At 33.8% G+C, this 57,671-nt stretch carries 49 protein-coding genes and 1 tRNA gene (1 of these 50 cut by a window edge); 20 read left to right on the plus strand and 30 right to left on the minus strand.

The window, feature by feature from the left end; all coding sequences use genetic code 11:
- Positions 1 to 1,282, minus strand: the 5' portion of a protein-coding gene (locus tag EYY60_RS17615) for a WG repeat-containing protein (RefSeq protein WP_132990613.1). The gene continues 401 nt to the left of window position 1, outside the view; only the first 1,282 of its 1,683 coding nucleotides appear in the window; the start codon lies at positions 1,280 to 1,282; its stop codon lies off the left edge, out of view.
- 185 nt (positions 1,283 to 1,467) lie between these two features.
- On the opposite strand from EYY60_RS17615, the gene EYY60_RS17620 reads away from it, so the two are divergent.
- Together EYY60_RS17620 and EYY60_RS17625 are read left to right on the plus strand one after the other, a co-directional pair.
- Entirely contained in the window at positions 1,468 to 2,412 is a 945-nt protein-coding gene (locus tag EYY60_RS17620; protein ID WP_132990614.1) for a lysylphosphatidylglycerol synthase transmembrane domain-containing protein, read from the plus strand.
- Positions 2,409 to 3,512 carry a glycosyltransferase family 2 protein gene (locus EYY60_RS17625; protein ID WP_132990615.1) on the plus strand — a complete coding sequence of 368 codons (1,104 nt, stop codon included), beginning with the start codon at positions 2,409 to 2,411 and terminating at the stop codon, positions 3,510 to 3,512. Before EYY60_RS17620 ends, EYY60_RS17625 begins: the two co-directional genes overlap by 4 nt.
- Positions 3,513 to 3,524: 12 nt before the next feature.
- Here the strand turns inward: EYY60_RS17625 and EYY60_RS17630 are convergent, their stop codons facing one another.
- Entirely contained in the window at positions 3,525 to 4,010 is a 486-nt protein-coding gene (locus EYY60_RS17630; RefSeq protein WP_132990616.1) for a hypothetical protein, read from the minus strand.
- A gap of 49 nt (positions 4,011 to 4,059) precedes the next feature.
- Complete coding sequence (locus tag EYY60_RS17635; protein ID WP_026726894.1) at positions 4,060 to 4,443, minus strand: hypothetical protein; 384 nt, start codon at positions 4,441 to 4,443, stop codon at positions 4,060 to 4,062.
- A gap of 46 nt (positions 4,444 to 4,489) precedes the next feature.
- Between EYY60_RS17635 and EYY60_RS17640 the strand changes: the two genes are divergently transcribed.
- Entirely contained in the window at positions 4,490 to 4,990 is a 501-nt protein-coding gene (locus EYY60_RS17640; RefSeq protein ID WP_132990617.1) for a DUF456 domain-containing protein, read from the plus strand.
- 282 nt (positions 4,991 to 5,272) lie between these two features.
- Positions 5,273 to 5,875 (plus strand): DUF937 domain-containing protein, encoded by a 603-nt coding sequence (locus EYY60_RS17645; protein WP_132990618.1) that lies wholly within the window; start codon positions 5,273 to 5,275, stop codon positions 5,873 to 5,875.
- Between the two features lie 62 nt (positions 5,876 to 5,937).
- Here EYY60_RS17645 and EYY60_RS17650 read toward each other — a convergent pair whose 3' ends face one another.
- The 7 genes from EYY60_RS17650 to EYY60_RS17680 form a co-directional block, all read right to left on the minus strand.
- Positions 5,938 to 6,846 (minus strand): pseudouridine synthase, encoded by a 909-nt coding sequence (locus tag EYY60_RS17650; protein WP_132990619.1) that lies wholly within the window; start codon positions 6,844 to 6,846, stop codon positions 5,938 to 5,940.
- A 462-nt stretch (positions 6,847 to 7,308) separates the two neighbouring features.
- A complete protein-coding gene (locus EYY60_RS17655) occupies positions 7,309 to 8,265 on the minus strand; it encodes a geranylgeranylglycerol-phosphate geranylgeranyltransferase (RefSeq protein WP_026726890.1) in 957 nt (318 codons plus the stop codon).
- A 62-nt stretch (positions 8,266 to 8,327) separates the two neighbouring features.
- A complete protein-coding gene (locus EYY60_RS17660) occupies positions 8,328 to 8,918 on the minus strand; it encodes a DUF502 domain-containing protein (RefSeq protein WP_026726889.1) in 591 nt (196 codons plus the stop codon).
- A gap of 72 nt (positions 8,919 to 8,990) precedes the next feature.
- The gene (locus EYY60_RS17665) at positions 8,991 to 9,929 is read right to left on the minus strand and encodes a mevalonate kinase family protein (RefSeq protein ID WP_132990620.1); all 939 of its coding nucleotides are present in this window, start codon (positions 9,927 to 9,929) and stop codon (positions 8,991 to 8,993) included.
- Positions 9,930 to 9,932: 3 nt separating this feature from the next.
- Positions 9,933 to 10,238 (minus strand): type II toxin-antitoxin system RelE/ParE family toxin, encoded by a 306-nt coding sequence (locus EYY60_RS17670; RefSeq protein WP_132990621.1) that lies wholly within the window; start codon positions 10,236 to 10,238, stop codon positions 9,933 to 9,935.
- Entirely contained in the window at positions 10,238 to 10,456 is a 219-nt protein-coding gene (locus tag EYY60_RS17675; protein WP_132990622.1) for a hypothetical protein, read from the minus strand. Before EYY60_RS17675 ends, EYY60_RS17670 begins: the two co-directional genes overlap by 1 nt.
- Before the next feature lie 30 nt (positions 10,457 to 10,486).
- Entirely contained in the window at positions 10,487 to 11,569 is a 1,083-nt protein-coding gene (locus EYY60_RS17680) for a diphosphomevalonate/mevalonate 3,5-bisphosphate decarboxylase family protein (protein WP_132990623.1), read from the minus strand.
- Positions 11,570 to 11,711: 142 nt separating this feature from the next.
- Here EYY60_RS17680 and EYY60_RS17685 point away from each other — a divergent pair, with 142 nt between their 5' ends.
- Both EYY60_RS17685 and EYY60_RS17690 read left to right on the plus strand, forming a co-directional pair.
- On the plus strand, positions 11,712 to 12,188 hold the full coding sequence (locus EYY60_RS17685) for a TspO/MBR family protein (RefSeq protein ID WP_132990624.1): 477 nt from the start codon (positions 11,712 to 11,714) through the stop codon (positions 12,186 to 12,188).
- A gap of 114 nt (positions 12,189 to 12,302) precedes the next feature.
- Positions 12,303 to 13,220 carry a tetratricopeptide repeat protein gene (locus tag EYY60_RS17690; RefSeq protein ID WP_132990625.1) on the plus strand — a complete coding sequence of 306 codons (918 nt, stop codon included), beginning with the start codon at positions 12,303 to 12,305 and terminating at the stop codon, positions 13,218 to 13,220.
- Here EYY60_RS17690 and EYY60_RS17695 read toward each other — a convergent pair.
- From EYY60_RS17695 to EYY60_RS17765, 15 genes are all read right to left on the minus strand, one after another.
- On the minus strand, positions 13,204 to 13,911 hold the full coding sequence (locus EYY60_RS17695; protein ID WP_132990626.1) for a hypothetical protein: 708 nt from the start codon (positions 13,909 to 13,911) through the stop codon (positions 13,204 to 13,206). The genes EYY60_RS17690 and EYY60_RS17695 overlap by 17 nt on opposite strands.
- A gap of 10 nt (positions 13,912 to 13,921) precedes the next feature.
- The gene (locus EYY60_RS17700) at positions 13,922 to 14,671 is read right to left on the minus strand and encodes a hypothetical protein (RefSeq protein ID WP_132990627.1); all 750 of its coding nucleotides are present in this window, start codon (positions 14,669 to 14,671) and stop codon (positions 13,922 to 13,924) included.
- A 10-nt stretch (positions 14,672 to 14,681) separates the two neighbouring features.
- Positions 14,682 to 15,398: a hypothetical protein gene (locus EYY60_RS17705; protein ID WP_132990628.1), complete on the minus strand. Its 717-nt coding sequence runs from the start codon at positions 15,396 to 15,398 to the stop codon at positions 14,682 to 14,684.
- Between the two features lie 81 nt (positions 15,399 to 15,479).
- Positions 15,480 to 16,148 carry an MBL fold metallo-hydrolase gene (locus EYY60_RS17710; RefSeq protein ID WP_132990629.1) on the minus strand — a complete coding sequence of 223 codons (669 nt, stop codon included), beginning with the start codon at positions 16,146 to 16,148 and terminating at the stop codon, positions 15,480 to 15,482.
- A gap of 61 nt (positions 16,149 to 16,209) precedes the next feature.
- On the minus strand, positions 16,210 to 16,782 hold the full coding sequence (locus EYY60_RS17715; protein WP_132990630.1) for a Crp/Fnr family transcriptional regulator: 573 nt from the start codon (positions 16,780 to 16,782) through the stop codon (positions 16,210 to 16,212).
- A gap of 3 nt (positions 16,783 to 16,785) precedes the next feature.
- Positions 16,786 to 17,433 (minus strand): HAD family hydrolase, encoded by a 648-nt coding sequence (locus tag EYY60_RS17720; RefSeq protein ID WP_132990631.1) that lies wholly within the window; start codon positions 17,431 to 17,433, stop codon positions 16,786 to 16,788.
- Positions 17,434 to 17,439: 6 nt separating this feature from the next.
- On the minus strand, positions 17,440 to 18,648 hold the full coding sequence (locus EYY60_RS17725; RefSeq protein WP_132990632.1) for a BaiN/RdsA family NAD(P)/FAD-dependent oxidoreductase: 1,209 nt from the start codon (positions 18,646 to 18,648) through the stop codon (positions 17,440 to 17,442).
- Between the two features lie 156 nt (positions 18,649 to 18,804).
- Positions 18,805 to 19,482, minus strand: a complete 678-nt coding sequence (locus EYY60_RS17730; RefSeq protein WP_132990633.1) for a glycerophosphodiester phosphodiesterase — start codon at positions 19,480 to 19,482, stop codon at positions 18,805 to 18,807.
- 111 nt (positions 19,483 to 19,593) lie between these two features.
- Positions 19,594 to 21,255, minus strand: coding sequence for an alpha-amylase family glycosyl hydrolase (locus tag EYY60_RS17735; RefSeq protein WP_132990634.1), 1,662 nt, complete (start codon positions 21,253 to 21,255; stop codon positions 19,594 to 19,596).
- A 242-nt stretch (positions 21,256 to 21,497) separates the two neighbouring features.
- Entirely contained in the window at positions 21,498 to 23,360 is a 1,863-nt protein-coding gene (locus tag EYY60_RS17740; protein ID WP_235832355.1) for a glycoside hydrolase family 13 protein, read from the minus strand.
- A 105-nt stretch (positions 23,361 to 23,465) separates the two neighbouring features.
- Entirely contained in the window at positions 23,466 to 25,580 is a 2,115-nt protein-coding gene (locus EYY60_RS17745; RefSeq protein WP_132990635.1) for a glycoside hydrolase family 97 protein, read from the minus strand.
- Between the two features lie 228 nt (positions 25,581 to 25,808).
- Positions 25,809 to 28,112, minus strand: a complete 2,304-nt coding sequence (locus EYY60_RS17750; RefSeq protein WP_132990636.1) for a glycoside hydrolase family 65 protein — start codon at positions 28,110 to 28,112, stop codon at positions 25,809 to 25,811.
- 102 nt (positions 28,113 to 28,214) lie between these two features.
- Positions 28,215 to 28,868 (minus strand): beta-phosphoglucomutase, encoded by a 654-nt coding sequence (gene pgmB / locus EYY60_RS17755; RefSeq protein ID WP_132990637.1) that lies wholly within the window; start codon positions 28,866 to 28,868, stop codon positions 28,215 to 28,217.
- Entirely contained in the window at positions 28,861 to 30,378 is a 1,518-nt protein-coding gene (locus EYY60_RS17760) for an MFS transporter (RefSeq protein ID WP_132990638.1), read from the minus strand. Before EYY60_RS17760 ends, pgmB begins: the two co-directional genes overlap by 8 nt.
- Before the next feature lie 174 nt (positions 30,379 to 30,552).
- Positions 30,553 to 31,584, minus strand: a complete 1,032-nt coding sequence (locus EYY60_RS17765; RefSeq protein WP_132990639.1) for a LacI family DNA-binding transcriptional regulator — start codon at positions 31,582 to 31,584, stop codon at positions 30,553 to 30,555.
- Between the two features lie 235 nt (positions 31,585 to 31,819).
- Here EYY60_RS17765 and EYY60_RS17770 point away from each other — a divergent pair, with 235 nt between their 5' ends.
- The 4 genes from EYY60_RS17770 to EYY60_RS17785 are packed head-to-tail and all read left to right on the plus strand — an operon-like array spanning position 31,820 to position 40,443.
- Positions 31,820 to 34,762: a SusC/RagA family TonB-linked outer membrane protein gene (locus tag EYY60_RS17770; RefSeq protein ID WP_132990640.1), complete on the plus strand. Its 2,943-nt coding sequence runs from the start codon at positions 31,820 to 31,822 to the stop codon at positions 34,760 to 34,762.
- Positions 34,763 to 34,779: 17 nt separating this feature from the next.
- Positions 34,780 to 36,375: a RagB/SusD family nutrient uptake outer membrane protein gene (locus EYY60_RS17775; protein WP_132990641.1), complete on the plus strand. Its 1,596-nt coding sequence runs from the start codon at positions 34,780 to 34,782 to the stop codon at positions 36,373 to 36,375.
- Between the two features lie 33 nt (positions 36,376 to 36,408).
- Positions 36,409 to 37,509, plus strand: coding sequence for a SusE domain-containing protein (locus tag EYY60_RS17780; RefSeq protein ID WP_132990642.1), 1,101 nt, complete (start codon positions 36,409 to 36,411; stop codon positions 37,507 to 37,509).
- 60 nt (positions 37,510 to 37,569) lie between these two features.
- The gene (locus EYY60_RS17785) at positions 37,570 to 40,443 is read left to right on the plus strand and encodes an alpha-amylase family glycosyl hydrolase (RefSeq protein WP_132990643.1); all 2,874 of its coding nucleotides are present in this window, start codon (positions 37,570 to 37,572) and stop codon (positions 40,441 to 40,443) included.
- 142 nt (positions 40,444 to 40,585) lie between these two features.
- Here EYY60_RS17785 and EYY60_RS17790 read toward each other — a convergent pair whose 3' ends face one another.
- The 3 genes from EYY60_RS17790 to EYY60_RS17800 all read right to left on the minus strand — a co-directional run bounded on the left by EYY60_RS17790 (position 40,586) and on the right by EYY60_RS17800 (position 42,711).
- The gene (locus EYY60_RS17790) at positions 40,586 to 40,810 is read right to left on the minus strand and encodes a DUF6814 family protein (RefSeq protein WP_132990644.1); all 225 of its coding nucleotides are present in this window, start codon (positions 40,808 to 40,810) and stop codon (positions 40,586 to 40,588) included.
- 14 nt (positions 40,811 to 40,824) lie between these two features.
- Entirely contained in the window at positions 40,825 to 42,321 is a 1,497-nt protein-coding gene (locus EYY60_RS17795; RefSeq protein WP_132990645.1) for an MFS transporter, read from the minus strand.
- A gap of 317 nt (positions 42,322 to 42,638) precedes the next feature.
- Positions 42,639 to 42,711 (minus strand) — tRNA-Phe (locus EYY60_RS17800).
- 104 nt (positions 42,712 to 42,815) lie between these two features.
- On the opposite strand from EYY60_RS17800, the gene EYY60_RS17805 reads away from it, so the two are divergent.
- The 7 genes from EYY60_RS17805 to EYY60_RS17835 all read left to right on the plus strand — a co-directional run bounded on the left by EYY60_RS17805 (position 42,816) and on the right by EYY60_RS17835 (position 49,766).
- A complete protein-coding gene (locus tag EYY60_RS17805; RefSeq protein ID WP_132990646.1) occupies positions 42,816 to 43,550 on the plus strand; it encodes a type III pantothenate kinase in 735 nt (244 codons plus the stop codon).
- Entirely contained in the window at positions 43,543 to 44,772 is a 1,230-nt protein-coding gene (locus tag EYY60_RS17810) for a hypothetical protein (protein WP_132990647.1), read from the plus strand. The genes EYY60_RS17805 and EYY60_RS17810 overlap by 8 nt, the downstream gene beginning before the upstream one ends.
- A gap of 50 nt (positions 44,773 to 44,822) precedes the next feature.
- Positions 44,823 to 45,374, plus strand: a complete 552-nt coding sequence (lptC, locus tag EYY60_RS17815) for an LPS export ABC transporter periplasmic protein LptC (protein WP_132990648.1) — start codon at positions 44,823 to 44,825, stop codon at positions 45,372 to 45,374.
- A 5-nt stretch (positions 45,375 to 45,379) separates the two neighbouring features.
- The gene (locus tag EYY60_RS17820; RefSeq protein WP_132990649.1) at positions 45,380 to 45,574 is read left to right on the plus strand and encodes a hypothetical protein; all 195 of its coding nucleotides are present in this window, start codon (positions 45,380 to 45,382) and stop codon (positions 45,572 to 45,574) included.
- A 2-nt stretch (positions 45,575 to 45,576) separates the two neighbouring features.
- Positions 45,577 to 46,836 (plus strand): hemolysin family protein, encoded by a 1,260-nt coding sequence (locus EYY60_RS17825; RefSeq protein WP_132990650.1) that lies wholly within the window; start codon positions 45,577 to 45,579, stop codon positions 46,834 to 46,836.
- A gap of 108 nt (positions 46,837 to 46,944) precedes the next feature.
- The gene (locus EYY60_RS17830) at positions 46,945 to 49,044 is read left to right on the plus strand and encodes a peptidylprolyl isomerase (protein WP_132990651.1); all 2,100 of its coding nucleotides are present in this window, start codon (positions 46,945 to 46,947) and stop codon (positions 49,042 to 49,044) included.
- 317 nt (positions 49,045 to 49,361) lie between these two features.
- The gene (locus EYY60_RS17835) at positions 49,362 to 49,766 is read left to right on the plus strand and encodes a hypothetical protein (protein ID WP_235832356.1); all 405 of its coding nucleotides are present in this window, start codon (positions 49,362 to 49,364) and stop codon (positions 49,764 to 49,766) included.
- A gap of 3 nt (positions 49,767 to 49,769) precedes the next feature.
- Here the strand turns inward: EYY60_RS17835 and EYY60_RS17840 are convergent, their stop codons facing one another.
- Positions 49,770 to 50,678 (minus strand): GYDIA family GHMP kinase, encoded by a 909-nt coding sequence (locus tag EYY60_RS17840; protein ID WP_132990653.1) that lies wholly within the window; start codon positions 50,676 to 50,678, stop codon positions 49,770 to 49,772.
- 120 nt (positions 50,679 to 50,798) lie between these two features.
- Positions 50,799 to 52,112: a hydroxymethylglutaryl-CoA reductase, degradative gene (locus EYY60_RS17845; RefSeq protein WP_132990865.1), complete on the minus strand. Its 1,314-nt coding sequence runs from the start codon at positions 52,110 to 52,112 to the stop codon at positions 50,799 to 50,801.
- Positions 52,113 to 52,292: 180 nt separating this feature from the next.
- Here EYY60_RS17845 and EYY60_RS17850 point away from each other — a divergent pair, with 180 nt between their 5' ends.
- The 3 genes from EYY60_RS17850 to EYY60_RS17860 are packed head-to-tail and all read left to right on the plus strand — an operon-like array spanning position 52,293 to position 57,665.
- Positions 52,293 to 54,464: a S9 family peptidase gene (locus EYY60_RS17850; protein WP_132990654.1), complete on the plus strand. Its 2,172-nt coding sequence runs from the start codon at positions 52,293 to 52,295 to the stop codon at positions 54,462 to 54,464.
- Positions 54,465 to 54,498: 34 nt separating this feature from the next.
- The gene (locus EYY60_RS17855; protein WP_132990866.1) at positions 54,499 to 56,175 is read left to right on the plus strand and encodes a peptide MFS transporter; all 1,677 of its coding nucleotides are present in this window, start codon (positions 54,499 to 54,501) and stop codon (positions 56,173 to 56,175) included.
- A 5-nt stretch (positions 56,176 to 56,180) separates the two neighbouring features.
- The gene (locus tag EYY60_RS17860; RefSeq protein ID WP_132990655.1) at positions 56,181 to 57,665 is read left to right on the plus strand and encodes a peptide MFS transporter; all 1,485 of its coding nucleotides are present in this window, start codon (positions 56,181 to 56,183) and stop codon (positions 57,663 to 57,665) included.
- Positions 57,666 to 57,671 lie beyond the last annotated feature (6 nt).

Consider the following 57,671-nt stretch of genomic DNA (forward strand, 5'->3'; position numbering starts at 1 on the left):
TAATTCTTCCTGCTCGATCTATAACGCCGTATTTATCATTTTGTTTGGCGATAAACCTATTTTTCTGATCATAAGTACAAGGAGATAAATCCTGAAAAACAAAATTAAAAATTGGTTTTAGATTTTTGTCAATCACCCCATACTTGTTGTTTCTTTTTATAACATAATAATCTAAATCTCTTCTGTCAACTGAATAGATGGATTCATTTTCAATTGGGTAAGTTGTTTTGTTATCAGAATCGATTAATCCAAATTTTCCTTTATACTTTACAATCGCATTGTAATTACTTGCAAACTCTTCTAATTCATCGTAAATAATAGGAATTATCAATTTTCCTTTTGTGTCGATCGCTCCGTATTTTCCATTCAAATTCTGAACGTGATAGATTTTTTCAATTTTTTTATTTAAACGACAGTAATCAAAAGAGAAGTCTTTTATCTTGTCGTAAATTTTCTTCCCATGTTCATCGAGTAAAACAAGATTATTGCCTTTTTTAGCAACAAAAATTTCAGATTCATGGTAAGATTCTTCGGGATGTTCTATTGTGTCATATTCTGGTTTGACGCATTCTTTTCCAAATTCATCAATAATTCCGTATTTATGATTTTTAGAAACTATTGCAATTCTGTTTTTATTGAATCTTTCGCCGGTGTTGTATTTTCCAGAAGGAACTACTTCTTTTAAGTTTTTATCCAAATAAGCAATTTGATTGTTCTTTCGAGCTAAAATTAATCCATTTTTCCAAAATGTAATTTCGTCATTCCCTTTAATAGTAATATCAGTTAAGGCAATTTCGTCATAAATAAAATCAGACTTTTGCTTTCCAAACGAATCAAAAAATGCCCATTTTCCCTTTTTGTATAAAGTGACTAAACTGTCAGCAGTGCCTTCTTTTGCATTTTGATAATGGATTGGAATTATCTCTTTTCCGCTTTTGTTTATAAAACCGTAAAGATTATTTTTCTTTACAAGGGCCAATCCTGTTTTTTGAAAATATGTTTCTTCTTCATATTGAATCGGAATTACAATTTTTCCTTTTCTATTAATGAAACCAAATTTATTTTTCTTTTTTACACAAGCTAATTCTTCAGAAAAGAGAGTTAAATAATCATATTCAAATGGAACAATTATATTTTCATGAATGTCAATATAACCATATTTGTTTCCTTTTTCTGCGAAAATCATTCCTTTCTCATCTATTGGATTTAGGAATTTATATTTTCCGATTGGAATAATAACTTTCCCATTTTCATCATTATACCCCCACGAGTTTTCTCCCATAATTCTGACATAAGATTTAGAAGAAGTGTTCTCGGTTTTATTGCAAGCAATTAGCAACAATAATAAGAAATATGATATGATAAGTTTTTGTTTCAAGTTTATGGTATAAAGTTTCAAGTTTTTGAAAATTATCACATTTTCTAATTGTCACATTGCCTAATTTCGAAATTGATTACTTTTGCGGCATGATTTCAATTCCTCACAAAGCTAAGCAATTCCTAGTTCTTCTGGCCAAACTTTTAATTGTTGGCGGTGCATTTTATTTTATTTACAATCAGCTGGCTAACAACGACAAATTAGACTGGCAGAAGTTTATTGTTTTGTTCAAGAAAAACCAGTCGGTTTTAGGGATTTCGTTTATCTTGCTTTTGAGTGTTTTGAATCGTTATTTCGAGATTTTGAAGTGGCAAAATCTTGTTCAAGTTATTCATAAAATCTCGGTTTACGAATCTACAAAACAGGTTTTGGCTGCGTTGACAGCTGGAATTTTTACGCCAAATGGAGTAGGAGAATATGCTGGAAAAGCGCTGTATTACCCGAAATCAGAAGCTAAAAGAGTAGTTTTCTTGAACTTAATCTGCAACGGAATCCAGATGATTCTGACCATAATTTTTGGGATTTTTGGACTGTTATATTTTAATGCACAATTCAATGTGATTACGACTAAAACAGTTCTAATTCTTTTCGGCGGATTTGTATTGCTTTTGATAATTTTGTTTTCAATTAAAAAGATAAAAGTCAAAGGTTATTCAATTGAAAAACTGATTCATAAAATCAACGAAATTCCGAAATCGGTTCACCAGAAAAATATCTTTTTAGGAATCTGTCGTTATTTGGTTTTCTCGCATCAATATTATTTTCTGTTTTTAGGCTTTGATGTCGATTTGCCTTACTTAACTTTAATGGCTGCAATTACATCGGTTTACTTTTTGGCTTCATCTTTGCCAACTTTTCAATTTTTAGATTTTGCTGTAAAGGGAAGCGTTGCAATATATTTCTTCGGAATTTTGGGTGTAAACGAATGGATTGTAATTTTCATAAGCACTTTAATGTGGTTTTTAAACGTAGTTCTTCCCGTAGTTTTGGGGAGCTATTTTGTGCTTAACTTTAAAACCAAAACAACAGAATGATTTTTGTTTTATTTGCCATATTAGCAATTTATGTTTGTAGCATCAGTTTGCTTGTTTATGGTTTTTTCAGAATAAGAAAACATCAAAAATCAGATAAAAAACCACAAACGAGTTTTACGATAATTGTTCCTTTTAGAAATGAAAAAGAAAATCTTCCAATACTTTTAGAAAGTTTTTCAAACCTAAATTATCCACAAAATTTATTTGAAGTTATTCTGGTAGATGATTCATCTATTGAAAAGTTTCAAGTTTCAGGTTTCAGGTTTCAAGTTTCAATGATCGAGAACGTTCGTATTTCATCTTCACCAAAAAAAGATGCAATTACAACTGCAATGCATCAAGTAAAAACCGATTGGGTAATTACAACCGATGCTGATTGTATTGTTCCTGAAAACTGGCTTTTAAGCTTTGATAATTATATTCAGGAAAATAATGTTTCAATGTTGGCGGGTGCTGTGACGTATCAATGCGGAAATTCATTTTTAGATCATTTTCAGCAATTAGATTTGACCAGTTTGCAAGGGGCGACCATTGGGAGTTTTGGTTTGAACAAAGGATTTATGTGCAATGGAGCCAATTTTGCTTACACTAAATCACTGTTTGAAAAACTGAATGGCTTTGATGGAAATAATAAAATCGCCAGTGGCGATGATGTTTTTTTGCTCCAAAAAGCAATTGAAAAATTCCCTAACAAAGTTTATTATTTAAAAGCCGATGAAACAATTGTAACCACAAAACCAACCGAAAACTGGAAATCATTATTTTATCAAAGGGTGCGCTGGGCGGCAAAAACAAGTTCTTATAAAAGCACTTTTGGTAAGTTTCTGGGTTTGATTGTTTTCTTTGGGAATTTTAGTTTTGTAATTGGATTTTTCTTTCTCCTTTTCGGAATTTGGTCCTATCCAGTTTTTGTAATTTTTGCTTTTTCTAAGTTTGCAATTGATTTTGTATTGCTTTCGATAACGAATCAATTTTTGACAAAAACCAGAATTAAAAGCCTTTTGCTGAGTAGTTTGTTGTACCCGTTTTTTAGTTCGGCTGTTGCTTTGTACAGTTTGTTTGGTTCTTATGAATGGAAGGGCCGTCAGTTTAAGAAATAGCTCTTAAACAAACTATTTTTGCTCTTTTGCTTTTAAAATTACAGGAAGAATAAATTGTGTTTTTACTGGAATTCCGCGTTTGATTGCGGGACTTACTTTTGGAAAATCAACCAAACGGGCCTGAAGAACACTGTCAACTTTGATGGTGTCATAAGCAACAGAATCTTTAGGAAACTGTGGTTCAAACTTCATTTTTGCATTCGGAAAAACAGTCACTTTTACCGAAATCGTGTCGAGTTCTGGATATAAAATAGAAAGACTGTCGATTTCTAATTTTTGTTGCGCAAGCTGCGTCATTAAATCAAAAAAACATTTTTGACGCTGTTTCTCATCAGAAATTGCCTCGCATTCGGGAAGGCTCGGATATTCATCAACTTCTTTCCAATTGATGGCTTTTAGTTCCTTTTGAAGTAATTCTTTTTCAGACGGAACCTTCTTCTCAAAATATTGACAAGAGTTCAAAAGTAGGAAAGCTAAAAAAATGAAAAACTGCTTCAAGATTTTGAGGTTGAGTTGAATAAAGTGCTTTTGTGGTATAAAAATACGATTATTTTTTTTGCGAACCTTTGTATTCTAAATAATCTTCATAGCTTTCTGAGAGCCATTGTTGTTTGTTTTGTGCCGCAACTTCCTTTTGGTCAGGATATAAAGACGCAAGCCGGTCTGAAAATGTTGCGATCTGAACGGTATAAGTATAAAATTCTGTTTTTGTCAGAACAATATTTGGATCTTGTTTGCGGTTAAAAAACTCAAGAAAAAGCGTATCAAATTCTTTTAGAGAAAAATTTAATACTTTTTTCTTATTACTTTTATAAATGCTGTCTTGCAATAAAAGATCGTCTAAAGAAAGTTTTTGAGTTTGAGCATGTAAATTCGAATTGATCGAAAGCATCAAAAAGAGGCACGCAAATGTTTTCAAAAATTTTGGCATAGCTAGTTTTTTCTAAGGATTTGCAAATACAATTTACAAAAAATATATGGATTTAGTATTGTTGTTGCTCGGTTTTATCTGTATGATTATCGGTATTTTTGGCAGTTTCTTGCCTGTTTTGCCTGGTTTGTCAAGTTGCTGGGTTGGGTTATTGCTTTTATATCTCACAAAGGCTGTCGAAAACAATTATTGGGTTTTGGGAATTACTTTATTGATTACAATTTTCATTACGATTCTTGAGTATATAATTCCTGCAAAAGGAACTAAAAAATTTGGCGGAAGTTCTTATGGCGTTTGGGGAACAAATATTGGCTTAGTGATTGGCATTTTGGCTCCAATACCTTTTGGGGTTATTATTGGGCCATTTGTCGGAGCATTTATTGGCGAGCTTATTTACGATTCAAAAAACCATCAAAGAGCCTTAAAGGCAGCCACAGGATCACTGCTTGGGTTTCTCGCTTCAAGTTTTATCAACTTTATGTTTTGTGTTATTTTTCTTGGAATTTTTCTGCGTGTAACATGGGAATATCGAAACATATTATTTTAATTGTGTAAAAGTACTTAGGATTTTTCTTATTTTTTGTGCGTTTTTTAAAAATATTTAAAAATTTATAAAAAAAAATCATTTTATTGTTGATAACGAAAGTATTATGTTTACTGATCCCAACAGCAATTTGTGTTAATAACCTGTTAATCGGGTATGTATATTCTTAACTTATTTTTTGGAAATGTTAAAATATTTTATATTTTTATCCTGATAAACGATAAAAAGCCTCACTTTATCGATTATTTTTAACAGTTATAAATAATTATTTTATAAGTTATGAGTATGACCCCAAACCTACAAATTGAACTTAGACGTTTTATTTCTTCTAATGTTGTTTCTAAGCTAAACAAGTTTTATTTTGAAAACGATGCACTTTTAATCAAGGGAATTGATGTTTCAATAGGCACAATTTTAATGGGCCTTTATAACAAAGCCGAAGAATCAGGCTTTTATAAGGAAGTCATCTCGTTGATTGAAGACGATTCAACCTTTTATCAGGAAGTCGATTTTGCTTCAGGCCGAATTTTATCAGTCGATGATTGTTACCGTATCGAAGGAAACCCAATTTTAAAAGAAATCTTCACCAATAAAAAAGGAAGAATTTCTGAAATGATTTCAAACGAAGTCGGAATCAAAAGTGAAACTGCCCGCGAAATACTTAATTTTTCAGCACTTCTTGTAGTCTCTTATCTTAAAAATAATATCCAATTATTAGATAGCTTAAAGCTTTTATTGGAAGAACAAAAAAGAGAAATCCTTAACAGCATTCAACCCGGAATCAAAATCATTTTAGGATTTTCAAATTACGAAACAGTTGAAGACAAGAACCAGAACATTGGAAGATCAATCTTCACACTTTTTGGACATAACTTTTTCAGTTTCTAAATAAAAAAATCCCGTCTTACAAAAGCAAAACAGGATTTGATATTTAATCTAATTTGAAAAACTTAAGAGTTTTTCAAATTGATAATTTCTTGGTCTGTCAGAAAACGCCAGTTTCCTCTAGGCAGATTCTTTTTGGTTAAACCAGCAAAAGAAACGCGGTCAATTCGCAAAACATTGTAGTCAAAACTTTCAAAAATAGAACGAACAACCTTAACGTTTGATGTGCGTAATTTAAGGCCAACTTCGCTTTTTGCTTCTTTTTCGATATAACTGATTTCCTCAACAGAAACACGGTGTTCTTCAAGAACTAAACCTTTGCTGATTTTTTCCAAATCTTCAAACTTCAAGTTTTTGTCTAAAGAAACCTGATAAATTTTTGATGATTTTTGATTCGGCAAAGAAAATTTTCGAATCATATCAGTATCATTCGTAAACAAAAGCAATCCTGTTGTATTCTTGTCCATTCGTCCTATAGGAGCAATTTTCGAATTTGTAGAACCACGAACAAGTTCCAATACATTGCGATATTCCTGACCTTCATCAAGCGCAGTAGTAAAGTTTTTCGGTTTGTTCAGCAAAATATATTCTTTCTTTTCTGGAGTCAAAACAACGCCATCAAAGTTTACAACATCATTGATTTTTACTAAATATCCCATTTCAGTAACTGGAACGCCATTCACTTTTACGTTTCCAGACTGAATATAAATATCGGCATCACGACGTGAACACACTCCAGAATTTGAAATGTATTTGTTCAAACGAATTTCATCTGAAGCTTTTTGTCTCTTAGCTGGTGTGTTTTGTTTTCTGAATTTTTCAGCAGCAGCTTCCTGAGCAGCTTTAACTTCAGGTTTCACTTTTTTCGGCCCTTGAGCGCGTTTTGCCATAGGAGGTTTTGGCTTGCTAGAGTTTGGTCTTGAGCTATTTGGTCTCGATCCGCCTCTTCTATTATTGCCTTCCTTGTTGTTCATAAAGTCATTAATTTGTGCAAAGATAGTTTTTTCCTGCCAATAAATCTTAAGTTCAATGTTCTTAGATTAATAGCCTTTTATTTTAAAATGTTCAGAAGCAATACATTTGGTATTTTTTTAAACATGGTTTCCCGCTTTCCGTTCCCAATTTTTTATTTTTTTAAAGAAAAAAAATAAAAAGATTTCCACTTCAAACGAAGTTCACTGAACTCCTATGTAAATAAATGTTAAGTGAGGTAATCGGGGCTAAAATCAAGCAATTGGCTTCTTTTAAACATGGAGAGCGCATATTGTTTCACAAAGACTCGCAAAGTTTACACAAAGATGCGCTAAGAAAAAATTTGCTAAATCTGCCAAATCTGCGTGAGACAAATAAATAGGATTGCTATATAAAGTTAGTACAATGCCTGAAAAACTTTATAAATCTTAGAGAAAGTCTTCGTGAATCTCTCCGGAACGAAACTAGTAATTAGAAATCAATTCGCGACCGTGCCATAAAACACTCGGATTAATCAAAACAATGCAGAAAACGCCAGAAACAATCAAGAACTTCAAAACATTGTGAAGCATTAAAAATTGCTCTTTTGAATTCGATTTCCAAAGAAAAATCAGGAAAAAAAGTAATATTCCAAAACAAACATAAAAGTAAATGTCCATATAGCCAACATCATAAATGTTGACTAAAATATAAACCGGAATAATGGTTAAAAAAGTCAAAACGGTAATAATTTGCTTTGAAACCTTTTCGCTATAAAGTATCGGAATCGTTCTGTAATCATTTGCCAAATCGCCTTTCAGATTTTCTAAATCTTTTATCATTTCGCGAATCAAAAGCAATAAAAACAAGAAAACCGCATGCGCCGAAATTACCATAAAATGACTCATATGATCCTCAATTTCTTCAAATGAAATCTTATTGTAGAAATAAAGCAAAATGGCAAAAAACGGAATTACAGCCATAAAAGCCGCCATTAAATTACCAATGATAGGATATTTTTTAATTTTATGAGAGTAAAACCAAATTAGGAAAATATAAGCAGAAAAGAATAAAAATGCACGCCAAGAAACAATTGAAGCCATTAAAACCGCTAAAAAATTCAAGCTGAAATAAACCGATAATTTAGTTTTCTGACTTACCAAACGATCCAGCATCGATTTGTTCGGCCTATTGATTAAATCTTTTTGGCTGTCATAAAAATTGTTGATGATATAACCTGAAGCGATCGTAATTGCTGAGGCAAAAACAATCAGAAACAAATAAAAATCCAAGATAATGTCAAGCGCTCTTTTCTCTGGAGCCAAAATAAATATTGCAGAGAGATATTGTGCAATAACAATAATCGGGATATTATAACCGCGTACTACAGAAAACAAACTGACAATTTTCATTACTACAAGTTTGTGCTGTCTGCTTAACATAAATTATAAAGTGTGATGGATTAGATTTAGGGAAGTTAGAATATATTTTTTTATTCTATATTTTAAAGCTTGTTTTTTAACAATTCTTTAGAACCGTAACCTAATTTTCGAATACAGGCCAAAGCTTGTTTTTGGGTAATATCAATATCCTGAATGTCTTTTTTTTCTACAAAAACAACTGATCCGCTCCAAGGATTTGGTGCATCTGGAATAAAGACTGTAAATTTATCTTCACTGATTTGCTCAATCAAAAAAGCAAATTGCAATCCGGCATCTGTAGGTACCAAAATTACTTTTAAGTCATCTTTAGATTCAATTCCCAGAATGTTTTCATTCATGTTTTTCATGAACGAATAACCAGGAACAAAACTCAAAATGCCGTCTTCTAATTTTTCTACCAGTTTTTTTGCATTGGCGGTTTTTGCTATTAAGCCTGCCACCAAACAAATAAGAATTATAAGCAGTATTCCAATAAATTCCTGAAGTGCAAGTCCTAAAACACTAATTCTTGGCAAGTTGTTTACCAGTGGAAGTGTCGTTTTTTGAATAATGCCGTATCCTTTTTCTAAAACAATTATCAAAACCACTAAAGGCACTAAAAATATAAGTCCTCCTAAAAATGTTGCTTTGATAATCTTTAAAATACTTTTCATAGGCAATAATTTTTAGGATTAAATGTTAGAAAATGGTATTCAATAAATTACAATATTTTAAGAGGTTAAAACTTAAAACTGGTAAACGACTTCTAATTTGTAGTCTTTCAAAGATGCTTTTGCGCGTTCTAAATCTTCGGTAAAACCAAGAATATAACCGCCACCGCCAGAGCCGCAAAGTTTTAAGTAATAATCGTTTGTGTCAATTCCGTGTTGCCAAATTCCGTGAAATTGTTCAGGAATCATTGGTTTGAAATTATTCAACACCACTTTAGAAAGTTTTTTAGTATTGCCAATCAAAGACTTCATGTCGCCATGCAGGAAGTTATCGATACAGATGTCAGTATATTTTACGAATTGATTTTTAAGCATTGCGCGGAAACCTTTGTCTTTTAGGCTTTCCATAAAAATACTGATCATAGGAGCAGTTTCGCCAACAATTCCAGAATCTAATAAAAACACAGCACCTTTTCCGTCAACAGTTTGAGTCGGAATGCCAGTTGTCTGAATATTGTCTTTAGAATTAATTAAAATCGGAATGCTCAAATAGCTGTTCAGCGGATCTAAACCAGAACTTTTTCCGTGGAAAAAGCTCTCCATTTGAGAGAATATATTTTTTAACTGAAGTAGTTTTTCTCGTGTTAGATTCTCTAAAACCGTGATTTTGTTAGCTGCATATTTATCATAAATAGCCGCTACAAGTGCACCGCTGCTTCCAACGCCGTATCCTTGAGGTATACTAGAATCGAAATACATTCCGGTTTCGACATCGTTTTTAAGATTTTCTAAATCAAAAGTAACCAATTCTGGCTGCTGTGTCTGTAGCACTTCAAGATAGGAAGCAAAACTTCTTAAACTTTTATTTGACGCAATAGCTTCATCTGAAGGCTCTTCAGATTTTTTTAAAGCGCCGTTGTAAAAGTTATAAGGAATAGCCAGCCCTTTTGAATCGCGGATAATTCCGTACTCTCCAAAAAGTAATATTTTTGAATAAAATAATGGTCCTTTCATGATTTATTTTATGTCTTTCTTAATTTTATTTGGGTTTTGTCTGGTATCGAAAACATTATGAATTCTGATTTCATTTGCGCTAAAACTATATAATAGGCTTGATTGTTTTGTTACAACACATTTTCGATATTTTTTGTTTATAGATGATTTTGGGAAAATCTCTGGATTCATTACCATTATTGAAATTGCTTTTTCAAATTTGATAATAAAGATCTTTTTTGATTTTTCTGACCATCTTGCTTCAATGAACTTTAAAACTGAATCTAAATTTTTCTCTGCTGTTTTTGAAAAACTTACTTTAATATCCACTATCTGTATTTTTTCATCACCTCCTCATAACTTGTAAATTCTCCTCTTTCGAATTCTAATTCACTTTGAGCTATGTCCTCTTTTTGCTGATCTGTCAAATCATCCCACCAATCTTTTTTATTTTTTCTCAACAATTTTGCAACTGCCTTAATGATTGACGGATCATCTGTTTCTTTCAACATTTCCATTGCTTCGCGTTTTTCTAATTGAATGTCCATAATCAAAATTTTAATTAAAGATACGGAAAATTATAATGCAATAGCGCCGCTTCCAATTTTGTCGCAAATGTATTGACTATTCTGACAAAATACAACTAATTCGTCCTGAATAAATTGTAATACTTTTTCGCTAACGTTTTCGGGATAAAGCACATGAACATTTGCTCCGGCATCAAGTGTAAAACATACAGGAATTTGAGTTTCAGCTCTAAATTTCCAAATCGCATTAATGATTTGCAGCGTATTTGGCTTCATCAAAATAAAATAAGGCATTGATGTCATCATCATAGCATGTAAAGTCAATGCTTCACTTTCTACAACTTTGATGAATTCTTCTAAATCTCCACTCTCAAAAATGGAAATTAATTTATCCAGATTTTCATGCGCTTGCGCAAAACGTCTTTCTGCATAAGGATGATTGTGCATTAAATCGTGTCCAACAGTGCTTGAAACTTGTTTCTCGCCTTTATCAACTAATAAAATGGTGTCTTGATAATTTTTGAAATTTTCATGAATCGTGTACGGAAATTCAACACCAAATAAATCGGTACTTCCTTTAATATTGGCTTGATTTCCCCAAACTACGACTTCGCCTTTTACACTTCTACAAGCGCTTCCTGAACCTAAACGAGCCAAAAATGAAGCTTTTTGGTAAAAATAATCCTCAGTCATTTCTGGATTTAGCAGTTTCTCCAAACTCATAAAATTCATTGCCAAAGCCGCCATTCCAGAAGCCGAAGAAGCAATTCCTGAACTATGCGGGAATGTATTTTGGGTATCAATCGTAAAATGATAGTCTTTTAAAAATGGCAAATAAACTTCAACTCGTTCCAAAAACTTCTGAATCTTTGGTTTGAAATCTTCTTTTGGTTTTCCTTCAAAAAGTAAATCAAAAGAAAAAGAATTTTGGCTTGCTCTTTTTTCAAATCCTAATTTCGTAATCGTTTTGCAATTATTCAAAGTAAAACTAACCGAAGGATTTGCCGGAATCTGATTGTCTTTTTTCCCCCAATATTTCACTAATGCAATATTGCTGGGAGCACTCCATTCAAAATTTCCATTTTCGACCGTTGAAGTATATGTATTTGGAATAAAATCAGCTGCTGTAAACATGAATTATAAATTTTGGCAAAGATAGGTTTTTCACCATATAAGTTATATAAGAAATTATAAGAGTATTTGCTAAAATGAACTTATATTACTTATATGGTTTCCAAATTTCTTTTAACTATTTTTGAATACAAAATTTGATGAAATGAATAAGATTGTAAAAATCGTTATAGCTTTAATTGTTTGTCTTTCTGTTGGATATTCTGCAGGAGTGGTTACAAAACCGAGTATTGAGACTTGGTATGTAACACTGGAAAAACCAATTTTTAATCCGCCAAACTGGATTTTCATGCCAGTTTGGACAATACTTTACATTTTAATGGCGGTTGCGGCAGCATTAGTTTGGGATAGAATAAAAGAAAATGCGGAAGAAGTAAAGAAAGCATTGCTTTTTTTCATTATTCAATTGATTTTAAATTCAATTTGGTCTTACATATTCTTCGGACTAAAAAATCCGATGTTGGCTTTAATTGAAATTATCCTGTTATGGTTGATGATTTATGAAACGTATTTGAAGTTCATTAAAATCAATAAAACTGCTGGTTATTTATTGATTCCGTATTTGGCTTGGGTTGCTTTTGCGACAGTTTTAAATGCTAGTATTTGGTGGTTGAATAAGTAAAGTTTTGTTTCAGGTTTTCTTTGTTTCATGTTTAATCAATGCGTTTACTTTATGAATAGATTTAAGTTTTTTCTAGTTGTTTTGGTTTTAACTTCGTTTAAAAGTTTTGCTTGTTTGAATGGCGAAACCAAGATTCTTAAAAATGGAGCTTATGCTTATATTGATTACAGAGGACTGGTTCCTCATGGGCATAATTTTTTTACTCGCGATTATCCTAGAATTATAAAAGAACTTGACAGTGCATATAATAAAACAAGAGATATAGATTATTTATCTGATAAAGGATATCTTTTAATCGTTCAAAAAAAATATGTTGAAGCTTTAAATTTGTATTTGAACATTGAAAAAACAAATCCTAATAGATATTCAACAGCTTCTAATCTTGGAACGCTTTATGAATTGATGGGTGACAATAAAAAGGCGTATACTTGGATTAAAAAATCTATTGAAATCAATCCTAAATCTCATAATGGTTCTGAATGGCTTCATTTAAAAATATTAGAAGCAAAAATTAAAAATTTAAAAGATGTATCTGGTGAGTTTTTAATTAATACAAGTTTTGGAAATATAGCTGTGCCTCAAACGAAGTTATCAAACGAAGAAGTTGACAAATTAGCAAAAGAGGTCTATTTTCAAGTAAATGAGAGAATGTCATTTATTGAACCAAAAGATAAAATCATTTCAATTTTACTTTTCGAGCTAGGAAATCTGGTGGCGCTTAAAGGAGAATACAAAAACGCTGTTCTAGTTTTTAAACTTGCGAGAGTATATGGCTATGAAGACGATCTTCTCATTTCGAGAATGATCAACACTGCTGTAAGTGACTATGCATATGATCTTCAGAAAAGCAGGAGTTATAACAGGCAAATTAAAGCCCTAAGAGAAAATAACAAATCAATTGATTTAAATTATGTTTCTCAAATAGAGATAAGTTTAATAATCATATCAATAATTGCTGTTATATTATTAATTGTTTTTATTGTCTTTTTTAGAAAATGGAAAAGATTAAAAAAAACTACTTCAGTTTCTTAAACTCTTCATTTTTAGAATAAAGAAAATCCATAATAGCCAAAACATTTGGGTTCTCCAGAAGTGTTTTTGATTTCAGATCTGAGTCGCAAAAATCAATAAAAAGTTCTTTTTCTTCGGGTTTTAGTTTTAGATCTTTGAGGAAAAAATCAGGTGGGCAATAAGCCGTTATCAGTTTCTTAAAACGATCATCATCAAGTTCAGTTTTTTTCTTCGGCTTACCTTTTAAAGGGAATGAAACTCGAAGAGCTTCTCTGATTGTATTATCACTAACTCCTGTATTCCATGATAAATCTTTGGCATTTTTACTAATTAATACATCTGCAACAGCATCAGCATCAACCTTAACTTTATCAAATTCGACCTTAGTTATGACAACTTCCTTCAATTCTTCAGGTTTCAGAACTTTATTTACAATCAGATTATTTTGATTGATGTTTTCTTGAGAAATTTTCAACCTTGAGAAAAAAGAATCTTTATAGAAAAAAATAAGACTGTCTTGCACTTTTACCAAAATTGAAAATTCTCCCAACTCATTTGTTCTTGTGCTGGTGTGAGCTGTTTTATTAATGACTTCTACTTTATGAAGTGGTGTATGCTGCGAAAGAACTTTTCCTTTTAATAATTTTTCCGTTTGAGAAATGCTGAGTTGATAGGTGAAAAAAGAAATTGTGGTAAGTAATTTTACTTTCATTTAATGGCTTTTAGTTTTTAATTCCTGAATTTAATTTTTTAAATTCTTCATTTTTAGCATATAAAAAATCCATAGTCGACAAAACATTCGGATGTTCTAAAAGCGATTGGGAATTGGGATCGGCATCGCAGAATTGGAGAAAAAGCTCTTTTTCTTCAGAATTTAATTTTAAATCTTTGGTAAAGAAATCGGGAGGACAAGTTGTTGCAATTAATTTTCTAAAATCAATTTTTGGAGTCTCTTTTTTAGTCTCTTCGTCTTTTTTTAATAGGTTGTAAATTTGTTTTCCCAAGTAAATAAAATCAATGTCTAACGGGCTTCCCTTTACCTCGTTAAAACCTTCAATTTTTAATCCTGGTCTTGATTTATGATCGTTTAGCTTTATTTGCGTTATATCTTCTTTGGTTAGAAAAACTTTTTGTGATGTTAAATTTGGAATAATTACTTCATCTAATTCTTCTGCTTTCGGTATCATATTTACGATAAGATTATTGGTTCCGATTTCTTTAGCAGTAATTTTCAATCGTGTAAATAGGTGATCTTTCGCAAAAAAAATCAAACTGTCCTGCGCTTTTGCCAGAATCGAAAATTCTCCCAAAGCATTTGTTGTCGTACTCGTTTTAGCCGTTTTATTTATTACTTCGACTTTATTAAGCGGAATATTATTTGAAGTGACTTTTCCCTGAAGCAGTTTTTCTGTTTGCGAAATAGAAATTTGGTAAGTGAAAAAAGAAATTGTGGTAAGTAATTTTACTTTCATTTAATGGTTTTTAGTTTTTGCTTTCAGCATTTAATTTTTGAAACTCTTTGTTTTTAGTGTGCAAAAAATCCATGGTGTAAAGTAGATTTTTCTGTTTGACAAGAATTTCTGCCTTAGGATCGGCATCGCAAAATTGTAGAAACAATTCTCTGTCTTCGGGTTTTAGTTTTAAATCATTTGTGAAGAAATCTAATGGAACTGTTGCTTCAGCTAGTTTTTTAAAATCTAATTCATTGAATTTTTCTTGAGTCTTTTTATGCTTTTTTCGAAACAGACTGAAAATCGCCATTAAATCTGCTCCATTTGCAATCGTTCCGTCGTAAATGCCTGTAGATAGTGGTGGTTTAGGTACGATAATTGAATTTTCATCAGCGGGACCAACTTTCGGAAATGTAATTTTGGTAACAACCACTTCGTCAAGTTCTTCAGGCTTTAAAACCATGTTGACAGTAAGGTTATTTTGATCAATAGTTTCCTGCCAAACTTTTAATCTTTTGAAATAATAATCTTTAGAGAAAAAAAGCAAACTGTCTTTTGGCCGAACCAAAATAGAGAATTCTCCGAGTTCGTTTGTACGTGTACTCGTTTTAGTGGTTTTATTAATTACTTCGACTTTATTAAGAGGAATATTTTGAGAAAGAACTTTCCCGTTCAATACTTTTTCCGTTTGAGAAACGCTGAGCTGATAAGTGAAAATAGAAATTGTGGTAAGTAATTTTACTCTCATATAGGATTAATTAGTTGAGAGTAAAATTATTAGAATAGTCTTAACGAAAACTTACAGAATCTGTAAATTCTTGTTAATAATCTATTTCATGCTTTGAACAAATTTTTCCAGTTCACCATTATTGATTAAAGCAGGTCCGTGACCAAAACACAGTATTTTTGGTTTTAGAAAAGCTAGTTTTTGAATGGATTTTCTGTTTGTTTCTTTATTAGCAGTGAATAAATGAGGTGGTTCGTTTAATCCGACTTTTGTTGTGAGCAAATTCATATTCGTCATCACATCGCCAACAATTAAAACGCCATCTTTTTCTCTGAAAAAAGATATATGACCTCTTGAATGTCCTGGAGTTTCGATAACCGTAAATCCACCAATTTGATCGCCTTCTTTTAAGATTTGAGAAACTGGATGTCCTTTTCCTGCCCAAAAGTTCTTCTGAAATTTTGAAATAAAATGATTTGGATTTGGGTATTCTGTGATTACATTTCCGTTTTCGGCAAATTCTTTTTCAGGTTCACTGCATAAAAGCGGAATGTTCAAAGTTTCGCAGATCACTTTACTGCTTCCCTGATGATCGGCGTGTGCGTGAGTTAAAGCGTGCTTTGTTATTGCTTTGTCGTTTAAGGCTTTTAAAATTGTATTTGCAGAATTTCGAATTCCTGCATCAATTAAAACATCTTCAATTACATAACAATTAATGGCATTTCTTGGAAACAAAGGAATCTGGTAAACGTCTTTGGCGATATTCTTCATCTTTTTTAAATTTTATTTTGACAAAGATTCGAATTCCGTTTTTCAACTCACTTGATAAATGTTAAGAAATATCCTGACGGATTCTGCTCAATGATTCTGGCGTAATTCCGAGAAAAGAAGCGATATAAATTAAAGGAGTTCGCTGCATTATTTTGGCTGGAGCCGAAGTTAAAAAAGTCTGGTATTTTTCTTTGGCTGGAATCATTTGTAGTTTTAAAACTCTGTCGGCCATGCAGAGATAATTTTGCTCTGCTAAAATTCTTCCAACACGTTCCCAATTTGGAATTTCGTTATACAAAAACTGCATTTTTTCGAAAGTAATCGAAAGGACTTCGCAATCTTCAATACATTGAATATTTTCAAAAGAAACCGATTGATTTATAAAACTGGAATACGAAGCAATAAAACCTTCATCACAGCTTAAATAAGTGGTAATTTCTTTTCCGTCTTTTAAATAATAAACACGAGCAAGACCTTCGACAATAAAGAAAATCTTGTTGCTGATTTTTCCCATCGACGAAAGGTATTCTCTAGCATTAAACTTTTCATATTCAAAACAAGAATCGATCCTTTCGATTTCATTTTCAGAAAACGAAGCGATTGATTGTATTTGTTTTTTTAAAGAAGGATTCATGATTTATAAAATAGCAATCAGTTCCGAAGCAGTATTAATAACCGTTTTTGCACCGCTGGCTTTCAATTCTTCTTCTGTTCTGTAACCCCACGAAACGCCAACAGGAAACATATTAGCATTTACTGCCGTTTTCATATCAATATCAGAATCGCCTACAAAAAGGATTTCTTCTGGCTTTAAATTCCATTTTTTACTAATTTCAATCGCCTCAAACGGATTTGGTTTTTTAAGTTCTTCTGTACTTAAACCAACCGCTGTGTCAAATTGTTTTGGAAATATTTCTGATGCTATTTTCTTCGTCAATTCATCTGCTTTGTTGGAGAAAACAGCCATTTTGATGTTTTGTGAAGTGAGTTTTTCTAACAGCTCCACAATTCCGTCATAAGGTTTTGTTTTCAGTGTACAGATTTTAGTATATTCTTCAACCATACATTCAAAACAACTTTCGATTTCATCATCAGAATTGTTTGTGGCTGGTAATGCTTTGCTTACCAAATTTCGTAAACCACTTCCGATAAAATATTGGTAAGTGTCGTAATCATGTGTTGGGTAACTTAGAGCGGTAAGCACTTTGTTCATCGCATCTGAAATGTCATGTAATGAATCTACTAGCGTTCCGTCTAAATCAAAAATAATTCCTTTAAATTTCATTTTATATTAAATATTTTGAGCCAGAATGAACCCGCTTGTCCAGGCATTCTGAAAATTAAATCCGCCTGTAATAGCGTCGATATTTACAATTTCGCCAGCAAAATAAAGGTTTTCGTGAATTTTGCTTTCCATGGTTTTGAAGTTGATCTCTTTTAAATCGATTCCGCCCGCAGTTACAAATTCTTCCTTGAAAGTACTTTTTCCGTTGACTTTAAATTCGGCTTTTGTTAGTTGTGAAGTCAGATTTTGCAATTGAATTTTCGATAAATCAGCCCATTTTGTTTCCGAATCAATTCCTGAAGCCAAAACTAAACTTTCCCATAAACGATTCGGAAAATCAAAAGGAGATTTTTTAGAAACTGCTTTTTTAGCGTGTTCTTGTTTTAAGTCTTTCAGTATTTTTTCGGCGTCTTCAAAATCAACGTCATTTAACCAATTCACAAAAATGGTAAATTGATAATTTTTGTCGTGTAGAATGCGTGCGCCCCAAGCCGAAAGTTTTAAGATTGCTGGTCCGCTCATTCCCCAATGCGTAATTAATAAAGGCCCTGTAGATTCTAGTTTAGTATCTTTTACATTTACGGTAACTTGCGCAGCAACACCAGGCAATTCTTTAATTCTGGAATCTTTAATATTAAAAGTAAATAGGGAAGGAACGGGGCTTACAATTGCGTGACCTTGTTCCTGAAGCATTTCCCAGATTTTGGGATTACTTCCCGTTGCCATTACTAATTTTTCGGCAGCATAATTATCCGTTTGCGTATCAATTTTCCAATGATTTTCTTTTTTGAAAATCGATTGTACACTTTGTCCTGTCAATACTTTTATACCTAATTTTTCAGTTGCTTTTAAGAAGCAATCGATAATAGTTTGTGAAGAGTTTGAAACTGGAAACATTCTTCCGTCCTCTTCAATTTTTAGTTCTACGCCATGTTTCTCGAACCATTCAATTGTATCGCCCGAACAAAATTGGTGAAATGGCCCGCGAAGTTCTTTTTCGCCACGTGGATAAAACTTTACTAATTCGTTTGGTTCAAAACAAGCGTGCGTTACGTTGCATCGTCCGCCTCCAGAAACACGAACTTTAGAAAGCACTTCTTTTCCTCTTTCTAAAATGGCGATTTTCAGTTTCGGATTTTTCTCTGCAATGTTAATTGCGGTAAAAAAACCTGCAGCGCCTCCGCCAACGATAATTATATCGAAATTTTTGATCATTTTTTTTTGGTTGCCACTAGTTACACGAATTGGCACTAATTTTTTTATTTAACCACAAATTACGCAAATTTTCACAAATTGATTTTCGCATTTAATTTGTGAAAATTTGTGGAATTTGTGGCAAAAAAAACTTTTAATCTGTTGCTATTTTAAACTTTATATTTTGTCTGGATTATCAGAGATAATTCCGTTTACTTTATAACTTTTTACTTTTTGAATGTCTTCTTCTGTGTTTACTGTCCAAGGTAAAACTAGAAATCCTTTTTCCTGCATTTGTTGCACATTTTCTTTATTCAATAAATTAAAATCAGGATGAATGGCTTTTGCTTTTATTTTTTCTGCGAAAGCCAAAGCAGTATCTATATTTTCTTCTGTTAAAACAGCAATCGGGATATTTGAGTTTAGTTTTGATGTTTCCTCCAACATATTCCAATCAAAACTTGAAACTATAAAATGATTGTAATTCCAGTCTTTTTTTGAAATATATTCTTCAATTAAGCTGACAACTTTCGGTGCAGTTCCTAAACCTTTTAATTCGATATTGATCAAACATTCTTTATCAACCAAATCAAAAACTTCGATTAAAGTTGGGATTTGGTATTTTCCATCAATTAAAAATGATTTTAATTCTGCTAGAGTCAAATCATTTACTAAACCTTTTCCGTTTGTGGTTCTGTCGATGGTTTCGTCGTGAATTACAACAATATGCCTGTCAACGCTCAAATGAACGTCAAGTTCTATTCCGTCTGAATGTAGGTCTAGGGCTTTTTGAAAAGCTTGCAAGGTGTTTTCAGGTTCGTATGCTTTTGCACCTCGATGTCCAATTTTTAGCATTTGCTGCGAGTTTAACCGCAAAGGTCGCAAAGTTTTACGCAAGGTTCGCAAAGTTTTTTATAATCTTTGCGAACCTTGCGATTTTCCCTTGCGACCTTTGCGGTTAAACTTTTAGATTAGTTCGAGTAAAACAATATCAAAATCATTGTCAATAATCACTTTTCCATCAATAACTTCAACTTCTTGATTCGAGTAAGCATCTTTTAGTTTTGTTCCGTTTGAGAAGATATCGCCAACTGGAAGTTCTTTTCTGCCTTTTGGTAAATCTACTCCCATAACAACTTTATCTGTAAAGGAACCTTTAGTAAACGTTCTGGAAAAAGTATAAGGATATGGATTAATCAGTTTGTGAACACCAGCGCCAACAGCAGGATGATTTCGTCTAAACTGACCTAATTTCTGCCAATGTAAAAGTGTTTTTTGCGTTTCTGGATTGTTCTGAATATCATCCCAATTCATGTTTGAACGTAGAGTTGCATCACCCTGCGTACCTTCAACAACTAAAGATCTTGCCGATTCATCGCCGTAATAAACCTGAGACATTCCTGGAGAAAGCAATAATTTATTGGCGGTTTCGATGCTTTTTGTTCGGTTGGCATCGAAAGGTTGGCCGTCGTCGTGTGAAGACATATAATTAAGAACAGAATATCCTTTTAAGTCATTGTTAAGTGCATTCGAATATTTAGAAAATAAACCTTCGTAATCGTTTTGTGCAGCATTCCATTTAAATTCAAAATTGATCATGCTGTTGAAACCATTTTGGAAATAATTTACTTTTCGATCTCCAAAATCATAATCCTGCCCACCGCTGATTCCGTAACCGTAAACTTCGGCAATGGTGTAAAACGGATTCTGATCTAGAACTTGCATCGGATGATGTTTTTTCCAAGTCTCAAAAGCGTATTCACATTCCTTTTTAAAATCGGCCCAAACGTTTTCATCGGTGTGTTTTACCGTGTCGCCTCTGTATCCGTCAACTCCAAATTCTAAAATATAATCTGTAAGCCATTTTATGATGTAATATTTTGGTGTTCTTGGATAATTTGTTCTTTTGAAGAATTCGTCTAATGAAGCGATTTCTTTTTCGTAACGACCTTCTTTTTTCCATTTTTCAATTAAAAAAGGAGGGAGCGCTACTTCCTGAGTACTTTCTGTTCTAACATCTGGAAGATTGTCAACCAAAGTACACATGGTTGTATTTTCGAACGATTTGTAATCGCAGACAACACCAGTTCTTACCCAATCTGAAGGCCAAACAGGATCTTCTGGAGTTACTGGTCCGGTATGATTGATTACACCATCGAGAATTATTCTGATGCCTTTTTCGTGCGCTTTTTTTACCAGTTTAGCTAAATCTTCTTTGGTTCCGAAATTTGGATCTAAAGCCGTCCAATCTCTTGCCCAATAACCGTGAAAGCCATAACTCAATCCGGTTCCTTCATCAACGCCATCGTGAATTTGCTCTACAATCGGCGTAAGCCAAATGGCATTTATTCCTAATTTTTCAAAATATCCTGATTCGATTTTTTTTGTGATTCCTATGATGTCACCGCCTTCAAATCCGCGGAGTTTTCCGGGAGTTTTGGTTCGGTTAAAATTGACATCGTTGGAAGTGTCTCCGTTGTAAAAACGATCTGTAAGTAAAAAATAAACATTTGCTCCTTCCCAAACGAAAGGTGTTTTCGAAGTATCATTCATTGTAACTGATTTTGAGCCAGAACAACCCGTAATTATGAATACTAAAGATAAAAAAAGGAAAGTGTATTTTTTCATTCTTTAAGAGTTTTTTAGATAAACATCATGTTGAAAAAAATAGCCACAGATTAAAGGATTAAAATGATTTTTTTCTTTTGCCACGAATTGCACAAATTTTCACTAATTCAAATATGATAAATAAATTCGTGGAAATTCGTGCAATTTGTGGCGAACAAAATCTGTGTTAATCTGTGTAATCTGTGGCAAAAAAATATTGTGAACTTTGCGCTTGCCCTTGCGAACTTTGCGGTTAAGTATTCTTATTCCAATTCTAAAACCAAAGCTGATTTTGGTTCTAAAGTAATTTCAGAAGCTAAATCGAATGTTTTTCCTGTGATCACATCTTTTCCTGATTTGTAGTTTTTGATGTTTTCCTTAAAACGAGCTGTTTTTATAACTTGTTCCTTTGCATTGTTATTGAAAACTACCATTACCGTTTTAGCATCGGTATATCTGAAATAAACGTAAGTGTTATTTTCAGGAATATAATGCGTCATTTTTCCGAAATGAACCGCTTCGTTTGATTTTCTCCAATTGAATAATTTTGAAGTGAAATCAAAGTATTGTGCTTGTTGAGCTGTTCTTCCTGCTGCTGTGAAAGCATTGTTTTTGTCACCAGCCCATCCGCCAGGAAAGTCTTGACGAATATCGGCGTCACCTTTGCTTTTGTCACCGCCCATTCCAATTTCTGAACCATAATACACTTGTGGAATTCCGCGAATGGTTGCCAATAAAGTCATGGCTAGTTTGTATTTTGGCAAATCATATTTGAATTTATCGTTCATACGATCGGTATCATGATTTTCTGCAAAAACTAAAATATTATTAATGTTCGGATATAAATAATCCATCGCAAAATTGTTGTAGAATTTAATTAATCCACTATCCCAGTTTGGGTTATCTTCGTTGAAGGCAGAAGTCACCTGACTTTGAAGTGTAAAATCCATTACACTTGGCAAATTCGAATTGTAGTTTTTGATCGCTCCAATTTTACTGTCTTTTTGCCAATAAGCTAAACTTGCCTGATTGTGCATCCAGATTTCGCCTACAATATTAAAGTTTGGATATTCATCTGTAATTGATTTTGCCCAATTTGCCATAGCTGTTGGGTCAGAATAGTTATAAGTATCAACTCTGAAACCGTCAAGATTGGCAAATTCTATCCACCAAATGGCGTTTTGAGTCAAGTATTTTGCAACTAGAGGATTTCTTAAATTCAAATCCGGCATTGAAGGCACAAACCAGCCGTCAACACAAACTTCCTGATCTGCTTTTGAAGCATGCGTATCCGGAATTACCTCGCGTCTGTGATTTGTCTGAGTGAAATTTTCAAATTGATTGAACCAAGTTTTTGTTGGCGTATCTTTAATCATCCAGTGCGTAATTCCCCAATGATTTGTCACATAATCCATAACCAGTTTCATGTTCTTTTTGTGCATTTCTGCAGAAAGGCGAACGTAATCGTCATTGGTTCCGTAGCGGGGATCAATTCTGTAAACGTCCGATTGCCCGTAAGTGTGATACGAATGCTGTTTGTCGTTGTCTTCGCATAAAGGCGTGCTCCAGATTGTAGTCGCGCCTAAAGACGAAATATAATCTAAGTTTTTAATAATTCCTTCAATATCCCCACCGTGGCGTCCGCCTGGTTCTGCGCGGTTTCCTTTTTCAGTTAAAACGGCATCACTGTCGTTTTTCGGATTTCCATTTGCGAAACGATCCGGCATGATTAAATAAATCAAATCTGATGCATCGTAACTTTTTCTGTCTGCCGAATTTGCTCTTCTTTCTTTAAGCGAATATTTCTGCGTAAAAGCAACTTTGTTATTGCTTTTGAAAGAGAAAATCAATTCAGATGCTTTGACATTTTGCGTATCAATTGTTACGAAAAGGTAGTTTGGATTTTCTGTTTTCTCAACGTTTTTAATCGCAACATTATTAGAAACCGAAGCTTCATATTGCGAAATGTTTTTTCCGTAGAACATAATCTGCAGTTCTGGATTTTTCATTCCGGAGTACCAAAATGGCGGTTCTACTTTTTGGATTTGCGCTTTCGCGGAAGCAGAAAACAACAAAACCATTAAAACTATTTTATAGAATGTGTGGTTAATTTTTAGGTTATTCATAGTAAAGATGAATTTAAACCATATAAGAAATGTAAGAACATTTAAGACAAAAATTGGGGAGATTTCTATTTAAATGGACTTACATTCTTATATGGTTAATTAAAATTATTTATTTTCAATAACGCTTATTGCATATCCTCCTCCCGGAGCAGAAAGCTGCGATAATTTTGATTTGCTTGTTACAGCAATTTTCTTAATTGTATAAGCTTGCGGATTCGTTTTGTAATGCGCATCTTTTGCATCAGCATAAATTGTTGCCGTGTATTTTTTACCTTTTTCAAGGAAGCTGAAATCGATGTTTGATGTACGAGAAGTTTCTCCGTTTACGTTTCCAATAAACCAGTTGTTTGTTCCTTTTGCTTTACGGGCAACGGTAATAAAATCTCCTGGCTCAGCCTCAATATATTTACTTTCTGACCAATCTACAGCCACATCTTTAATGAATTGGAAAGCATCTGGAAAACGGTTGTAGTTTTCTGGAGTATCAGCCGCCATTTGTAACGGGCTGTACATTGTTACGTATAAAGCCAATTGGTTACAAATTGTACTGTTTACATGCGATTTGTTATCAGGATTCATTTTGCTGATATCCATTTCGAAAATTCCCGGAGTATAATCCATTGGACCACCAATTAAACGTGTAAATGGCAATACTGTAACGTGATTTGGTTTAGAACCGCCAAAAGCTTGGTATTCTGTTCCTCTTGCTGCTTCGTTTCCAATTAAGTTCGGGTATGTTCTACAAATTCCTGTTGGACGAACGGCTTCGTGAGCGTTCACCATAATTTTATATTCAGCCGCTTTTTCGATCGCATATTGGTAGTGGTTTACAATCCATTGGTCGTAATGATTTTCACCGCGAGGCAAAATATCTCCAACGTAACCGCTTTTTACAGCATCATAACCGTTGTCTTTCATGAATTTGTAAGCCGCATCCATATGACGCTCGTAGTTACGAACAGATCCTGAAGTTTCGTGGTGCATGATGATTTTTACATTTTTAGATTTTGCGTATTCGTGCAAACCTTTTACATCAAAATCTGGGTAAGGTGTCAAGAAATCAAAAACGTAGTCTTTTGAATGTCCAAACCAGTCTTCCCAGCCTTCGTTCCAACCTTCAACCAAAACGGCATCGAAACCATTTGCAGCCGCAAAATCAATGTATTTTTTTACGTTAGCATTATTTGCTCCGTGTGTTCCGCTTGGTTTTGCTTTTGAGAAATCAGAAACTCCTAATTGAACTGTTGGAAAATCATTTGTGTATGACCAAGAACTTTTTCCTGTAATCATTTCCCACCAAACACCAACATATTTTACTGGCTTAATCCAAGAAGTATCATCGATTTTTGATGGATCATTTAAGTTTAAAGTCATTTTTGAAGCCAAGATATCTCTAGCGTCGTCGCCCACTATAATAGTTCTCCAAGGCGAGTGACTTGGCGCCTGCATATAACCTTTGTCACCTTTTGCATCTGGCGTTAACCAAGATTCGAAAACCAAGTTTTTATCATCTAAATTCAAGTGCATGCAAGAATAGTTGATCAAAGCCGCTTCGTGTAAGTTGATGTAGATTCCGTCGTTTGTTTTTAACATCAAAGAAGTCTGAACTCCTGTTGGTGAAAAAGATTTTTGAGAAACGTTTGCCGTATATGCTTTTTGAGATAAACCTCTAATTTCTGATAATTTCGATTTTGTATAATCGTATTCCTGCGTGTCATAATCTCCAGGAATCCAGAAAGCCGTGTGATCTCCAGTCATAGCAAATTGAGATCTTTCTTCTTTAATTACAAAGTAAGTAAGGTTCTTTTGCGCCGGGAATTCATATCTAAATCCAAGTCCGTCTTCAAATAAACGGAAACGGATAACGATTTGTCTGTCTGTTCCTTTTTGGTTCAGAGTAACAGCCAATTCATTATAATGATTTCTGATGTGATCTACTTCTCCCCAAACCGGTTTCCAAGTTTCATCAAAAGTTGAAGTTTTCGTATCAGTAATTGTAAAGTCGTTCAACAAAGATTTTTTATCATCTTTAAGTTCAAGACCAAGTTTACTGGTTTTTACAACTTCTTTGTTTTTATATTTTAAATTGTACGTTGGAGTTCCGTCGTTTTGAAGAGAAAATTCCATTACGAACTTGCCTTCGGGTGATTTTAATTGCTGCGCTTTTGCAACGGTGCTAAACGCAAACAAAATTAAACTTGCGAAAAATAAGTTTTTCATGTTTTTTTGATTTTAAATTTATAGTATCGTATTAGTGGGTATAATTGTTTTTAACACATAGAAACATAGATTTTATCTGTAAAAAAGAGAGAATAAAGAGAAACTGGTTTCTTTCACATAGCGCACTATGTTTATTTTAAATAAGTGAAACGCCTTTTTTGAGTACTCTAAATCTATGTTTCTATGTGTTTAATATTTTTTGTTAATTATCCCTAATGGTTTATTGTATTAATTTATTTGTACAAATTTACTTGCAATTATAGGATTTCCATTAACGATAATTGTTAAATCTTGATCGCCATCTACAGTAAAAGTTGTTTCGTTGTGATTTACAGCTACTTTTAAAATTTGGTTTCTGAAATTAATTTTAAAAGAGTAACCGTTCCATTCTTTTGGAATTTTTGGAGAGAAATGAAGTTGGTCATTTTTCACACGCATTCCGCCAAAACCTTCCACAATACTCATCCAAGTTCCGGCCATTGACGTGATATGACAACCTTCTTCTACTTCTTTATTATAATCATCTAAATCCAGACGAGAAGTTCTTAAGTAGAAAGTATATGCCATATCCATTTTATCTAAAGCAGCAGCCTGAATCGAGTGAACGCAAGGAGAAAGTGAACTTTCATGAACCGTAAATGATTCATAAAACTCAAAATTGCGTTTTAATTCTTCTTTAGAAAAATGATCTTCGAAGAAATAGAAACCTTGTAAAACGTCAGCCTGTTTGATGTATGGTGAACGCAATACGCGATCCCAAGACCATTTTTGGTTAATTGGGCGCTGTGATTTATCTAAATCTTTCACAGGAACTAAATCTTTGTCTAAGAATCCGTCTTGCTGTAAATAGATTCCAAGTTCTTTTGAAATTGGAAAGTACATATCATCAGCTACTTTTTTCCATTCTTTAATTTCTTCAGATGAAAGATTCACTTTTTCAAGAACGCGTTTGTGATCTGCAGGATATTCTGAAGACACTTTTTCGATTTGTTCTGCAGCAAAATCAATACACCATTTTGCAATATAATTGGTGTAGAAATTATTGTTGATGTTGTTTTCGTATTCGTTTGGACCTGTAACTCCCAGAATTACATATTGGTTTTTATCTTTTGAGAAAGAAGCTCTTTGGTGCCAGAAACGCGCAATCCCGATTAAAACTTCTAAACCTTTTTCTGGAATATAAGAGTAATCTCCCGTGTAACGATTGTAGTTGTAAATCGCAAAAGCAATCGCACCATTTCTGTGGATTTCTTCGTGCGTGATTTCCCATTCGTTGTGACATTCTTCACCATTCATGGTAACCATTGGGTATAAAGCAGCTCCGTTTTTGAAACCTAAATTGTCTTTAGCGTTTTCAATTGCTTTGTCTAATTGATTGTAACGATACGTCAATAAGTTTCTTGCAACTTGCTGGTCTTTTGTAGCCATGTAAAACGGAATACAATATGCCTCAGTGTCCCAATAAGTTGATCCGCCGTATTTTTCTCCTGTAAATCCTTTTGGACCAATGTTTAAACGAGAATCCTTTCCTGAATACGTCTGGTTTAATTGGAAAATGTTGAAACGAATTCCTTGTTGTGCTTTTACATCGCCTTCAATAGTAATATCTGACATTTCCCAGATTTTTGCCCAAGCTTCAATTTGATTTTGAAGAAGTGCGTCATATCCTAAAGCAACTGCCGATTTAATTACCTTTTCGGCTCCAGTCAAAGTATTTTCGTGGTTTAAAGAAACTGTATATCCGCCAATTTTTTGAATTGATGAGGTCTGTCCTTTTGCAATAATTGTCCCGTACGTATATTGAACTTTATCTGTTGTTGAATCGATTGTTGATGGTGAAACGTTGATATTTTCTCCGTTTGCCAAAATCGTATTGTGCATGAAGGTTGTAACCTTAAAATGCGTTTTAAACGTTTGAGCCGTTACAAAAGCTTCGTTTGTACCTTTTTTAACTTCAAGCGGTTCCCAGAATTTTTCTTCCCAGTTAGCGTCTTCATTAGTTACACCAGCGTCAACATAAGGTTTGTAAACGATTTTTGCATCTTTGTTTAAAGGTGTAATATCGTATTTAATGATTCCGGCTTCGTCTAAATCTAATGAAAGAAAACGACGAACATTTACCGAGATTTCAGTTCCGTTTTTAAGAATTGCTTCAAAAGAACGATTGTACCAACCTTCTTTCATATTCAATTCTCTGCGGAAATTTCTAACCTCGGTGCAAGTATTTAAATCAAGATTTTCTTCGTTGATTTCAATGTCAATTCCTATCCAGTTTGGTGCGTTTAGAACTTTAGCGAAATACTTTGGATAACCGTTTTTCCACCAGCCCACTTTTGTTTTGTCTGGATAGTAAATCCCAGCGATGTAACTTCCCTGGAAAGTTTCTGCTGAGTATGTTTCTTCAAAATTGGCGCGTTGTCCCATAGCACCGTTGCCGATACTAAAAAGACTTTCAGACGATTTTACGCGTTCTGCGTCAAATCCTTCTTCGATAATTGACCAATTGTCTGGTTTTATATAATCTTGATTCATTTGTTTAATTTGATAATTGAGATAATTAGATAATTAGTCAATTTGAGAATTAGATAATTTGTGTTTGTCGTATTTATCTAATTGTCACATTGGCATATTTTTCTAATTGATTAATTTTTCTATAAAGTCTGATGTGATTTGGGTAAAATCTTTAAAAATATAGTCAGCTTCATGTAAAATTGTTTCCTCACCAATTCCCACACTTACCATGTCTGCAATGTTTGCTGCCTGAATTCCGGCAACAGAATCTTCAAATACGATTGAATTTTTTGGATCAATGTTTAATAATTGAGCCGCTTTTACGAATACTTCAGGGTCTGGTTTTGCATTGGTAACGTCATTTCCGTCAACAATAACATCGAAGTAAGACAGAACCCCTGTTTTTTCTAGAATTGGTCTTGCATTTTTACTCGCTGAGCCTAATGCAATTCCTTGGTTTTTATCTTTTAATAGTTTTAGAATTTTTAAAACTCCTGGAAGAACCTCACTTTCATCCATGTCAACTAAATAAGATAGATAATCTTCGTTTTTTTGAATCAGCCATTTGTCTTTGTCTTCTTGCGAAGCCTGAACATTTCCTAATCCAAGTATAATGTCTAAAGAACGAACTCGGCTAACACCTTTTAAAAGTTCATTGTCTTCGTGTGTAAAATTTATGTTTAATGACTGTGCGATTTTTTGCCAAGCTAAAAAGTGGTATTTAGCGGTATCGACAATTACGCCATCAAGGTCGAATATGAACGCTTTTTTATTCATGAATTTCAATTTTAGATTTGCTATTTACTCTAAGAGTCAATAATCCTGCGAAAATCATTGAGATGCCTCCAATTATTAGAGCGTAAATAGGTTCATTATGAAAGAATTGTTTGATTACAAATCCTAATATCGTAGCGGCTACGATTTGTGGTATTACGACGAAAAAGTTGAAAACTCCCATGTAATAACCCATTTTTGCAGCCGGCAAAGCACCAGATAACATCGCATAAGGCATAGATAAAATACTTGCCCATGCAATTCCCACACCGATCATTGGAACAATCAGCATTTGTTTATCACCAATAAAATAAACAGAAATTAAACCAACACCTCCAGCACATAATGCCAATAAGTGTGTTGCTCTAACGCCTACTTTTTTTGCAATAATTGGTAATAAGAAAGCTACTGCAGCTGCAATTCCGTTGTAAACTGTAAATAATACAGAAACCCAGTCGGCAGCATCATTATATACTTTTGAAGTGGTATCTGTTGTGCCAAAAATGTGCTGTGTAACAGCTTGTGTGGTATAAATCCACATTGAGAAAAGTGCAAACCATGAGAAGAATTGAACCCAGGCCAATTTTTGCATTGTTTTTGGCATGTTCAATAAATCGGTCATGATTATGGTAAAGCCGTTTTGGACTTTTTTATTTCGTAATTGCGATGCAATTACAAATAAAATACCCATAAAAATTAGTCCAATGAATAAGATATACAGCTCTTTTGCGAGGCTATTTTCAAAAATTAAAAACGAAATTAATCCGCCAATAGCAGCAAATGCAAGTCCAAGCGATAATTGCTTCTTAGTGCTTATGCCAGATTCTGTTTCAGAACTAGATAGATCTTCAGCATCTTTTTTAGAGTTGGCTTCAAAAGCATGAAGTTCTTCAGGAGTATATTCAGTTGTTTTGAAAACCGTCCATAAAACTGAAAGAAGAAAAACAATTCCACCAATATAAAAAGACCATTTTACGGCATCAGGAATAATTCCCTCAGGAGCAGTATTGCTTACTCCGAAAACATTTGTGAAAAGATAAGGCAGAACTGAACCTACAACGGCTCCGGTTCCAATAAAGAAACTCTGCATTACAAAACCCAAAGCGCGTTGTTCGTCTGGCAAATTATCACCAACGAAAGCGCGGAAAGGCTCCATAGAAACATTTATCGAAGCGTCCATTATCCATAAAGTTCCTGCAGCAATCCATAAAGTAGGAGAGTTGGGCATAACGAATAATGCAATCGAAGACAATAAAGCTCCAATTAAAAAATAAGGGCGTCGTCTGCCTAAACGCGTCCAGGTTCTGTCGCTGAAATAACCGATAACGGGTTGAATTATTAATCCTGAAACAGGAGCTGCAATCCATAAAATCGGAATTTCATCAATTTTGGCACCAAGAGTTTCAAAAATTCGAGAAGTATTTGCGTTTTGCAGTGCAAAACCAAACTGTATTCCCAAGAAACCGAAACTCATGTTCCAAATTTCCCAGAAACTTAATTTACGCTTTTCCATTATCGTAATTTGAAAATTATACGATAAGCGCTTTGCTTATCAAAACTTTGTTTCTTTCGAAGTAAAACTAAAAGCCTTGACTGGGCGTAAAATTATAAATTATTTTTTTATTAATGCTAATAAAAAAGCCATAAATATTTTTTATGGCTTTAGAATGCATTGATTTTAAGAAAATTAGTCAGTAGATTCTCTTTTTATTAAGTGGGTTTCTATGACTTCGGTAGTATAGTTTTCGTTTTCGTCTTCATCATCTTCGTGGTCGGCTTCCAGTCTTTCAATCAGCATTTTTGCAGCTTTGTTGCCCATTTTTTCTCCACTTTGGCTTACCGTTGTGATGCTTGGAGTGGAGTATTTTGAAATAATTCCGTCAGTGAATGCAATTACCGCTAGATCTTCGGGAACTTTTAATCCCATTTTTGATGCCGTTTTGATAATGGTTACTGCAAAAAGCTCATTTACTGCAAAAACAGCATCAAAAGCTCTTGCGTGGAGAAGTTCAGAAATGGTGATTTCGCAAGTATCAACATCTTCAATTTTGATGATTAGATCTTCATTAAAAGGTATTCCGTTATCTAAAAGTGCTTTTTCATAACCGTCAGTTCGCAATTTTCCAACACTTACATAATCTACTGTGGTTACTAAAGCGATTTTTTTTCGTCCGTTATCTATCAAGCTTTGAACGGCTTCATAAGCGGCAGCTTTATCATCAATAATTACTTTGTCGCATAAAATATCATTCGTAACACGATCAAACATAACTACAGGCATTCCTTGATTAATGACTTCGGTAATGTGGTGGAAATCGCCTTTGAATTGGGTTTCTTTCGAAAGCGACATGATAAAACCATCGATACTTCCGTTGGCTAGCATTTCCATATTCAAAACCTCTTTATCAAATGAATCGTCTGATAAACAGATTACTACGCTATATCCGTGTTCGTTGGCGACTTGCTCAACGCCATTGATTACAGTAGAGAAAAAGTGATGCACAATTTCGGGTATAATAATGCCAATACTCTTGGTTTTTCGGTTTTTAAGACTAAGGGCAATGTTGTTGGGCTTATAGTTATAAAACTTCGCAAAAGCCTGTACTTTTAGACGCGTTTCTTCGCCTATTTCTAAACTGTTTCGTAGTGATTTTGAGACAGTTGAAATAGATACGTCCAGCTCCTTTGCAATCTGTTTTAGGGTTATTTTACGTTTCATAGCGTTTTTTGGAAAAAATCTAATTGATAATAAAGTTGGTTAATATTTTTGGTATTGGCAATTTTTGACTTAAAAGATTACAAAAAATAGAAAGTTTTCAACACTACCACGTTTTCGTAAACCAATAAAAATTGCCACCGGTTGTTCGTGTTAATAAATTCATAATTTTGAAATTCGAAGTAAAATTAAAAACTTAACTAACAATCACAAACTCAAACTAATTTAAACAAAAAGTATGAAAACAATTTACAAAAAGTTGTTATTTTTATTCCTACTGCTGCCGTTTACTGTGTTAGCTCAAAGCACATTAAATGGAACTGTTGTCGATAAGGCAACTGGGCAGCCGATTCCGGGAGTAAATGTAAATGTACAAGGCTCGAAAGCAGGTACTTCTACAGATTTTGATGGAAAATTTCAATTGCCAAATTTAAAAAATGGCGATAAAATTGTCGTATCATTTATTGGATATGTAAGCAGTACTGTTACTTTTTCTGGACAAAAAACGGTAAACGTCATTCTAGAAGAAGATACAAACCAACTTAAAGAGGTTGTTGTACAAGTAGGTTACGGTACTGTTAAGAAAAAAGATGCTACAGGAGCTGTAACGGTTTTAGGTGCAAAAGATTTTAATAAAGGACCGGTGCAATCTGCAGATCAAATGATTCAAGGAAGAGTTGCAGGTTTGCAAATTATTAACGGAGGTGGTTCTCCAGGAGCTGATCCAATCGTAAGAATCCGTAGTGGATCTTCCCTTAGTGCAAACAACGATCCATTATATGTAATTGATGGTATTCCAGTTGCAAGCGGAGGAGTAGAAGGAGGAAGAAACCCTTTGTCTACCATTAACCCAAACGATATTGAGTCACAAACTGTTTTAAAAGATGCTTCGGCAACTGCGATCTATGGTTCAAGAGCTTCTAATGGTGTAATCATTATTACAACTAAAAAGGGAAAATCTGGTGATATCAAAGTAAGTTACAATGGTAATTTTCAAGTTTCAGAAGTAACACAGCAAGTTGATGCTTTGTCAAGCGGACAATTTAGAGACTTCGTAAATGCTCATGGAAGTGCATCTCAAATTGCTGCAATGGGACAAGCTAATACAAATTGGCAAGATGAAATTTACAGAACCGCTATGGGAACTGATCAAAATATTTCTGCTAGTGGCGGAAAAGATAATGTTACTTATAGAGCTTCTGTAGGATATACTAACTTAAATGGTGTTTTGTTAAGAGACAATTTTGAAAGAACTACTTTAGGAGTTTCGTTAAATGGAGACTTTTTTGACAAACACTTAAAAGTTCAAGTAAACAACAATACATCTATTATTAACAGTAACTATAGTAATACAGGAGCAGTTGGAGCAGCTGTAGGTTTTGATCCAACTCAGTCTGTAAAAAATGCTGATGGAACTTATTTCCAATGGATGACATCTCCAACAGAGTTTAATCAGTTAGCGGGTAAAAACCCATTGGCATTGATTAACCAACAAAACAACTTGGGTACTTTTAATAGAAGTATTGGAAATATCCAATTGGATTATAAAATGCACTTTTTGCCAGAATTAAAAGCTACAGTTAATTTAGGTTACGATCAAATGAGCGGTAGAGGTTTTGGTGGAACAAATGGAGATTACTTATTTGGACTTAAAGGTTCTGGATACAACAACTCTTACGTAAATATAGAGAAGAGAAATAACAAGTTAATGGACTTGTATTTGAACTACAACAAATTGTTCGAAGATATTAAAACTCAGATCGATGTAACAGCGGGTTATACTTATCAAGATTTTAGAGAAGAAAAAAACAAATCAAACTATAATTTTGAAAATGATGTAAATACAGTAGAGTTATTCACTCCAACACATATTAATTTACAGTCATTCTTTGGTAGAGCTAATTTCACAGTAGCAGATAAATATTTAGCAACTGTTTCTTTAAGACGTGACGGTACTTCTAGATTTACAGAACAATATCGTTGGTCAAATTTCCCAGCAGTTTCTGTTGCATGGAAATTGAATGAGGAGAGTTTCTTAAAAGATGTTGCAAGCATCAACTCTTTAAAATTAAGAGGAGGATGGGGTATTACTGGTCAGCAAAATATTGGAAGTGCTTATCCATCTATTCCATTGTATTTAGCTTCAAATACAGCAGCTCAGTATCAAATTGGAAATACGTTCTATACCACTTATAGACCACAACCTTATAACAGCAACCTGAAATGGGAAGAAACAACTACAATTAACGTTGGATTGGATTTTGCTCTTTTCAATAATAGATTTACAGGTACTGCAGACGTTTATGAAAGAACTACAGATGACTTGTTATTGTATACTCAAAATCCTGCTTTCTTCGGATTTTCTAATTATGACAATTACAATGTTGGTAGTCTTAAAAACAAAGGGATTGAGTTGTCTGGTGAAGTAGTTGCGGTTCAAAAAGATAATTTAGAATGGAGAATTGGTGGAAATATTACATTCCAAAATTCAAAAATTACAAAATTAACAACTACTCAAGATAATACTCCTGGACTAGAAGCTGGAGATAATATATCAGGAGGAACAGGAAATAAAATCCAAAACAATCAAGTAGGTTATGCACCAAATTCATTCTATGTATTTGAGCAGGCTTATGATGCGGCTGGAAAACCAATTGATGGTGTTTTTATTGACCGTAATAAAGATGGTGTAGTAAATGAAGACGATATGTATCGTTTCCATAAACCAGCAGCTGATGTGTTTTACGGGTTTTATACAACTTTGAATTATAAAAACTGGGATTTCTCTATGAACTGGAGAGGTTCTTGGGGGAACTATATGTACAACAACGTAGATTCTGGTAATGGTACATATAATAACATTTTAATCAGACAAAATGATTTATCAAATGGTGTTGAGAATCTTTTAGAAACAGGTTTCAAACAAGGAAGTAATTTCCAATTAAAATCTGATTACTATGTTCAGGATGCATCTTTTGTGAAATTGGATAACGTTACAGTTGGATATACTTTCAATCAAAAGATCAAAGGTATTTCAATGTTAAAGTTAACTGCTTCAGCACAAAATGTTTTGACAATTACGAAATATGAAGGTTTAAATCCTGAGATTTCTAATGGTATTGATAATAACATATACCCAAGACCAATTACTTTCATGTTAGGACTAAACGCTAACTTCTAATTCAAATAACAAGAATAATGAAAAAGATACAAATAAAATTATTAGGTATTTCTTTGTTTATGATGACGATGCTAGTTTCATCATGTACAGACGATTTAAACCAATCACCGGACAACGGAGATTCTGTTAGTGCCGATGAGCTTTTCTCTGATCCAGCATCATATAAGCAAAATTTATCAAAATTATACGCAGGATTTGCTACAACTGGTCAACAAGGGCCTGCAGGAAGCCCAGATATTTCTGGAATTGACGAGGGAACAAGTCAATACATCAGAGGTTTTTGGATGATGCAGGAATTAACAACTGATGAAGCTGTTATTGCTTGGAATGACGGAACTATTAAAGATTTCCATTCTCAAACATGGTCATCTGCAGATTCATTTATCGCTGCAACATTTGCACGTTTTTCTTTTCAAATTGTAAACTGTAACGAGTTTTTAAGACAAACAACAGATGCAAAATTAGCATCAAGAGGAATAACAGATGCGGCATTATTGGCTGATATTAAAGCGTACCGTGCAGAAGCTCGTTTTTTACGTGCAATTACATACTGGCACTTAGTAGATACTTTTGGAGCAGGATCAATCGTAACTGAAGATTCTCCAACAACATTTTACTATCCAGCGTATGCTTCAAGAGCTGAGATTTACAAGTTTATTGATGAGGAACTTACAGCTATCGAACCGCTTTTGAAAACACCAAAAACGAACGAGGCTTACCGTGTTGATCAGGCTGCTGCTTGGATGTTGCACGCTAAATTATACATGAATGCTAAAGTATATATTGGTACAGATCATTATGCTGAAGCGCTTCCTTTAATTGATAAAGTAATCAATTCTGGTTATACATTACACAATAACTACAATCAATTATTCTTAGCTGATAACGATAAAAACGGTGCGCAGAAAGAATTTATTTTTGCAATTGGTTTTGACGGAATCCACACGCAGACTTACGGAGGAACAACATTCTTAGTTCACGCTCCAGTTGGTGGAAGCATGGTAGCATCTGAATACGGTATTAACGGAGGTTGGGGAGGTATCAGAACAACTTCGGCTTTTGTTGACAAATTTCCAGCTGTTACTACAGATACTCGTTCTCAGTTCTATACAAACGGACAATCTAAAGAAATTGCAAACATTGGAAACTTTACTGATGGATATGCGATTATGAAATTTAAAAATGTTGATGTTAATGGTGTTCAAGGATCAGATAAAGCAGGGAACTTTGCAGATACTGATTTTCCAATCTTCAGACTTGCAGATGCTTACTTAATGTATGCTGAGTGCGTTGTTAGAGGTGCAGGCGGAAGCTTGGCAACTGCAACGACTTATGTAAATGCTTTAAGAACAAGAGCAAAAGCAAATATTATTACTCAAACTGATCTTAACTTGAATTTTATCCTGGATGAAAGAGGAAGAGAGCTTTACTGGGAAGGACACAGAAGAACAGATTTGATCCGTTTTGGAAAATTCACAGGAGGTTCATACTTATGGCCTTGGAAAGGAAATGTGGCTGGAGGTACTTCTACACAATCTTACAGAGATTTATTCCCAATTCCTGCGGGAGCTTTAGGAGCAAATCAAAATTTAAAACAAAATCCTGGATACTAAACTAACTGACTAACGAATTAAAAAATACCACAAATGAAAAATATAACAAAATCATTAATCGCTTTATTAGCGCTAGTTGCAATATCATGCAGCGTTGAAGATGTACAAGATAGACCTGTTATCGAAGGAGTTGATTCTCCAGTTTTAACTGCTCCTCAAAGTGGTGCGGCATATGTATTGAAACCAGAGGCGGCTGACGCGCAAGCAGAGCGTTTCACATGGAATTCTGCAAATTACGGCGGAGATGTTGAAATCACTTATGCAGTTGAAATGGATAAAAAAGGAAACAGTTTCAAAACTCCTAAAGAATTAGGAACTGTAAAATCTCAAAATCAAGTTTCAGTTTCAGTTAGCAAATTAAACACAGCAGCTTTGGCTTTAGCTGCAACTCCATTTGTTGCAGGTGATTTTGAAGTAAGAGTAAAATCTACTGTGAGTACAAATGTTATGTATTCAAATGTTGTTGGAATCGTGGTAACTCCTTACACTACTGAAACTCCAAAATTATGGGTTCCTGGTGGATACCAAAGCACAAGCGGTTATGGTTCAGATTGGACACATTCTTCTGCTCCAATATTATTAGCAGAAGGTTACGGAAAAACTGCTTTTGAAGGATATGTTTATTTCGCTACTGCACAAGATCCAACACAAGATGGAAAAGGATACAAATTGTCTACTGAAGCAGGTTGGGGAGGTACAAACTATGGAGCTGGTGATACAGCTGGGACATTAAGTTCAGCAGGAACTGCTAAAAATCTTGGAATCACTACTCCAGGATATTATAGAATTAAAGCTGATACAGATCCAACTAAATTATCAATTGTTACATTGAAAACAACTTGGGGAATCATTGGTAATGCAACTCCAGGAGGATGGGATACTGATACTCCAATGACATATGATCCTGCTACTAAAAAATGGACAGTTACTGTAACTTTAACAGCTCAATCAGCTCCAGATAATGGTTTGAAATTTAGAGCAAACGGAAACTGGGATCTTAACTTTGGAGATACAGGAGCTAATGGTACTCTAGAAGAAGGAGGAACAAATATTGGTACTACTGCTGGAAAATTCTTAATTACTTTAGACTTAAGTAATCCAAGAAATTACACTTATACAATGGTAAAACAATAATAAGTTGAAACCTAAAAAGAGGCTATCTACGGATAGCCTTTTTTAATAACCATATTGATTATGAAAAAAACTTTACTATTATTTTTCTTTATGTTGTCGGCAATTTCATTTGGACAACAGCAAACAGTAACTTATTCGGTAAGTCCATCTACTTTTGAGGAAACTACTTCTATTACCATTACTATAAACGGAAGCAGTATAAACGAAAGTACATGGGGCGTTACTGGAAATGCTTTATATATGTGGGCTTGGGCATTTGATACTAATGACACAACTCAAAAAGGAACACCAAACAATGGCACATGGGAATCTTCAAGCGAGGAAAGTAAATTTACTTACAATGCGGGAACAGATACTTATACCAAAACTATTACTCCAACAACGTATTACAATACAACAGGAATAGGAAAAATAGGTTTTTTAATTAAAGCCAAAAATGGAACTGGAGACAAAAAATCGCAAGATATCTTGGTTGAAGTTGGTTCTTTTCAAGTAACCTTGACTTCTCCGGTAGAGAATAGTACAACAATATTAGCGTCAGGTTCTAATTTTAATATTGCAGCTACAAATACAAATGGAGTGGCAAGCTATACGCTAAAAGCAAATGGAACTACAATTGATACTAATGCAAGTACAGCAAGTTATTCGTATACAGCAAATAATCTTACAAGCAATCAGAGTTATGAATTAGTTGCGGTTCAAGGAGCTGTAACAATTTCTAAAAAGTTTTCGGTTGTTGTAAATCCGAATACAGTTTCAGAAGCGATGCCAGCAGGTTTAGTTGACGGAATAAATTATAATGCCACAGACGCAACAAAAGCAACTCTAGTTTTAGATGCGCCTTTAAAAGATTTTGTTTACGTTGCTGGAAGTTTCAACAATTGGCAACCAACAACGGCTTATGCCATGAAAAAAGATCCTTCTTCTGGAAAGTTTTGGTTGGAATTAACGGGATTAGTTTCGGGTGCAAATAATACGTACCAATATTGGGTAGGCGAGAGCACACCATTGGCAAATTCTCCGGCTTTGGTAAAAACAGCAGATCCATATTCAACTTTGGTTTTATCGCCTTATGATGATCCAGGAATTCCTGCAGCTTCTTATCCAAATTTGCCAGCTTATCCGACAGGACAAAATTTTGAAGTTACAGTACTTAAAACGGGACAAACGCCATACAATTGGCAAGTAACGAATTTTACTAAACCGGAAAAAGATAAATTAGTTGTCTATGAACTTTTAGTTCGTGATTTTGACGCTAAAAGAAATTATCAGACTTTGATCGACAGAATCGATTATTTTAAAACACTTAAAATAAATGCTATCGAATTAATGCCGGTAATGGAATTTGAAGGCAATGAAAGTTGGGGTTATAACACTTCGTTTCATATGGCTTTGGACAAATATTATGGTACATCAGATAAATTAAAAGAGTTTATCGATTTGTGTCATCAAAATGGAATTGCTGTGATTTTAGATGTTGCTTTAAATCATGCTTTTGGCAGAAATCCAATGGTTAGAATGTGGATGAACGATCCTGACGGAGACGGTTTTGGATCTCCAACTTCAGAAAATCCATATTTTAACACCGTTGCAAAACATACTTATAGTGTAGGTGAAGATTTTAATCATCAGTCTGTAAAAACGCAATATTATGTAGAACGAGTAGTGAAGCAATGGATCCAAGAATACAAAATCGATGGTTTCCGTTGGGATTTGACCAAAGGATTTACTCAAGCTTGTACAGCTTCAGATGAATCTTGTACAAATGCTTATCAGCAAGATAGAGTTGATATTTTGAAAAAATACGCTGATTATTCTTGGAGCCTTGATCCAACACATTATACGATTTTTGAACATTTAGGATCTGATTCTGAAGAACAACAGTGGGCAAATTATCGCGTTGCTGAAACGCCTAGCAAAGGAGTGATGATGTGGGGAAAAATGACAGATCAATACAATCAATTGTCAATGGGATATTCTTCAAGCAGCAATATTTCTAGAATGATGAGCTCTAGCCGTGGTTTTACAGCAAATCGTTTGATGGGTTATGCCGAAAGTCACGATGAAGAACGTTTGATGTATAAAAATGTGCAATACGGAAATACTTCTGGAACATATAATGTAAAAAACTTAAATACAGCTTTGTCGAGAATGTCTGCAATTGGAGCGGTTTCACTTTTGATTCCTGGTCCGAAAATGATTTGGCATTTTGGTGAATTAGGTTGGGATGATTCAATTTATACATGCAACGATGGAACTGTTAATGATAACTCGGCAACGATTTCTGGAGATTGTAAATTAGATACAAAACCACAGCCTCAATGGGCAGAAAACTGGTTGGGTGATACAAATCGTAATAAAATTTATTATGATTGGGCAAAAATGATCAACATGAAAGTGACTGAACCTGTATTTTTGGGAACAGCAACAATGGCAAGCGCAAATACACTGACGGTAAATATTAAAATCACAAACAGTAATTTGGCAGCGACACAATTAAAAGATGTATTGATTTTGGCCAATTTTGATGTTACTCCACAAAACGTTGCTACAGGTTTTCAATATACAGGAACATGGTATAATTTGATGGATAATTCCTCAATCAATGTGTCTGACGTTAATGCAACAGTAAATTTAGCTCCGGGTGAATATAGAATTTATGGAAATAAAACAGCCAATTTAGCGCTGCCAGATTTCGGAAAGACAAGTGCTGTAAACTTATATCCAAATCCAGTTTCAAATTATTTTACCATAAACGTTGCAGTATCTAAAGTTCAGGTTTATTCAATAACGGGTCAGTTGGTGAAAAGTTTTGCTTCAAACGGAAATGTAGATTTTCAATATAATGTAAGCGATCTGAAAACAGGATTGTATGTAGTAAAAGCACATGATGAGAACGATAAAATTCAGATCATGAAATTTATAAAGAAATAAATACGTTAGTTTAAAATTTAGCCAAAAAGTAAATGTTTGCTTTTAGGTTTGAAATTTTAATAGGTATTTAAATTTTGGTTTTTTAGTAGTTAAAAGGGCTGTCTATTTATTTAGACAGCCCTTTTTCGTTAAGTAGTTTTGGTTATTTTTTCTCGTTGTATTCTCCAATCAAAGAAAAATAGCCAAAAGTTCCCAAGCCTAAAACGATTAACGGGGTTAGAATGAATAGCGTTATAATTCCAAATACCGTATCATCCTGCTGGTCTGATAAAAACTTTGGCAAGCCAAATTCAAACACGCAGAAATAAGCGGCAGCAATGGAAACTATAATCCATAAAACACCTAAAATTTGCTTAACTGTGTTCATATTATATGTAGGTATTAAAGGTGATTTATTTTATTTTTATTGTCAATGTAAACCATTCCAATTACAAAGCAGATCGAAGCAATTATAATTGGGTACCAAAGCCCGTCAAGATAAAATTCCGGTTTTTTATTGGCTTTAGCATGTAATACAAAATAGGTTGAAACGGCAGGCAGCAATCCTCCAAAAATTCCATTCCCAACATGATAAGGAAGCGACATTGAAGTATATCTGATTTTAGTTGGAAACATCTCCACTAAAAATGCGGCAATTGGTCCATAAACCATGGTAACAAATAAAACCTGAATGAAAACCCAAAAAATTAATGACCATTCGTTTTCTGAATTTATCTTAACAGTAAAACTGCTTTGAGCTTCTCTTTTATCGGCAAAAACAGTTTTCTTTTCCACATACGTAGTTCCGTCTGTATAGGTTTTGGAAATAGTGATTAAAGTGTCATTATTTTTATTTAATTCAGTAGTTTGAGTTGTTTTTTCAGTAATTTCTGTCTTGTATTTTACATCTGTCGTTTTGTACATCGCTCTATAGATAGGCCTATAAAAGAAAATTGCCAGAAACATTCCAAGCATCATAATATATTTTCTGCCAACTTTGTCGCTAAGCCATCCAAAGAAAATGAAAAACGGTGTTCCTATTAATAGTGCAATTCCCAAAAGAGCATCAACTTGTGAAGAGTCAATATTCATTACAGTTTTCATGAAACTCATGGCGTAGAATTGCCCGGTGTACCAAATCACGCCTTGTCCCATTGTCGCGCCAAAAAGTGCCAATAGAACAAATTTCAGATTATATCGATTACCAAAACTTTCCTTTAGCGGATTCGCACTTGTTGTTCCTTCTTTTTTAGCTTTTGCAAAAACTGGCGATTCATCCATATTTTTTCGAATTAAATATGAAACGCCTACCATTACAATCGAAACCCAAAATGGAACACGCCATCCCCAAGTATCAAAAGCTTCTGCAGAAAGCACACTTTTTGTGGCCAGAATAACCATTAGTGAAATAAATAAACCTACAGTCGCCGTTGTCTGAATCCAAGAGGTCCAGTATCCTTTTTGTCCAACCGGAGCATGTTCTGCGACATAGGTTGCCGCACCGCCATATTCTCCGCCTAATGCAAGCCCTTGAAGCAAACGCAGAATCAATACTAATAAAGGAGCGACAAAGCCAATAGTTTCATAACTAGGAATACAGCCTATCAAAAAAGTTGAGCCTCCCATTAGCAGTAAAGTCGCCATAAAAGTATATTTACGGCCAATAATATCGCCAAGCCTTCCAAAAAATAAAGCGCCAAAAGGTCTTACTACAAATCCTGCGGCAAATGTTGCCAAAGTCGATAAAAATGCTGCAGCTGGATTATCACTAGGGAAAAATTTGGTCGAAATTACAACCGCTAAACTTCCAAAAATATAAAAATCGTACCATTCAATCATGGTGCCCATTGAGGACGCCGAAATAACTTTCCAAATACCTTTAGTAGAAGTTTTGCTCATAAAACTGTTTTGTGTACTTAATAATTATTAAATGATAAAAATATAGTTTTACGAATATATAAGATATTTTGTTATTCACTTAATACTTTTTTAACAAAAATAAGCTATTTATTGACTTTTGTTTTTTTAGTAGTATATGGCTTATAAAGTGTGGAAGAATAATGTGATTTTAACCGCAAAGGGCACAAAGAAAAAACGCAAGGTTCGCAAAGAATAATAAACTTTGCGAACCTTGCGTAAATCTTAGCGCTCTTAGCGGTTAAATATTCAAAAAGTATTTAAAAACAAAAAACCCGAATATTGCTATTCGGGTTTCGTGGTACCTCCAGGGATCGAACCAGGGACACATGGATTTTCAGTCCATTGCTCTACCATCTGAGCTAAGGTACCGTCTTGTGCTTAATGCGGGTGCAAAGATAGAATCATTTTTCGTTTATCCAAAACATTTTTTTAAAAAAATCAATTCGTATCTTCGCAATGGTAAAAAAATAGGTATGATTTTAACTGTTGATGTTGGAAATACACGAATTAAAGCGGCTGTATTTGAGAGAGATAATATGTTTGAAAATTTTATTTTTGAGAAAAACGATCTCGAAAAAAAAATTAAAGAAATTTTAGAAAAATTTCCAAATTGCTCAGATTTGGTTGTCGCTTCTGTCGGAAATGTCGAAAAACAGTCTTTTTTGGCTTTCGAAAATCAACTGAATGTTCATTTTTTTACACATGAAGACATTTTTCCTTTTCATAATAAATATGCAACTCCAAAAACGCTCGGAATAGATAGAATGATTTTGGCGGCGGGCGCAACTTTGCAGTTTCCTAAAAAAAACAGATTAGTAATCGACGCGGGAACTTGCATTACCTACGATTTTATCGACGAAAATGACAATTATTTGGGTGGTGCAATTTCGCCCGGACTTAGATTGCGATATGAATCTTTACATCAATTCACCGCCAAACTGCCTTTGCTGACTTTTGAAGAGCCACAAAATTATGTAGGAAACTCGACTCAACAAGCCATACATTCGGGAGTTGTCAATGGGTTCGTCTATGAGATCGACGGTTTTATCGATGAATATCGAGCAGAGTTTTCAAATTTTATAATAATTTTAACGGGAGGTGATGCAGATTTTTTGGCTAAACGATTAAAAAATACCATATTTGCCAATTCAAATTTCCTTTTAGAAAGTTTGAACCAAACATTTCAATATAAAATCGACAATGATTAAAAAAATTATAATAAGTGCTTGTTTACTTATCTCGTTCGTTTCATTTGCTCAGCAAGGTACAGCTTCACCATATTCTTTCTACGGAATTGGAGATGCAAGATTCAAAGGTACTCTAGAAAACAGATCTATGGCTGGGGTTTCAATAGAGCAGGATAGTATTCACTTGAATGTTGATAACCCTTCAAGTTATGCTAGTTTAAGACAAACTACATTTACAGTGGGCGGAAGTTTTGGTACAGCTACATTAAAAAACTCTGACCATTCAGAAAAAGCGCAAAGAGCGACTTTTGATTATTTGGCAGTAGGAATCCCGATGGGGAAGTTTGGAGCAGCTTTTGGTTTGGTTCCATTATCGTCTGTTGGATATAAAATCATCAATGATAATACTGCTACAGAAGGAGCAACAAGCAATCAGTTCCAAGGAAAAGGTGGCGTTAATAAAGTGTTTTTTGGTTTAGGTTATAAAATTAGACCAAATTGGAATATTGGAGCAGATGTTCAGTATAATTTTGGATCAATAAACACATCAAGTGTTGAGGCAATTACTGGGGTGCAAAATACAACTACAGAAACAAATGAATCTGATTTGTCAGGTGCAAATTTTAATGTTGGGACAATGTATCAAACCAAGATCGATAAAAAAATGATGTTGTTTACTAGTTTAAATTACACTTTTGCAAGTACGCTAAATGCCAGTAATACAAGGGTCATATCTGTAAGTACAGATCCAGATCCAATTATTGCTGATCCAGTTGAGGCAAAAATAAAACTTGGAGGTAAAATGACCCTTGGAGCGGGAGTTGGTATTCCGAGAAAATGGCTTGTTGGTACAACACTTGCTTTTCAAGGTAGCGGACAATATGAGAATTATTATAATTCGAGCGATGATGTTCGATATGAGAAATATTCAAAATATGCACTTGGAGGTTATTATATTCCTAATTATACTTCATTTACAAGTTATTTCAGCAGAGTTACTTATAGAGCTGGTTTGAAATATGAAAAAACAGGATTGGTAATAAACAATCAAGAAATAAATGATGTTGGAATGACTTTAGGAGCTGGTTTCCCTATTACAGGTTCTTTTTCAAACGTAAACGTTGGAATTGAATTTGGAAAAAGAGGTACAACTTCTGCAGGTTTGATTCAAGAGAATTATTTGAACTTTAGTGCAAGTTTCTCTTTCAACGACAAATGGTTTAGACAGCGTAAAATTGAGTAATACCTAAGTTATATTTTTCTAAGCTCATTACAATTTACTACTTTTGGCAAATGAATTTACCAAAAAGATATACTATAGCCGTTGTCACAGTTTTTGCTGTGACACTGTTTTTTGGATGCGAAAGTAATTTCAAGGAAGTGCAAAGAAGTAATTTTGCAGAATTTGTTCCAGGAAGCGATGCTGATACGGTAAATATAAAATACACTGATTCCGGGCGTATAACAGGTGTTTTGATTAGTCCAAAAATGTTGGATTATTCAAATCTGGAATTTCCTTTTACAGATTTCCCAAAAGGAATTGATGTTACTTTATATGACAAAAAACAAAAACGTACTTTTATTAAATCAAATTACGCAGTTTCATATAAAGAAACTGGAATTATTGATTTGCAAGGAAATGTAAAAATAACTTCGGAAACGGGGCAAATGTTGGAGACCGAACAGCTTTATTTCGATCAAAAAAACGAATGGTTTTATACCGAGCGAAAATTTAAGCTTACAGATGCCAAAGGAGTATCGACAGGTCAGGGAATAGATTTTAGTAAAGATTTTAAAATGATCAATTCGCAACGTATAAGTGGTGAAATTGAATCAAACGAATAAAAATTATGGGTTATTTAAAATACACACAATACGTTTATATTGCATTTGCAGTTTACTTTATATATGACGGAGTTGCAAAATTGAATGAAGGCAATGAGTCTTACGCTTTAAGTTTTGTAATTGCCGGAATGGCTGTGTTTATGTTTTTCTTTAGAAGAAAATTTGTCAAGAAATTTGACGATCGTAACAAAAAACAATAAAAATGGAGATTAGTATTATAATATTGTGTTTAATACTATCTGCTTTTTTTTCGGGAATGGAAATCGCGTTTATTTCCTCCAATAAAATTTATCTTGAAATTGAGAAAAAACAAGATAATTTTTTATCAAAAATCCTAACAAGGCTTACTCAAAATCCATCAAAATTTATTGCCGCAATGCTTATTGGCAATAATGTAGCATTAGTTATTTATGGCTTTTACATGGGGGATTTAATTCTCGAATGTATGGTGAGCTTGGGATTTCATTTTTCAGATTTGACAAGTCTGTTGATTCAAACTGCGCTTTCGACTTTCATTGTTTTGATAACGGCAGAATTTCTTCCGAAAGTGTTCTTTCAAATCTACGCCAATTCATTAGTCAAGTTTTTTGCTTTTCCGGCTTATCTTTTTTATAAGCTATTTTATTACGTCTCAACTTTTTTCATTTGGATCTCCGATTTTGTCTTAAAGAAATTTTTTAAGACCGAAGGCGATCAGGTGCAATTGTACTTTAGTAAGGTTGAATTAGGGAATTATATCACGGAGCAAATGAATGCAGTTGAAGATGATGAAGAAGTAGATTCTGAAATTCAGATTTTTCAAAATGCATTAGAATTTTCGGGTGTAAAAGCACGCGATATCATGACGCCTCGCACAGAAATTGTCGATATTGATTTGTTTGATAGTGTTTCAGATCTAAAAGCGCTTTTTATAGAAACAGGTTATTCAAAAATAATTGTAAGTCAAAATTCGCTTGATGATATTGTAGGTTATGTGCATTCTTTTGATTTGTTCAAAAAACCGTCCACAATAAAATCTGTTTTAATGACAGTTGAATTTGTTCCGGAAACCATTTTGATAAAAGACGCTTTGAATCTTCTTATAAAAAAAAGAAAAAATGTTGCAGTTGTTCTTGATGAATACGGAGGAACATCTGGAATTATTACAATAGAAGATATTGTCGAAGAACTTTTTGGTGAAATTGAAGACGAGCATGATCTTGATGAAGAGCTGATTGAACAGGAATTGGGAGACGGAAAGTATTTGTTTTCTGCCCGATTGGATGTAGAGTATTTAAATGAAGCCTATAAACTAGAAATTCCAGAAGAAGATTCATATGGAACATTAGGAGGTTTTATAGTCAACTCGACTAAGAAAATTCCACAAAAAGGAGACGAAATTGTAATCGATAACTACCATTTTGTGATCGAAGAGGCAACAAATAAGAAAATTGAATTGGTGAAAATGTCCATAAAAGACTGATTTTTTTCAATAATTAAAAAAATTGTGCAAAATAAAACGCTAGTTGTATTGTTATTAACTAGATAATTGTATTTTCGCAAACTGAATATAAAATTAACGATAATAAAAATGGCAGTTTTAGCAAAAATTAGACAACGTTCCGCTTTATTGATAGGAGTTATTGCACTTGCATTATTAGCATTTATAATACAAGATCTATTTACAAGAGGGACATTTAGTCAAAGTTCAAAAGATGTGGGAAGCATCGACGGAAAAGATATTTCATTTGAAGACTTTAGAGTTAAAGTTAGCAATGTTGAAAAAAGTGGTCAAGGAATTACTTCCACTGAAGCTGCAAACAGAGTTTGGGATCAAGAGGTTTCAATCGCATTATTATCTGCTCAATTTGAGAAATTAGGATTAAGAGTAGGTGAAAAACATTTGATTGAAGTTTTAAAAGCAGATCCAAATATTGGTAAAAATCCAATGTTTTTAAACGCAGCAGGAATTTTTGATGTTGTAAAATTCAAAGAATACTTCAAAACTAATCCTGAAGCAGCTCAATACATTTCTCAAAAAGAAAAAGATGCTGAGTTGAATGCAAAATTCCAAATCTACAACACATTAATCAAATCTGGACTTTACACAACTGCTAGTGAAGGAAAGTTGAAATATGAAATGGAAGCAAACAAAGTAAACTTTAGTTATGCTGCAGCTTTATATTCTTCTATTAAAGATAGCGAAGTGAAAATCTCTGATGATGAGATTGTAGAATATATGAAGAAAAACGAGAAGAAATTCAAAGCTGATGAAACTCGTGAAATTCAATACGTTTTAGTTGAAGACAAAGCTTCAAAAGAAGATGAAGCTGAAATTAAAGCTAAAATCACAGGATTGTTGAGCGGAAGTGTTGTGTACAATGCTAAAACTGGTAAAAACGATACTGTGCCAGGATTTAAAAATGCTACAAACATTGCTGAATTTGTAAACTCAAATTCTGATGTTCCTTACGATTCAACTTATGTTCCTAAAAATGCTTTGCCAGCTGTTGATGCTGACAAATTATTCAGCTTGCCTGCTGGAGCAATCTACGGACCATACGTTTATGGAAAATATTATGCTATCTCTAAATCTTTAGGATTTAAAGCTGGTGTTAATGCAAAAGCTAGTCATATCTTAATTGGTTACGAAGGATCTCAAACGCCTAACCAAAAAGAAAAAAGAACTAAAGAAGAGGCAAAAGCTAAAGCTGAAGAAATTTTAGCTCAAGTTCAAGCTAACCCAGATAGTTTCATGATGCTTGCTTTTACAAGCTCTGATGATTCATCTGCACAACAAGGTGGAGATTTAGGATATTTTGGTCAAGGCCAAATGGTAAAACCATTCAATGATTTTGTATTCAGCAACGGAATTGGTAAAGTTGGATTAGTTGAAACTCCATTCGGATTTCATATCATCAAAATTACTGACAAGCAAGACGGTATTCGTTTAGCTACAATTGCTCAAAAAATTGAGCCATCTGAAGCTACTTCTGATAAAGTATTTACATTGGCTACTAAATTTGAAATGGAAGCGGCTGATAAAGATTTTGCTGCTACAGCAAAAGAATTAGGATTAAAAATTGCTGCTCCTGTAACTGCTAAAGCTATGGATGAAGCGTTTGGTCCTCTAGGAAACCAACGTAACATTATCAGATGGGCATTTGACAAAGAAACTAGCATTGGTGATGTTAAGCGTTTTGAATTAGCTAATATTGGACACGTAATTGCTCAATACAAAAGCGAAAACAAATCTGGTTTAGTATCTGTATCTTTAGCTAGACCTTATGTTGAGTCAATCTTGAAAAACAAGAAAAAAGCTGAAATGTTAAAAGCTAAATTAACTGGTTCAACAATCGAAGCTGTAGCTAAGAGTGCTGGTGTAGCAGTTCAACAAGCAACTAACGTTACTATGGAAAATCCTGTTTTGCCAGGTGGAGTTGGACAAGAGCCTAAAGTTGTTGGAAATGCATTTGCTTTAGCTGCAAACAAAATTTCTGCTCCAATTGAAGGAAACACTGGAGTTTATGTAGTGAAAAACGTAAGCACAGTTAAAGCTCCTGCAATTGCAAATCATGCAGAATATGTAGCTAAATTAAAAGCTCAAAGTGCTTCTGACGCAGGTAGAGTTTTACCAGCTTTGAAAAGCAATGCTAAAATCGAAGATAACAGATTACAATTTAACTACTAGTTTTAGAAGTTAAATCCAAAATATAAGCCCGAAACATTCTAAATGTTTCGGGTTTTTTATTTCAGAAAATTAAAGAAATATTCAAATTTGTAATCCATATTGCCTGTTTTTTTGTAAGTTATATAGGAATAATAGAAATATAATTTAAAAAATTTTGGTTATTAGAATTATTGCATTTAATTTGTTAAAATTTTTATTTAAACAGAATTAATTTTATTCGTACGATATTTAAAAATAGTGAGACAAAATGAATAAGTACTTTAATAATCAGATAGTTAATGTTTTCTGCATTTAAGCTTTTTAGAAGAAAACCCAGGGTGTATTCCAAAATAGAGAATCATATTTACGGGATAATTATTGAGCTTTTGAAAGTAAGCAGCACTGACATCAATGTTGATGAATTGGGTGGTAAATACTACTTAAGCAATGAGGAACAACATTTTAAAGTTACTATATTGAGCAATGATTATGTAATCAGGTTAACGAATACACGCGATTCGGTTGCTGAAAAATATGATAAAGGATTTGTTGAGGATGTTTTAAAGGCTGTAAAAGAAGAAAAACACCGTCGAATGGAACTTGTCTATGATTCTATCAATAGTAGTATTGAAAAAATGGCTGAGCGTCTTCATAATACATTAATCGAATCTAACGAAATAGAAAATCAGAAGGTTCGTCATCTTCAATCTGAACCTGCTGAGGATAAAAAAGTAAATTCTTGAAATTTATAAAATCATTTCTTCGTAGGTAAGAATGGTTGGGTATCCTTTTGAAAGGAAATAATCTTTTGGGTTTTCTTTGGAAATAACCATTACAAAATCTCCTCCCCAAGCACCAAGACTTTTAATTGTCCCATTAAAATCAGGAAAAACCTTTTCTTTAATGGTGCTAATTTCAAGAATATTGCTCAAATGATTTTCGTGTCTTTGGATTTCATGAGCAAATTCTTTTAATGTTTTGGCGTGAAGAATTGCATTGGTGATTTTATTGTTTTCGGCAACACTTTTGGCTAAATTCTGATCTTTGTGTTTGTTGTAAGCATGAATCGCGGTTTTGCTATTTTGCTTTTTATTGAGGTAAACAAAATAGATGCCTTCAGTGAAATTAGGATTGAAAGCTACAGGCTCAACCGTATTGTTTTCTATTTTATAAAGAATTGGCGTGTCGTTTTGTGCGCATGCAATGTCATAACCGCTTCCGCCAAAACTATTTCGCAACAAAGTAAAAGCATTGATTTTCGTCCATTGCGCAATATTGTTGATCAAAGTTGAAGAAGTGCCCAATCCCCAGTTTCTAGGGAAAGTCAGATTTGTAGTGATTTTATATCCTTCGGAATTATTGATAAAATCGGGATTTAATGAATAAGCCTCGTGAAGAATATTGATTAATGTGGTTTTTACAGTTTCGATTTTTGAATCTACATTATTGATAATTTCGTCAAATGTAATGGTGTTTTCAAACCAAAGTGTGTTGTCAAAATCATAGCTTTTCCAATCGATGATTTTGTCTTTTGCATTTTCCACAATTAAGTTCTGTCCAAATTTAGTTGGCAAAGCAAAAGCATCTGCACCGTCTAAAACTAAATATTCTCCAGAAATGAATAATTTCCCGTTACTGTAAAAGGTTGTTGGCATACTTCAATTTTAAAATAAATTCCAATATTTTATCCCGAAGTATCGGGACCAAATTCCTATTATCGTTGGAATTTGGAATTTTATTTGGAAGCTATATTTTTTTAGGAATTCTAATGTGTTTTATTTTCTTAAATTTTCGATAAACTCAACTACAGCGCTGTGAGAAACGGCAGTTTTTTTGAAGTGCGCTTTTATTAACTGGCGCTCTTCATGAGTTGCTTCAAACTGATTGATGATGTTGTTAAGATGCATTTTCATGTGTCCTTCTTGAATTCCGGTCGTTGTAAGTGAGCGCAATGCTGCAAAATTTTGTGCCAATCCGGCAACGGCAGTAATTTCCATCAACTCTGTTGCTGAAGGCTTTTCAAGGATTTCTAAACATAATTTCACCATCGGATGCAACGAAGTCAATCCGCCAACAGTTCCTAAAGCTAAAGGAATTTCCATCCAAAAAGAAAAAATTCCGTTTTCGATTTTTGCATGCGATAAACTAGAATATTGTCCGTTTCTTGATGCGTAAGCGTGAACTCCGGCTTCAATAGCTCTAAAGTCGTTTCCAGTTGCTAAAACAACGGCATCAACACCATTCATAATTCCTTTGTTGTGCGTAACGGCTCTAAATGGCTCTACTTCGGCAATTTGGACAGCTTGAACAAAACGTTCTGCAAATTCCTGTGGATTCGTAATATGTTTTTCTGACAAATCCTCAATTGGACATGAAACTTCGGCTCGTACAAGACAATGCGGAACATAATTCGATAAAATGCTCATAATTACTTGCAGGGTATCTTCTTCTGAAAACAAATCCGAATTTTGGAATTCCTCTTTTAAAGTTGTAGCAAATTGTTCTAAACATGAATTGATGAAATTGGCGCCCATGCTGTCTTTGGTTTCAAAAGTAGCATGAAGCTGAAAGTAATTTTCAAGTAGATTTCTTTTGTCTTTTAAATGTATATCCAAAATTCCACCACCACGCTGTTGCATGTTTTTGGTGATGTTTTGTGTTTCGGAGAAAAATTTAGATTTTATTTCGTCAAAGAAAGTATGAAGTTTTTCGGCATTTCCTTTGAAGGTAAAATGAACTTGACCTATTTTTTCGGTATTGATTATCGTGGTTTTGAAACCACCACGTGTTGACCAGAACTTGGCAGCTTTTGAGGCTGCAGCAACAACGGAGCTTTCTTCAATTGCCATCGGAATTGTTTTGTATTTTCCGTTTATCAGAAAATTAGGTGCAACTCCAAGAGGAATGTATAAATTGGTAATTGTGTTTTCGATAAATTCGTCATGAAGCTGTTGAAGCTTTTCATCTGAATTCCAGTAATTTCTTATAATATTTAGCGCCTCTTCGGGTGTAGAAAAATATTCGTTGGCGATCCAATTAATTTTTTCTTTTTTGGATAATTTAGAAAATCCGGAAACAGCGTTGTTCATTCTCAATGTATTAAATAATATTGTGTGCACAAAGATACTATTTTAAGAGTTTTGATTGCAATCTATTTCATACATGAAAGTACGCAATCGTTATTTTTTTTAACATTTAACACTTAAAATGTGTATTATGTTTATTTTTTTTACTAAAATTGGGCTCTTTTTATATTTAAAATAATTATAATGAATACAAGTAAATTTACTGCAGTACTTTTATTTTTAACTGCGGTTGTTTTTGGACAGCAGAAAATAACTGTCGAAAACATTTTTGGAGGTACATTTAAAGCTAAAGGAATGGACCAAATGCAATCCTTAAAAAATACTAATCAATATACTGTTTTAAATGTCGATCAGGCAAGCAGAAGTATGCAGGTTGATTTGTACGATTTTGCAACTTTAAAAAAAGTATCAAATTTAATTGATACAAAAAACTTCAAAGAACTTGCAGACGGAATAGATGGCTATACTTTTGACGCTTCTGAAAAAAAGATGCTAATCGCTTGTAATTCAAACAAGATTTTCCGTCACTCTTTTACTGCTGATTATTTTCTTTATGATATCGCAGGAAAAACTTTGACAAAATTGGTTGATTCTCAAATTCAGGAGCCAACTTTTTCACCTGACGGAACAAAAATTGCTTACGCAAAACAAAATAACCTTTATATCTATGATGTTGCTTCAAAAAAAGCGACTGCAGTTACAACTGACGGAAAGAAAAATGCCATTATTAATGGTATAACTGACTGGGTTTATGAAGAAGAATTTGCATTCGTGCGGGCATTTGACTGGAGCAAGGACAGTAAAAAACTAGCTTATATTCGTTTTGACGAAAGCCAGGTTCCAGAGTTTTCAATGTCAATCTTTCATAAAGATTTGTATCCAACAATTGAAACATTCAAATATCCTAAAGCAGGAGAGAAAAATTCAGTAGTTTCATTACATATTTATGATGCTGCAGGAAATACTTCTAAAAAAGTTGATTTAGGAAACTACAATGATTTCTACATTGCTAGAATGCAATGGACAAATGATAATAATGTGTTATCAGCACAGGTTTTAAATCGCCACCAAGATAATTTAGATTTGTTGTTTATTGATGGAACTACAGCCGCTGCAAAAGTAGTTTTGAACGAAAAAGACAAAGCTTATGTTGATGTTACAGATAATCTGACTTTCTTGAAAGACAACAGTTTTATCTGGACAAGCGAAAAAGACGGATTCAATCATATTTATGTTTATGATAAAACCGGAAAACTTAAAAATCAAGTCACAAAAGGAAACTGGGAAGTTACTAATTACTACGGTTTCGACGAAAAAACAAAAACTATCTTCTACCAATCTACAGAAAATGGTTCTATAAACAGAGCAGTTTACCGTATTTCATTAGACGGAAAAAACAAAACAGCTTTAACTACTAAAATTGGAACAAACACTGCAACTTTTAGTCCGAATTTCCAATTCTTCATCAATACATATTCTAGTGCTTCTCAGCCAACAATTTATACTTTGAACGAAGCAAAATCTGGTAAAGAAATTCAGATTATTGAAAACAATCAAGCTCTTGCAGATAAACTGAAAGGATATGATCTTCCGGCAAAAGAATTTTTTGTTTTGAAAACAGCCAAAGGAAACGAATTGAATGCGTGGATTATGAAGCCAAAAGATTTTGATGCTTCAAAAAAATATCCAGTTTTCATGATTCAGTATTCTGGTCCAGGATCACAACAAGTTGTAAACGGATGGGGAAGTTCAAACGAATATTGGTTTATGATGCTTACACAACAAGGTTACATTGTGGCTTGTGTGGATGGAAGAGGAACAGGGTATAAAGGTGCTGCTTTCAAAAAAGTAACGCAATTACAGTTAGGTAAATATGAGGTTGAAGATCAAATCGATGCTGCAAAAGTAATTGGTTCATATCCTTATGTTGATGCTTCAAGAATTGGTATTTGGGGATGGAGTTATGGCGGATTTATGGCTTCTAACTGTATTTTCCAAGGAAATGATGTTTTCAAAATGGCAATTGCAGTTGCGCCGGTTACAAACTGGAGATTCTACGACAGTGTTTATACAGAAAGATACATGCAGACTCCACAAGAAAATGCAAGTGGATATGATCAAAACTCACCGATAAACCATGTTGAAAAATTAAAAGAAAAGTTTTTATTGATTCACGGTTCGGCTGATGACAATGTTCACGTGCAAAATTCAATGCAAATGATGGAAGCTTTGATTCAAGCAAACAAACAGTTTGATTCTCAAATTTACCCAGATAAAGATCACGGTATTTATGGCGGAAAAACAAGAGTACAGCTGTACACTAAAATGACTAACTTTATCAAAGAAAATTTATAATCTACAAATATTAACCTAAAAAATAATGACTAATATGGGAGAAACTCAAGTAAAAACTGCGCATCCAAAAGGGCTTTGGGTATTGTTTGGAACGGAGATGTGGGAGCGATTCAATTTTTATGGAATGCGAGCTTTATTGACTTTATTTCTTGTAAACTCATTATTAATGAAGGAAGAGGAAGCGTCATTAATTTATGGAGGTTTTCTTGGGCTTTGTTATTTGACTCCAATGCTTGGAGGGTTCATCGCTGACCGTTTTTTAGGAAACAGAAATTGTATTCTTTTAGGGGGATTATTGATGGCAACAGGACAAATGTTGTTGTTTACCAGCGGAAGCGTTTTTGAATCTAACTTAGATTTAGCAAAAACGATCATGTATTGCGGATTAGGGGTTATTGTTTTTGGTAATGGATTTTTCAAGCCGAACATTTCGAGTATGGTCGGGAGTTTGTATCCAAAACAGGAAAAAACAAAATTAGATACTGCATTTACTATTTTTTACATGGGTATCAATATTGGTGCTTTCTTGGGGCAGTCAATCTGTCCATTATTGGGAGATGTTAAAGATGCAGGTGGAATTAGAGATATTCACGCTTTTAGATGGGGCTTTATGGCAGCATCAGCGGCGATGCTTATTGGGACTATTTTGTTTTACTTCTTAAAAAACAAATATGTAGTTTCTCCAGAAGGAAGGCCATTAGGCGGACTACCATCTAAAAATGTTGCAGCAGATTTTGAAGAAGGAGAAGCACAACAAGCAAATTTCTCTTCTAAATCTTTGGTTATTGCAGGAATCGCATTCGTTGCATTAGGATTCTTTTTTCACTATGTAGTAGGTCAGAATTTAATTTATACCTTGATTTATTCAAGTGGTTTAGCGTTGGCAGGATTGATCATTTCAGATAAATCTTTGACAAAAGTAGAGCGCGATAGAATCTTTGTAATTTACATTGTTTCGTTCTTTATTATCTTTTTTTGGGCGGCTTTTGAGCAAGCAGGTTCTTCATTGACTTTTATTGCAGATAATCAAACAGATCGTCATTTCTTTGGTTGGCAAATGCCGCCTTCAATGGTTCAAATTTTCAACGGACTTTTTGTTGTGGTAATGGCCGTGCCTTTCAGTATTCTTTGGGACTTTTTAAGAGCTAGAGATAAAGAACCTATTTCTCCAGTGAAATTAGCTGCTGGATTGGTTATTATTTCGATAAGTTTCTTCATGATTGCTACTCAAGTTTCGTATATCGGAACTACAGGGTTATTGTTGGTTAAATGGTTGATTTTATTATATTTCCTAAATACTTGTGCAGAGTTATGTTTGTCTCCAATTGGATTATCGTTGGTAGGTAAATTATCTCCAAAACGTTTTGCGTCTTTATTATATGGAGTATTTTTCTTGTCTAATGCTTCAGGATATGCATTAGGAGGAACTTTAGGGTCAATTTTGCCTGCAACCGGTGATAAATTTGCAAAAGCAAAAGAATTAGGAATTGATCTTCATGCCGTTTTAAACAAAACAATTACGCCTACTGCTGAGCAATTAGCTTTGTTGGACAAACACCAAATTAGTGCTGAAAACCCAATTTTTGCCGGATTTGAAATTCATAATTTATATGAATTCTTTATGGTGTTTGTGGTTTTGACAGGTATTGCGGCAATATTATTATTTGCTTTGACTCCAATTTTAAAGAAAATGATGCACGGAGTTAGATAATTAGAATGGAGAAGAATATTACATTAGAAGAAATTCAAAATTTTAAAGGCAAGTACCCAAAGCAATTGTGGTACTTGTTTTTGGTTGAAATGTGGGAGCGTTTTTGCTTCTACGGAATGAGAGGGGTTTTAGCGTTTTTTATGGTTGACCAATTGGGTTTGCTTGAAGGAAAAGCAAATCTTCAATACGGTGCCATTCAGGCGTTTGTTTATGCATTTACATTTATCGGCGGAATTTTTGCTGATAAAATTTTAGGATTCAAAAAATCACTTCTTTTTGGAGGAATCATTATGATTTTGGGGAATTTGCTGATCGCAGCTTCTCCACATGATTTCTTTTACTACGGAATAACGCTTTCTATTATCGGAACAGGTTTCTTCAAGCCAAATGTTTCGTCAATGGTTGGTGAATTGTATCATGAAGAGGATGGAAGAAGAGATGCTGGTTACGGATTATTCTACGCTGGAATCAATATTGGCGGAATGTTGGGCGGAGCTATTCCTATTTATTTAGGGAAAAACTATTCTTGGAGCTTATGTTTCTTGTCTTCAGCAATTGTTATGATTATTGGAGTCGTGACATTTTTATTGACTAAAAAACATTTGGCGCCAATTGGAAATTCTCCTCTGGCAGATGCTTTGCCTTCAAAAAGAAAAATGTACGAAATCGCAGTTTATGTAGGATCATTGTTAGCCATTCCTTTAATATATATTATGGTGATCAACTCTGATTTTACAGATTATTTCATGTACACAATTGGTGCTATTGCAGTTGGTTATTTTATATTTGAACTGGTAATGATTAAAGACAGAAATCAGCAATATAAATTACTAGCGGCATTTATCTTTATTTTTGGGTATTTTATGTTTATGGCAATTTCAGAGCAATCTGGAGGGTCGTTGTCATTATTTGCAAAAGATAATTTGACTAACAGTTTATTGTTTTTTCATATCGATCCAAATGTCGTAAATAATAGTATAAATTCTTTGTATGTAATTATCTTTAGCCCGCTTGTTGGTTTTCTTTGGATATTTATGGGTAAGAAAAAAATTGAGCCAAATACCGTAATTAAATTTGGATTCTCATTTGTTTTATTGGCAATAGGATTTTTTATTTTCTACAGTGCAAGATTTTTTGTTAATCCCGAAGGACTAAGTTCTTTAAATCTTTTTGCATTAGGATATTTAGTTTACACGCTAGGTGAATTGTGTATCGGGCCAATTGGAATGTCGGTAATTACAAAACTGGCGCCAAAACGTTTATTCGGAATGATGATGGGGCTTTGGTTCTTATCAAGTGCTTTTGGGCAATTGGCGGCAGGGAAACTTGGGTCAGAAATGTCAGATGCAAATACAGGAACTACTTTAATGTCTAAACTTATCGCTTATACAGATGGATATTATCAATTAGCGGTATATTCTTTAATTGCTGGTATCGTTTTGATAGTGTCAACTACTTTGATCAAAAAATTAATGCAAGAAGTAAAATAGATCTTA

Source organism: Flavobacterium zhairuonense (assembly GCF_004352915.1).
Lineage (GTDB): Bacteria > Bacteroidota > Bacteroidia > Flavobacteriales > Flavobacteriaceae > Flavobacterium > Flavobacterium zhairuonense.

Bases quoted from the DNA above. Each gene is read 5' to 3' on its own strand.
- EYY60_RS17725 (WP_132990632.1), bottom strand. From the start codon at position 18,648: ATGATCAAAAATTTCGATATAATTATCGTTGGCGGAGGCGCTGCAGGT.
- EYY60_RS17705 (WP_132990628.1), bottom strand. From the start codon at position 15,398: ATGAGAGTAAAATTACTTACCACAATTTCTATTTTCACTTATCAGCTC.
- EYY60_RS17750 (WP_132990636.1), bottom strand. From the start codon at position 28,112: ATGAATCAAGATTATATAAAACCAGACAATTGGTCAATTATCGAAGAA.
- EYY60_RS17745 (WP_132990635.1), bottom strand. From the start codon at position 25,580: ATGAAAAACTTATTTTTCGCAAGTTTAATTTTGTTTGCGTTTAGCACC.
- EYY60_RS17820 (WP_132990649.1), top strand. From the start codon at position 45,380: ATGGGTTATTTAAAATACACACAATACGTTTATATTGCATTTGCAGTT.
- EYY60_RS17760 (WP_132990638.1), bottom strand. From the start codon at position 30,378: ATGGAAAAGCGTAAATTAAGTTTCTGGGAAATTTGGAACATGAGTTTC.
- EYY60_RS17665 (WP_132990620.1), bottom strand. From the start codon at position 9,929: ATGAAAGGACCATTATTTTATTCAAAAATATTACTTTTTGGAGAGTAC.
- EYY60_RS17850 (WP_132990654.1), top strand. From the start codon at position 52,293: ATGAATACAAGTAAATTTACTGCAGTACTTTTATTTTTAACTGCGGTT.
- EYY60_RS17685 (WP_132990624.1), top strand. From the start codon at position 11,712: ATGAATAAGATTGTAAAAATCGTTATAGCTTTAATTGTTTGTCTTTCT.
- EYY60_RS17680 (WP_132990623.1), bottom strand. From the start codon at position 11,569: ATGTTTACAGCAGCTGATTTTATTCCAAATACATATACTTCAACGGTC.
- EYY60_RS17780 (WP_132990642.1), top strand. From the start codon at position 36,409: ATGAAAAATATAACAAAATCATTAATCGCTTTATTAGCGCTAGTTGCA.
- EYY60_RS17825 (WP_132990650.1), top strand. From the start codon at position 45,577: ATGGAGATTAGTATTATAATATTGTGTTTAATACTATCTGCTTTTTTT.
- EYY60_RS17740 (WP_235832355.1), bottom strand. From the start codon at position 23,360: ATGAATAACCTAAAAATTAACCACACATTCTATAAAATAGTTTTAATG.
- EYY60_RS17830 (WP_132990651.1), top strand. From the start codon at position 46,945: ATGGCAGTTTTAGCAAAAATTAGACAACGTTCCGCTTTATTGATAGGA.
- EYY60_RS17695 (WP_132990626.1), bottom strand. From the start codon at position 13,911: ATGAAAGTAAAATTACTTACCACAATTTCTTTTTTCACCTATCAACTC.
- EYY60_RS17645 (WP_132990618.1), top strand. From the start codon at position 5,273: ATGACCCCAAACCTACAAATTGAACTTAGACGTTTTATTTCTTCTAAT.
- EYY60_RS17650 (WP_132990619.1), bottom strand. From the start codon at position 6,846: ATGAACAACAAGGAAGGCAATAATAGAAGAGGCGGATCGAGACCAAAT.
- EYY60_RS17700 (WP_132990627.1), bottom strand. From the start codon at position 14,671: ATGAAAGTAAAATTACTTACCACAATTTCTTTTTTCACTTACCAAATT.
- EYY60_RS17655 (WP_026726890.1), bottom strand. From the start codon at position 8,265: ATGTTAAGCAGACAGCACAAACTTGTAGTAATGAAAATTGTCAGTTTG.
- EYY60_RS17710 (WP_132990629.1), bottom strand. From the start codon at position 16,148: ATGAAGAATATCGCCAAAGACGTTTACCAGATTCCTTTGTTTCCAAGA.
- EYY60_RS17640 (WP_132990617.1), top strand. From the start codon at position 4,490: ATGGATTTAGTATTGTTGTTGCTCGGTTTTATCTGTATGATTATCGGT.
- EYY60_RS17785 (WP_132990643.1), top strand. From the start codon at position 37,570: ATGAAAAAAACTTTACTATTATTTTTCTTTATGTTGTCGGCAATTTCA.
- EYY60_RS17770 (WP_132990640.1), top strand. From the start codon at position 31,820: ATGAAAACAATTTACAAAAAGTTGTTATTTTTATTCCTACTGCTGCCG.
- EYY60_RS17845 (WP_132990865.1), bottom strand. From the start codon at position 52,112: ATGAACAACGCTGTTTCCGGATTTTCTAAATTATCCAAAAAAGAAAAA.
- EYY60_RS17715 (WP_132990630.1), bottom strand. From the start codon at position 16,782: ATGAATCCTTCTTTAAAAAAACAAATACAATCAATCGCTTCGTTTTCT.
- EYY60_RS17660 (WP_026726889.1), bottom strand. From the start codon at position 8,918: ATGAAAAGTATTTTAAAGATTATCAAAGCAACATTTTTAGGAGGACTT.
- EYY60_RS17735 (WP_132990634.1), bottom strand. From the start codon at position 21,255: ATGAAAAAATACACTTTCCTTTTTTTATCTTTAGTATTCATAATTACG.
- EYY60_RS17855 (WP_132990866.1), top strand. From the start codon at position 54,499: ATGGGAGAAACTCAAGTAAAAACTGCGCATCCAAAAGGGCTTTGGGTA.
- EYY60_RS17625 (WP_132990615.1), top strand. From the start codon at position 2,409: ATGATTTTTGTTTTATTTGCCATATTAGCAATTTATGTTTGTAGCATC.
- lptC (WP_132990648.1), top strand. From the start codon at position 44,823: ATGAATTTACCAAAAAGATATACTATAGCCGTTGTCACAGTTTTTGCT.
- EYY60_RS17840 (WP_132990653.1), bottom strand. From the start codon at position 50,678: ATGCCAACAACCTTTTACAGTAACGGGAAATTATTCATTTCTGGAGAA.
- EYY60_RS17635 (WP_026726894.1), bottom strand. From the start codon at position 4,443: ATGCCAAAATTTTTGAAAACATTTGCGTGCCTCTTTTTGATGCTTTCG.
- EYY60_RS17720 (WP_132990631.1), bottom strand. From the start codon at position 17,433: ATGAAATTTAAAGGAATTATTTTTGATTTAGACGGAACGCTAGTAGAT.
- EYY60_RS17860 (WP_132990655.1), top strand. From the start codon at position 56,181: ATGGAGAAGAATATTACATTAGAAGAAATTCAAAATTTTAAAGGCAAG.
- EYY60_RS17795 (WP_132990645.1), bottom strand. From the start codon at position 42,321: ATGAGCAAAACTTCTACTAAAGGTATTTGGAAAGTTATTTCGGCGTCC.
- EYY60_RS17675 (WP_132990622.1), bottom strand. From the start codon at position 10,456: ATGGACATTCAATTAGAAAAACGCGAAGCAATGGAAATGTTGAAAGAA.
- EYY60_RS17805 (WP_132990646.1), top strand. From the start codon at position 42,816: ATGATTTTAACTGTTGATGTTGGAAATACACGAATTAAAGCGGCTGTA.
- EYY60_RS17810 (WP_132990647.1), top strand. From the start codon at position 43,543: ATGATTAAAAAAATTATAATAAGTGCTTGTTTACTTATCTCGTTCGTT.
- EYY60_RS17620 (WP_132990614.1), top strand. From the start codon at position 1,468: ATGATTTCAATTCCTCACAAAGCTAAGCAATTCCTAGTTCTTCTGGCC.
- EYY60_RS17765 (WP_132990639.1), bottom strand. From the start codon at position 31,584: ATGAAACGTAAAATAACCCTAAAACAGATTGCAAAGGAGCTGGACGTA.
- EYY60_RS17790 (WP_132990644.1), bottom strand. From the start codon at position 40,810: ATGAACACAGTTAAGCAAATTTTAGGTGTTTTATGGATTATAGTTTCC.
- EYY60_RS17730 (WP_132990633.1), bottom strand. From the start codon at position 19,482: ATGCTAAAAATTGGACATCGAGGTGCAAAAGCATACGAACCTGAAAAC.
- EYY60_RS17775 (WP_132990641.1), top strand. From the start codon at position 34,780: ATGAAAAAGATACAAATAAAATTATTAGGTATTTCTTTGTTTATGATG.
- pgmB (WP_132990637.1), bottom strand. From the start codon at position 28,868: ATGAATAAAAAAGCGTTCATATTCGACCTTGATGGCGTAATTGTCGAT.